The organism is Streptomyces sp. NPDC088354 (genome assembly GCF_044753585.1).
Taxonomy (GTDB): Bacteria; Actinomycetota; Actinomycetes; order Streptomycetales; family Streptomycetaceae; genus Actinacidiphila.
On record NZ_JBIVNJ010000017.1, the window covers coordinates 110,771 to 153,390 of the forward strand.

Consider the following 42,620-nt stretch of genomic DNA (forward strand, 5'->3'; position numbering starts at 1 on the left):
GTGGACTACCTCGCCCTCGCCGACCCCCGGGACTTCTCCGAGGCGTCCCCGGACCACACCGGACCCGCGGTGCTCGCCGTCGCCGCCCGGGTCGGGGCGACCCGGCTGATCGACAACCTGCCACTCGACTTCGGAGGCACCCGATGAGCACCACCGGCATACGGCTGCTCGCCCCCGCGCCCGGCTGGGCGCACGAGGCGGACGTGGTGGTGGTCGGGTCCGGCGTGGCCGGGCTGACGGTCGCGCTGCGCTGCGCCGCGCAGGGGGCCAAGGTCACCGTCGTGACCAAGGCCCATCTCGACGACGGCTCCACCCGCTGGGCCCAGGGCGGCATCGCCGCGGCCCTCGGCGAGGGCGACACCCCGGCGCAGCACCTGGACGACACCCTGGTGGCGGGCGCCGGGCTGTGCGACGAGGAGGCGGTCCGCGTCCTGGTCACCGAGGGCCCCGACGCGGTGCGGCGGCTGATGGCGACCGGTGCGCACTTCGACACCAGCGAGACCACCGGCGAGATCCTGCTGACCCGCGAGGGCGGCCACCACCGCCGCCGTATCGCGCACGCCGGCGGCGACGCGACGGGCGCGGAGATCTCCCGCGCCCTGATCGAGGCCGTGCGGGAAGCCGGGGTCCCCCATGCCGAAGGCCAGGGTGGGGTCCCCCATGCCGAAGGCCAGGGTGGGGTCCCCCATGCCGAAGGCCAGGGGAGGATCGAACTCATCGAGAACGCCCTCGTCCTGGACCTGCTCACCGACGCCGCTGGCAACACCGCCGGGGTGACCCTGCACGTCATGGGCGAGGGGCAGCGCGACGGGGTCGGCTCGGTCCGGGCCCGGGCCGTGGTGCTGGCCACCGGCGGCATGGGCCAGGTGTTCTCCGCGACGACCAACCCCTCGGTGTCGACCGGTGACGGCGTGGCGCTGGCGCTGCGCGCCGGGGCGGAGGTCTCGGACCTGGAGTTCGTGCAGTTCCACCCGACGGTGCTCTTCCTCGGCGCGGACGCGGAGGGCCAGCAGCCGCTGGTCTCCGAGGCGGTGCGCGGCGAGGGCGCCCATCTCGTGGACGCCGACGGCGTGCGCTTCATGCAGGGGCAGCACGAACTGGCCGAGCTGGCCCCGCGGGACATCGTCGCCAAGGGCATCACGCGCCGGATGCAGGAGACCGGCGCCGAGCACATGTACCTCGACGGCCGCCACTTCGGGGCCGAGATGTGGAGCAAGCGCTTCCCCACGATCCTGGCCGCCTGCCGCGCCCACGGCATCGACCCGGTGACCGAGCCGATCCCGGTCGCCCCGGCCGCGCACTACGCCTCCGGCGGGGTCCGCACCGACCTGCGCGGCCGTACGACCGTGCCGGGCCTGTACGCCTGCGGCGAGGTCGCCTGCACCGGCGTGCACGGCGCCAACCGGCTCGCGTCGAACTCCCTCCTCGAAGGGCTGGTCTTCGCGGAGCGGATCGCCGCCGACATCGCCGCGCACCCGGCCGCCCCCGGCGCCCCCGTGATCCCCGCCCCGAGCCGCTTCCCGCTGCTGCCCTCCGAGGCGCGGTACGGGATCCAGCGGATCATGACGCGCGGGGCGGGCGTGCTGCGCAGCGCCGCCAGCCTGGAGGAGGCGGCCGAAGCGCTGCACCGGATGTACGCCGACGCCGCCGAGCTGCTGGAACGCGACGGCAAGACCGCCGAGCCGTGCGTGGAGACCTGGGAGGCGTCCAACCTCTGCCTGGTCGCGCGAGTACTGGTCGAGGCCGCCCGGCGCCGCGAGGAGACCCGCGGCTGCCACTGGCGCGAGGACCGTCCCGAGCGGGACGACGCCACGTGGCGCCGGCACATCGTCGCCACCCTCGATCCCCCCGCCTCCCACGGCCTCCGGCCGGGCGGAGCGGTGCCCGCCGCACCCGCTACTCTCACCATCCGCACCACCGACACAGCGGACTTCGCCCCCGGCCCCCTGCCCGGGGGACCTCACCCGACCCGCCCTGGAACGGAGCAGCAGCGATGAGCACGCCCGACCAACCCCTCCTGCAGATCGGCGGCCCGAGCGGCGGCGGGGGCGGTGGCTGCGGTGACGGCTGCGGCTGCGGCGCCGGCGAGGAGCACGCGTACGACCCGGACGAGTGCGGTCTCGACCCGGGCCTGGCCCAGCTGCTGGCGGACGCCGGGCTGGACCCGGTACTGGTCGAGGACATCGCCCACATGGCGATCGAGGAGGACCTGGACGGCGGGGTGGACGTCACCACCGTCGCCACGATCCCCGAGGACGCCTTCGCCACCGGCGACTTCACCGCCCGTGAGGCGGGCGTGGTGGCCGGGCTGCGGGTCGCCGAGGCGATCCTGTCCGTCGTCTGCACCGACGAGTTCGAGGTCGAGCGGCACGTCGAGGACGGCGACCGGGTCGAGGCGGGCCAGGTGCTGCTCTCCGTCCGCACCCGGACGAGGGACCTGCTGACCGCCGAGCGCAGCGCGCTCAACCTGCTGTGCCGGATGTCCGGCATCGCCACCACGACCCGCCGCTGGGCGGACCTGCTGGAGGGCACGAAGACCCGGGTCCGCGACACCCGCAAGACCACCCCGGGCCTGCGCGCGCTGGAGAAGTACGCGGTGCGCTGCGGCGGCGGCGTCAACCACCGCATGTCGCTGTCGGACGCCGCCCTGGTCAAGGACAACCACGTGGTCGCCGCGGGCGGCGTCGCCGCGGCCTTCAAGGCCGTGCGGGAGGAGTTCCCCGACCTGGCCATCGAGGTCGAGGCCGACACCCTGCACCAGGTCCGCGAGGTCCTGGAGGCGGGCGCGGACCTGATCCTGCTGGACAACTTCACCCCGGCCGAGACCGAAGAGGCCGTCGCGCTGGTCGCCGGCCGCGCCGCCCTGGAGTCCTCGGGCCGGCTCACCCTGGAGACCGCCCGCGCCTACGCCGATACCGGCGTGGACTACCTGGCCGTGGGCGCGCTGACCCACTCCTCGCCGATCCTCGACATCGGTCTCGACCTGCGCGCCGCGGATGCCGCCGGTCCCGCGGGTGACGGACCGGAGCGGGACTGATGCTGCTCACCATCGACGTCGGCAACACCCACACCGTCCTGGGACTGTTCGACGGGGACGAGATCGTCGAGCACTGGCGGGTCTCCACCGACCCGCGCCGCACGGCGGACGAGCTGGCGGTCCTGATGCAGGGCCTGATGGGCATGCACCCGCTGCTCGGCGAGGAGCTCGGCGACAACATCCACGGCATCGCGATCTGCTCCACGGTCCCCTCCGTGCTGCACGAGCTGCGCGAGGTGACCCGCCGCTACTACGGCGACGTCCCCGCGGTCCTGGTGGAGCCCGGGGTCAAGACCGGCGTCCCGGTGCTCGCCGACAACCCCAAGGAAGTCGGCTCGGACCGGATCATCAACTCGCTGGCCGCCGTGCACCTGTACGGCGGCCCGTGCATCGTCGTGGACTTCGGCACGGCCACCACCTTCGACGCGGTCACCGCGCGCGGCGAGTACGCCGGCGGCGCCATCGCCCCGGGCATCGAGATCTCCGTGGACGCCCTCGGGGCGCGCGGCGCGCAGCTGCGCAAGGTCGAGCTGACCCGGCCGCGCAGCGTCATCGGCAAGAACACCATCGAGGCGATGCAGTCCGGCATCCTGTACGGCTTCGCGGGCCAGGTGGACGGCGTGACCGAGCGGATGGCCCGGGAGCTCGCGGACGACCCCGACGATGTCACCGTCATCGCCACCGGCGGCCTGGCGCCCCTGGTGCTGGGCGAGTCGGCGGCCATCGACGTCCACGAACCGTGGCTGACCCTCATCGGGCTGCGCCTGGTCTACGAGCGCAACGTCCAGGCGACCTGACGGGCGGGCGACGGCCCCGGACGGCCGCCGGCACGGCACGCCCGGGCATATCTGGTTACGCGTATTTTGTCCGCTTAGTACGTAAAGTCGGTGCATGCCCACGCCACACGGGTCCCGAGGCGGAATGGCGTTCAGCGCGGATGAACTGCGCGTGCTCCGGCGCGCCCTCTCAGCGGCCCTCCAGTCCAGCACCACGACCCCCACGCCCGACGATGTGCGGGACTATCTGCGTCTTGTCGAGGACGTGGACGAGGCGGCCCGGGAGGCCGGGCGACTGCGCACCTTCCTGCTCGCGGAGCTCGCCCGCTACCGGGCGGCGCTGCCCGGCAGCGCCGCCGGCTACCTCGAACGGCTGACCGGCGCGCTCGACACGGGCTACGTCCCCGTGCCCGACGACCTCGCGGCGTTGCGCATGCTGCGCACGCACCCGTCCTCCGAGGCCGAGACGCACCGCCGGTACGGGGTGCTGCGCCGCTGCGAGCACCTGGCGGAGCTCGACGTCCGCGCCCGCCTGGCGGCCCGCATCCCGGCGCCCGCCTCGCCGCCCGTCACGGCCCGCCCGGGGCGCACCAGGCTGCGGGCCCTGCCCGGCGGCCGGACCTCCGCCGACGACCCCGCGGAACGCGGCCGGGGCCAGGAGCCGAAGCCGGCGCCGCGGCCGGACCCGAGAACCCCGCCCGCGGATCCCGACGCCCCCGAGCGCGACGAGCCCAAGCGCAAGGTGCCGACCCCGGCGGAGATCTTCCCGCCGCGCCGCCGCACCCAGCCTCCGCCGGAACAGCTCGCCACGGGCTGATCCGGGCCGCCGGAGCGTCCCGGGCCGACCGGGCGACGGAGCCGCGCGGGGGCGTGGCTACTCTGGTCGCATGGACTACGTCTCCGCCCTCGTGCCCCCGACCGTGATGGCCATCGCGTTCACGTTCCTCATCAGGACGCTGATCAAGAGCCAGGGCGGGGCCAACAAGGCCAAGGAGGACGCGGTGGTCGACACCGCACTCGCCGCCAACGCCGCTCCCGCCGCCCCGGCCCCCCGGCCGGGCGGCGCCGAACCCCGGGCCTGACGCCCGGGGTTCTCCGGCATTCCGGGGCATTCCGCCCGATTGCCACTAGTATTCGGGTGTGCCCCGTCCCCTGGGAGACCTCGAAGACTCCGTCATGACACGGGTGTGGCGCTGGAACCGCCCGGTGACGGTACGCGAAGTGCTCGAAGATCTGCGCCGGGAGCGCTCCATCGCGTACACGACGGTCATGACCGTAATGGACAACCTTCATCAGAAGGGCTGGCTGCGCCGGGAAGCCGAAGGGCGCGCCTATCGCTATGAGGCGGTTTCCACGCGTGCCGCTTACTCCGCCGCGCTGATGCACGAGGCGTGGGCCGCGAGTGACAACCCGGCGGCGGCTCTTGTCGCCTTCTTCGGGATGATGTCGGCGGAACAGCGAGAAGCGCTCCGGGACGCAATGCGGGTCGTCCAATCCGCTGAACCCGCAGAACCCGCTGACCCCGGCGAGACGCCGGGATCGGACGGACGATAGCGTCCGTGCATGCCCGTCGCTTCAAATGACGTCACCATCCGCCGGGCGCGCACCGGTGATGTGCCGGCCGTCCGGCGACTGCTCGACGCCTATGTCCGGGACCGCATCCTGCTGGACAAGCCGACGGTCACGCTTTACGAGGACATCCAGGAGTTCTGGGTCGCCGAACGCGATCAGGACGCCGAGGTCGTGGCCTGCGGTGCCCTCCACGTCATGTGGGAGGACCTCGCCGAGGTGCGCACTCTGGCGGTCGACCCGGTCCACCACGGCAACGGCATCGGCCATCTCGTACTGGAGAAGCTGCTGCAGACCGCGCGCTGGCTGGGAGTGCGGCGAATTTTCTGCCTCACCTTCGAAGTGGACTTCTTCGTGAAGCACGGCTTCGTGCAGATCGGTGAGACGCCGGTCGACGGCGATGTCTTCGGTGAGCTGCTGCGGTCAAAGGACGAGGGTGTGGCCGAGTTCCTCGACCTCGAACGAGTGAAACCGAACACCTTGGGCAACAGCCGGATGCTGTTGCATCTCTGACGCCGCTCCCCGGGCGCCTCCAGCACAACAGTATGTCCGATACGTTCCCCGGCGGAAGACCGCGTACGGCGTGAGGGACCGGAGCAGTTCGGGCAAGGGGTTTGAGTTTTCCGGGAAAAGGCGGTTTGCTTTTACCGGTTATCCGTATTCGATGAAAGGGAAGCCGGTGGCACAGAAGGTTCAGGTCCTTCTTGTTGACGACCTCGACGGCGGCGAGGCGGATGAGACCGTGACGTTCGCACTCGATGGAGTGACTTACGAGATCGATCTCACCACCGACAACGCCGACAAGCTGCGCGGCCTGCTGAGCCCCTACGTGGACGGCGGCCGGCGCACCGGCGGCCGTGCAGGGCGTGGCCGCACCGTGAAGGCCGCCTCCCGCGGCGGCTCCGCGAGCCAGGACACCGCGAAGATCCGTGCCTGGGCCAAGGAGGCGGGCTACGAGGTCAACGACCGCGGCCGCGTCCCGGCGCAGATCCGCGAGGCGTACGAGAAGGAGCACGGCTGACCGGTCCGGCCGGTGCGCAGCCGGACCCGGTGGCAGGCGTTCGCCAGTGCGGACACCAGGGCCACCAGGCCGACGGGCCCCGTGGGGTCCCCGTCGGCCGGGCAACCCCCGACCGTCAGGGCGGGCAAGTGCGGCGCGCCCGTGTGGCTGTGCCCGCCCGTTCCGGGTGGACGCAGCCACACGGGCGCGCCGTCGTTCCGCCCGGTAAGCCCCTGCAGCGGCACCAGGTCCAGCGGGACGCCGGTCCACTCCAGCCAGTCCAGCAGGCCCGGGACCTCCGTGGCCCCGCCGGCGGCCACGTAGAACCGCATGCGCGGCCCCTCCAGCGCCACCGGCCCGGTCCTCCGGGGCGGGAAGCGGTCCAGCACCTCGTACCCGGCCGCGGCGGGCACGTCGAGGGCGTCCATGCCCGTCGTGCGCCGTGGTTCCGGGATGCGCCGGATGTCCTGAGAGGCCTGCATGTCCTGCGCAACGCCGCGGACCCGGCCGCGGTTACGAGAGCCGTCACCAGGAGTACCCGGGTGCCGGTATCCCGTCACTGTCCGTGAATTCCCCGGACGCAAGCCTGTTCGCCTGTAGCAGACAGGCGGCGCGCTTCCGGCATGGACTGTCGGTGGGAGCGGGTAAGAAATACCTAGTGGGAAGGGACGACGGGCATGTCGGACGGGCAGGGCGTTCGCCCTCGGCGTACTGGATAAAGGGCTATCCGCCTGGCCTGCGGGAACATCGTCTCGCACCATCAAGTTGTGGCTGTTGTCGACGGCGCGGGGGGTAAACGACCTCGCGAGGTGTCGACGGTTGAAGTGAGCTGCCCCGCTGTGCGGGACTAGCATGCGGAAGGACAGGGAGGGGACACGCCCCTAACTGCCCGACCGCTCTGAGGAGCGATTAACGATGTTCGAGAGGTTCACCGACCGCGCGCGGCGGGTTGTCGTCCTGGCTCAGGAAGAAGCCCGGATGCTCAACCACAACTACATCGGCACCGAGCACATCCTCCTGGGCCTTATCCACGAGGGTGAGGGTGTCGCCGCTAAGGCCCTGGAGAGCCTCGGGATTTCGCTCGAGGCGGTCCGCCAGCAGGTTGAGGAGATCATCGGTCAGGGCCAGCAGGCCCCGTCCGGTCACATCCCCTTCACCCCCCGGGCCAAGAAGGTCCTGGAGCTGTCGCTCCGCGAGGCCCTCCAGCTCGGCCACAACTACATCGGCACGGAGCACATCCTGCTCGGCCTGATCCGCGAGGGCGAGGGCGTCGCCGCCCAGGTCCTCGTGAAGCTGGGCGCCGATCTGAACCGGGTGCGGCAGCAGGTCATCCAGCTGCTCTCCGGTTACCAGGGCAAGGAGGCCGCCACCGCCGGCGGTCCCGCCGAGGGCACCCCCTCGACCTCGCTCGTCCTGGACCAGTTCGGCCGCAACCTCACTCAGGCCGCTCGTGAGACCAAACTCGACCCGGTCATCGGGCGCGAGAAGGAGATCGAGCGCGTCATGCAGGTGCTGTCGCGCCGCACCAAGAACAACCCCGTCCTGATCGGCGAGCCCGGCGTCGGCAAGACCGCCGTCGTCGAGGGCCTGGCCCAGGCCATCGTCAAGGGCGAGGTCCCGGAGACGCTGAAGGACAAGCAGCTCTACACGCTTGACCTCGGTGCCCTGGTCGCGGGCTCCCGCTACCGCGGTGACTTCGAGGAGCGCCTGAAGAAGGTGCTCAAGGAGATCCGCACCCGCGGCGACATCATCCTGTTCATCGACGAGCTCCACACCCTGGTGGGTGCGGGTGCCGCCGAGGGCGCGATCGACGCCGCCTCCATCCTGAAGCCGATGCTCGCCCGCGGTGAGCTGCAGACCATCGGCGCCACCACGCTCGACGAGTACCGCAAGCACCTGGAGAAGGACGCGGCCCTGGAGCGCCGCTTCCAGCCCATCCAGGTCGCGGAGCCGTCGCTGCCGCACACCATCGAGATCCTCAAGGGCCTGCGGGACCGCTACGAGGCCCACCACCGCGTGTCCATCACGGACGCCGCCCTGGTGGCCGCGGCGACCCTCGCCGACCGGTACATCTCGGACCGCTTCCTGCCGGACAAGGCGATCGACCTGATCGACGAGGCCGGTTCCCGGATGCGCATCCGCCGGATGACCGCTCCGCCGGACCTGCGCGAGTTCGACGAGAAGATCGCCGACGTGCGCCGGGAGAAGGAGTCCGCGATCGACTCCCAGGACTTCGAGAAGGCCGCCTCTCTCCGTGACAAGGAGAAGCAGCTGCTTTCCGCGAAGACCAAGCGGGAGAAGGAGTGGAAGGCCGGCGACATGGACGTCGTCGCCGAGGTCGACGAGGAGCTGATCGCCGAGGTCCTGGCCACCGCCACGGGCATCCCGGTCTTCAAGCTCACCGAGGAGGAGTCCTCGCGTCTGCTGCGCATGGAGGACGAGCTGCACAAGCGCGTCATCGGCCAGAAGGACGCGATCAAGGCCCTCTCGCAGGCCATCCGCCGCACGCGGGCCGGCCTGAAGGACCCCAAGCGCCCCGGTGGCTCGTTCATCTTCGCCGGCCCGTCCGGCGTCGGTAAGACCGAGCTCTCCAAGACGCTCGCCGAGTTCCTCTTCGGTGACGAGGACGCGCTGATCCAGCTCGACATGTCCGAGTTCAGCGAGAAGCACACCGTCTCGCGGCTCTTCGGCTCCCCGCCGGGATACGTCGGCTACGAGGAGGGCGGGCAGCTCACCGAGAAGGTGCGCCGCAAGCCGTTCTCCGTCGTCCTCTTCGACGAGGTCGAGAAGGCCCACCCGGACATCTTCAACAGCCTGCTGCAGATCCTGGAGGACGGTCGGCTGACCGACTCCCAGGGCCGGGTCGTGGACTTCAAGAACACGGTCATCATCATGACCACCAACCTCGGCACCCGGGACATCTCCAAGGGCTTCAACCTCGGCTTCGCGGCCGCGGGTGACGTCAAGACCGGGTACGAGCGGATGAAGGCCAAGGTCGGCGAGGAGCTCAAGCAGCACTTCCGTCCCGAGTTCCTGAACCGTGTCGACGACATCGTGGTCTTCCACCAGCTCAGCGAGGAAGACATCATCCAGATCGTCGACCTGATGATCGCCCGGGTGGACGAGCGCCTCAAGGACAAGGACATGGGCATCGAGCTCAGTCCCGAGGCCAAGTCGCTGCTCGCCAAGCGGGGATACGACCCGGTGCTGGGTGCCCGGCCGCTGCGCCGGACGATCCAGCGCGAGATCGAGGACGTGCTCTCCGAGAAGATCCTCTTCGGCGAGCTGCGCACCGGTCACATCGTGGTCGTGGGCACCGAGGGCGAGGGCGAGAACGTCAAGTTCACCTTCCGCGGTGAGGAGAAGGTGGCCGTCGCCGACGCCCCGCCGGTCGAGGCGGCCGGCAGCGGTGGCACGGGCCCGAACCTCAGCAAGGACGCCTAGTCGCGCGTCATCGAACACCGGGGCCGGCCCCGTCCGTACACGAGTACGGACGGGGCCGGCTCGTTTGTGTTCCCGATGAACCCACCCTTGTTGTGCTCGTCTGATTTATGGAAAGGTGAGCTCTGCTCGCGCGCGGGAATCCTTCAGTCTTCCTTCTCCGTGGGCCGGTGTCGCGCCGTCATTCCCGCAGGCATTCCCGATGAGCTGCTCCAGGCGAAGGGGGAGAGCACACCTCCCGGTGCCCCGGTCCCGCGTCCCCCCACCCAGCTGCGTGCCCGTCGGTGGAATGGTTCGTACTTTTCCCGGCGCGGCGAACGCGGAAGGAAACGCTCGTTGAAGGATTCGCTCTCCTCGAATTCCCCGCACCCCGGCCATTTGTTCGACGTTCCGGACGAGGCCCTGTCGGTGGAGCTCAGAAACTTCTCGGGAAAGAAAGCCGTCCACCAGCCCTTCGAGGAGTTGCTGGCCCGCCATTGGCGGCCGGTCCACGAGTACGCGGAGCTGTGCGCCGTGTCCGGGCACACGGCGGGCATCCTCGCGTCGGCCGCCTTCACCCGGGTCTTCGTCGACACGCTGCGGCTGACCGGCCCCTCGTCCGCCTGGCGCCCGGAACTGCTGGTCACCGTCCACCGCATCGCGGAGGAATGGGCCACGGACCGCCGTCGTGCCTCCCTGCACCGCGGACTGCGGATGCGCGGGGACCAGGCCGATCCGCGCCTGGCCGTCCCGGACAACCGCCGGCTGGTCCACCGGGCGTTCCAGCGGCTCCCCGAACCGGCCCGCTGCCTGCTCTGGCACGTGGAGGTCGACGCGGAGAACCTGGCCGTACCGGCCGCCCTCCTCGGTGTCGGCCAGGAGAAGGCCGCGGGGCAGCTGGAGCTCGCACGCACCCGCTTCCGCGAGGCCTGTGTCCAGGCCCACCGGGACCTGGCTCCGTACGAGAGCTGCCTGCAGTTCAGCCGGCTGCTGGACATCTCCATCCACCGCGGCGGCGCCGGGCTCGTGCCCGACCTGCAGCGCCACATCGCCAAATGCGACCACTGCCGGTACGCCGCGGAGCAACTCGACCACTCCGGGGACCGCTTGGGCGCGCTGATCGCCGAGGCGGTCCTGGTCTGGGAGGCACGGGCCTACCTCGACTCCCGCCCGGCGCGCCGGGCGGCGCGTGACAACGATGCCGCGGCCGCTCAGGCCGGTCGCTCCGGTGGTCAGGCCGGGCGGCGGCACGGCGGCCGGCGCCGGAGGCCCGGCGGGCTGCTGCGCGGCCGTGGGCGGCCGGGAGCGGCCGGTGCGACGGCCCTGGGGGTCGGTGGCGTCGTGCTGGTCGTGGCCGCCGTCGCCGGTCTCGCCGGGCTCCTGTCGGACGGCGGAACCGACGACCGGGCCTCGGCGGGCGTCTTCCCGGGCGCGTCCGCCGGTACTTCGGCCGCCGGTTCTGCTTCCGGTTCCGGTGCCGGTTCCGCCTCACCCACGGCCTCGTCGTCCGGCACCGGCACCGGACGCGGCACCGGACGCGGCTCCGGCGGCGTCACCGCCGACCCGGCGCCGGGCGGCGGACTGCGCGGGCGGCTGCGCAATCAGGGCAGCGACCTGTGCGTCGACCTGGCCGGGCGCGGCACGGTCCTGGGCACCACGGCGCTCACCGCGGTGTGCGACTCCGGGACCACCCAGTTCTGGACGTACGAGCGGGACGGGCTGCTGCGCAGCGTCGCCGAGCCCTCGTACTGCCTCAACTCGCACCGCGGCGCTGCGCTCGAACTGGGTCTGTGCACCGCCTCGTTCGTCACCGGTGCCGAGGACGTGCGCTACGACCTGACGCTCACCGGCGATCTCGTGCCGCGCTGGAACCAGCAGCTGGCCGTCGCACCGGACAGCGGGCGGCGCGGCGCCGGGGTCGTCCTGGCACCGCGCGACGGCCGCTCCGCCCAGCGCTGGTCCCTGGACGCCTCGGTCGAGCCGTCCCGCTTCCGGTCCGTCGCCCTCGGCCGCCCACCCGTCGTACGTGTCGCACTGAATTCCGCAGAAGAAAGGCCGTGAGGGCTTTTTCCGGTGCGTGGCGCAGGCCACGGGACTTTGGTCCCCAGGGGCGGTCCTTCGTCCCTCGGGGGCCATTTCCTTTGGCCCTGCGGGCGGTGACCTGACCCACGTGACCTGGGACACGTACGAAGGGCAATAGGAGAAGCGGCCCCGTGGAACGGGTAGCCGGACGGTACCGAAGGCAATTCCTACGATGCCGCATAGTGGATGCGGGGGTTTGTCCTCGCCTGGAATTCCGGGTTACCTGTGACTCGCGGCCGACAACCGCGAGACTTTTCCGGCTATTCCCGCGAGGTATTGCGAATGCTCAAGCCCGACTTCTCCAACTCCGTCATCCGCGGCCGCGGCGCCGCCGTGACCGCCGGCGTCGTGGCGTCGCTGGCGCTCGGCGCGGTGGGCACGGCTTCGGCCGCGACCCAGGACGCGGGGCTGCTGGGGATGGGCGCAGCCGGCAAGCTGGCCAAGGCCACCCGTGCCCAGGCCGACGGGCAGCAGCGCGCCGCCGTGGCCGGCCAGGCCGACCGCCATGCGCGCACCCGGCTGCACGCGACGCACGTGGCGCGGCTCTCCGTCGCCTGGATGAAGCCCGTCAAGCACTACCAGCTCTCGGCCGGCTACATGAAGAACGGTGCGCACTGGGCGCACAAGCACTCCGGCCAGGACTTCGCGGTCGCCATCGGCACCGATGTGCACGCCGTGCACAGCGGCACCGTCGTGACGGCCGGCTGGGGCGGCGCCTACGGCAACAACATCGTCATCCGCCACAGCGACAACACGTACTCGCAGTACGGCCACCTGTCGAAGATCAAGGTCCGCGTCGGTGAGCACGTGAACACCGGCGAGGAGATCGCGCTGTCCGGCAACACCGGCAACAGCACCGGCCCGCACCTGCACTTCGAGATCCGTACGACCCCGTACTACGGCTCGTCGGTGAGCCCGCTGCCCTTCCTGCGGGCCGAGGGCGTCTCGGTCTGATCCGGCGGTGACCGACCGTATCCGCCCGCTCCGCCCTACCCCCGGTCGTCCCGGTAGGTCTCGGCGATGAGCCCCTGGGCGACCTCGAGGACGGCCGCGCGCTTCTCCTCGGGGTCGCCCTCGATGTCCTGCATCGTGAACATGCCCGCGTGCATGGCGAAGACGGCGGTGATCGAGCGGACCTGGTCGGTCAGCGGGGCCTCGGGGTCGCGCAGCAGTGCGTGCACGGCGAACAGCTTGGACTTGAAGGCCTCGCCGATGCTGAGGTCGCGGACCGTGGCCTGGTTCTCCTGGAGGAAGCGGAAGAGCGGGCCCGAGGTCCACAGCGCCTCGCTGTAGCGGCGCAGCACCTCGTACTTGGTCTCCAGGCTGCGGGGCTGGTCGGCCGCCCACTCGATCAGCTCGTCGACCGGGGAGGTCAGGTCCTCCACGATGCCGATGAGGATGTCTTCCTTGGTCTTGAAGTGGTAGTACAGCGCCGCCTTGGTCACGTCGAGGTGCTCGGCGATCTCGCGCAGCGAGGTCTTCTCGTACCCCTGCTGGGCGAACAGTTCGAGCGCGACGTCCTGGATGCGACGGCGCGTATCACCTCTGCGTACGTGCGGCGTGGCCATGGGCGAACTTTAACTTACTTGACGCCCGGCTAGTAAGCGGCTTACATTCAGGATGCCCCGGGCAACTAGCCGGGCGGCAGGTAAGCGACTCACGACAAGTGCGTGACAAGTAGGGGAGCTTGTAATGGCGGACACCGCCGAGGCACCGCAGCGCAGTGTGCGCGTGGTGCTGTTCGGGCTGATGATCGCGATGCTGCTCGCGATGCTCGACAACATGATCGTCGGCACCGCGATGCCCACCATCGTCGGCGAACTGGGCGGCCTGGAACACCTGTCGTGGGTGGTCACCGCTTACACCCTGGCGACGGCCGCGTCGACGCCCATCTGGGGCAAGCTCGGCGACATGTACGGCCGCAAGGGCATCTTCATGGCGTCGATCGTGATCTTCCTGGTCGGCTCCGCGCTGTCCGGCATGGCGCAGGACATGGGCCAGCTGATCGCCTTCCGCGCCATCCAGGGCCTGGGCGCCGGCGGTCTGATCGTCGGTGTCATGGCGATCATCGGTGACCTGATCCCGCCCCGCGAGCGCGGGAAGTACCAGGGCATGATGGCCGGCGTCATGGCGGTCGCCATGATCGGCGGCCCGCTGGTCGGCGGCAGCATCACCGACAACTGGGGCTGGCGCTGGAGCTTCTACATCAACCTGCCGCTGGGCGTGGTCGCGCTCTTCGTGATCTCGGCGGTGCTGCACCTGCCGAAGAAGCGGATCAAGGCGCGCATCGACTACCTCGGCGCGGCGCTGCTCACCGTCAGCATCACCTCGCTGGTGCTGCTGACCACGTGGGGCGGTAACCAGTACTCCTGGGGCTCGGCCCAGATCCTCGGCCTGCTGGTCCTCGGCCTGGTCACCCTCGCCGCGTTCATCTACGCCGAGACCCGCGCCGCGGAGCCCGTGCTGCCGCTGCACATCTTCCGCAGCCGCAACTTCGCGCTGATCTCCGTGATCGGCTTCCTGGTTGGCTTCGTGATGTTCGGCGCGATGACCTTCCTGCCGCTGTTCCAGCAGACCGTGCAGCACGCCTCCGCCACCAACTCCGGCCTGCTGCTCCTGCCGATGCTCCTGTCGATGATGGTGGTCTCGCTCATCGCGGGCCGGGTCACCACGCAGACCGGCAAGTACAAGATCTTCCCGATCATCGGCGGTGCCCTCATCGCGGTCGGCCTCTACCTGCTGTCGACGATGGACACCGGCACCAGCCGCTTCGTCTCCGGCGTGTGGATGGCCGTGCTCGGCGCGGGCATGGGCTTCCTGATGCAGATCACGATGCTCATCGCGCAGAACAGCGTCGAGATGAAGGACATCGGCGTCGGGTCCTCGTCCTCTACCCTGTTCCGCACCATCGGCGGCTCGTTCGGTGTCGCGCTGTTCGGCGCGATCTTCGCGCACCAGGTGCAGGACTCCATGAGCGCCAGCCTCGGCGGCGCCGGTGGATCGGCGGCGTCCGGCCCGGCCCAGATGGACATGGCGAGCCTGGCCAAGCTCCCGGAGCAGGTGCAGCAGGCCTACTTCCACGCGGTCGCCAACGGCACGCACCACGTCTTCCTGTGGGGTGCGGTGCTCAGCCTGATCGGCTTCGCCGCGGCGTTCTTCGTCAAGGAGATCCCGCTGCGCGGTGGCCCGTCCGCGAAGGCCGGCGAGGACAAGAGCGGCGAGCAGGAGGTCGTGGCGGCCGTCGAGGCCTTCTGAGCCCTGGCCCCACCCGCCCGCTCCCGCTGTGACCCGTGCTCGCACGGGGGTCGCTGTCCGACCCCCGTGCGAGCATCGTCGTATGGCGGCGAACCTCGGGCTTCTGCGGCAGCTGCGGCTGGCCAAGGACGCGATGGACCGCGACTGGGCCCAGCCGCTGGACCTGGACGCGGTGGCCGCGCACGCCGGTTACTCCCGCTACCACTTCGTGCGCTCCTTCAAAGCGGTGTACGGGGAGACGCCCGGGCAGTACCTGAGCCGGCGCCGCATCGAGCGCGCCCAGGAGATGCTGCGCACGGCGGACCTGGCGGTCACCGAGATCTGCACGCTCGTCGGCTTCTCCAGCCTCGGCACCTTCTCCAGCCGCTTCAAGCGGCACACCGGGCTCACCCCGACCGAGTACCGCGGCACGCATCTCGGCCGGGGCGCCGCCCTGATACCCGGGTGCTACGCGCTGTTCTGGGCCGGCGGATTCCGCAATTCCGGAGAAGCGCCGTGAGACGGCCCGCGCCTAGCGTGGAGGGGCAAGCACGCGACCCCCTCAGGAGCAGGTCATGACCACTGGGATCACCGGTATCTCCATCGTCACCGTCTGGGTGCAGGACCAGGAACGCGCCAAGGAGTTCTACACCGACAAGCTCGGCTTCGAGGTACGCACGGACATGAGCATGGGGGCGATGCGCTGGCTGACCGTGGGTCCCAAGGAGCAGCCCGACGTCGAGATCACCCTCATGGTGCCCGGCCCGCCCGCGCTCGACCCGGAGTCCGCCGAGCAGCTCAGGTCGCTGGTCGCCAAGGGCGTCCTCGGCGCGGGTGTGCTCCGCACCGACGACATCCACGCCACCTACCGCGACCTCAAGGGCAAGGGCGTCACGTTCCTCCAGGAACCCCAGGAGCGCCCGTACGGCACCGAGGCGATCATGCGGGACGACTCCGGCAACTGGTTCAGCCTCACCCAGCGGCGCGACGGGCTGGACCTCACCAAGGACTGGGCCGACGGCACGCAGGAGCAGGCCGACGGCTGACGCGCCCGGGTCCCGGGGGCTCGGCCCGACCGGGCCCGGCTAGTCGCGGGGGAGGAGGAGCCGGGCGACGGCGCCGCCGCCGGCGGATGCGGGGGCGTTGCGGAAGGTGAGGCGGGCGCCGAGGACGCGGGTCTGGCCGGTGGCGATGGTGAGGCCGAGGCCGTGACCGCCCCCGGCGCGGTCGCTGCTGCCGGTGCGGAAGCGGCTCGGGCCGTCGTGGAGCAGGTCCTCGGGGAAGCCCGGGCCGTGGTCGCGGACCTCCAGGTAGGGGCCGGCGACCGTGACCTCGATGGGCGGCCGGCCGTGCCGGGCGGCGTTGCCGAGCAGGTTGGCCAGTACGCGTTCCAGACGCCGGGGGTCGGTGCGCACGACGGCGTCGTCGCGTACGTCGACGGTGGCCGCGGGCACCACCGCGGCGACGCGCCGGCGCACGAAGTCGCCGAGCGCGACGTCCTGGAGGTCGGCCTGCTCGGCGGCGCCGTCGAGCCGGGCGACCTCCAGCACGTCCTCGACCAGGGTGCGCAGCGCCTGCGCCCGGTCCCGGACCAGCTCCGCGGGGCGGCCCGGCGGCAGCAGCTCGGCGGCGGTGACCAGACCGGTCACCGGGGTGCGCAGTTCGTGGGCGATGTCGGCGGTGACCCGGCGTTCGGCCTCCAGCCGCCCGGCCAGGGCGTCCGCCATGGCGTCCACCGCGCGCGCGAGTTCGTCCGTCTCGTCGCGGACCCGGCCCCCGATGGCCTCCCGCACCCGGACCCGGGTCTCCCCGTCGGCCACCCGGCCCGCGGCCACGGCGGCCTTGCGGAGCCGGCGGGACAGCTGGCCGCCGATGAGCACGCCGAGCGCGGTGCCGCCGACCACGACCGCCGTGGAGCCGATGACCAGCGCCTGGTCCAGGTCCTCCAGGACCGAGAAGCGGTCGGTGAAGGTGGTCTTCAGCGACAGGATCTTGCCGTCCGCGAGCGGGGTCTCGGCCCACACCATGGGCGCGCCGCCGGCGTCGGCGACGTAGGTGGCCCGCTTGCCCTCGCGGGCCAGCCGCTTGAGCGGGGCCGGCAGAGCCGGGTCGTTCAGCTGGGCGTCGATGGTGAGCCGGCCGGTGGACTCGTAGATCCGCTGCGCGAACTGCACCCGCTCGTTCTGCACGTCACGGGAGTTCTCGATCATGCTGGCGCGGGCCGCGTTGTGCACCACCAGGCTCAGGACGAGCGCGACCAGGGCCGACACCGCGGCGATCGCCGCGCACACCTTCCAGCGCAGACCGACCTTCGGCAGTGGGCGGAGTCCGCCGGCCCGGCGCGCGGTCACCGGGCTCAGCCCCGCAACTTGTAGCCGAAGCCGCGCACCGTCTCGATCCGGTCCTGGCCGACCTTGGCGCGCAGTCGCTGTACGTGGACGTCCACGACGCGCGTGTCGCCGCCCCACGCGTAGTCCCAGACCCGCTCCAGCAGCCGGTCCCGCGACAGCACGGTGCCCGGCGCCGCCGAGAACTCCAGCAGCAGCCGCATCTCCGTCGGGGTCAGCGCCAGCCGGTCACCGCCGCGCCGCACCTCCATGCCCTCCGGGTCCACCTCCAGGTCGCCGAAGGCCAGCACCCCGGACCCGGCCGGCTCCTCACCGGCCGCGGCCAGCCGGAAGCGGCGCAGCACGGCCCGCATCCGGGCGGTGAGCACGGCCCCGTCGAAGGGCTTGGTCACGTAGTCGTCGGCGCCCGCCTCCAGGCCGAGCACCACGTCGATCGCGTCGGCCCGCGCCGACAGCATGATCACCGGCACCGTGGACTCGTCGCGGATACGCCGGCACAGGCTCACCCCGTCCAGCCCCGGCACCATGACGTCCAGCAGCGCCAGGTCGGGCCGGCGGGCACGGAACGCGTCCAGCCCGGACAGGCCGTCGGGCACGGCGGTGACCTCGAAGCCGTCCCGCTCCAGCGCCAGCGTGGTGGCCTCGCGGATGACGTCGTCGTCCTCGACGAACAGGACGTGCGTGTCAGCCATGGGAGGTGTCCTCGTCGCCGGCCTCGTAGTCGCGATGGCTGAAGGAGGTCTCCTCGAAGCGCGTCCCGTTCCACCGGTAGGTGGTGATGTCCTCGCCGGAGGGGTTCGACACGGCGTCCTGCGGCTCGTACACCTGGTGGGTGACCTTGAGGCTGCTGTCGCTGATCTCGGCGTAGACGGGGGGCTGCTCGTCGGCGAAGACGTTGACGTACTTCCCGTGCTCCCGGCGGTAGACGTAGGCGCCGATGCCCACCCCGTCACCGCAGGTCGAGACGGTGACCACGAGGTCGGCCGCGTTCCTGCCGGTCAGGTCGCCGTAGCGGTCGTCGACGGGGTACAGGACCTCGGCGCCCCGGGCGGTCGGCACCGGGGTCCGCGCGGCCGGGGTCCGCGGGGCGGGAACGGTCCCGGTGCTGCCGTCGCGGGCGGCCGATCCGGGGACCGACGAGGCGGCCACGCACGCCACCAGCCGGGCGCGGATGTCCTCGGCGACCTTGGGATCGGACTTCACCAGGCGTACCGCGTCCGCGACGGGCGTGCGGGCCGCGGCCGGGGGGACACCGCCGGAGGTCTTGCGCGCCGGCGGTGTCGGCGCGGCGCCGGTGGGCAGGGGGGCCGGCACCGCGAGCGTCGAGGAGAGGACGGTGCCCTCCTCCCGCACCCCGCCGGCGTCACGGCAGCTGGTCACGGCGACCAGCGCCGACCCGCACACCGCTACCGCGGCGACGGCGGCGCCGACCGGGACTATGCTGCGGCGCACACACCCTCCGTCCTGACGTCTGCGGACCCTTCGGACCCTTCGGACTTCCCGTACCCGTTGCCCTGCCCCTCGAGGTCGGCGCGCAGTCGCGCCAGCGCCCGGTGCAGGGTGCTCTTCACGGTACCCACCGACATGCCCAGAGCGTGCGCCGTCTCCTCCGTGCTCAGCTGCCGGTAGTGGCGCAGCAGCACCACCTGGCGCTGCTTCGGCGCCAGGCACTGCAGCGCGTCCAGCAGCATGGCGCGGTCCGCGCGCTGCTCGGCGCCGTCGTCCACCGCGCCCTCGGGCAGCTCGGGGGTCGGCACCTCCTCCAGGCGCCGGGCCCGCCACCACTCGGTACGGGTGTTGATCATCACCCGGCGCATGTAGGCGTCGGCGAGGTTCTTGTCGGCGATGGCGTCCCACCGCGGGTAGGTGCGCGCAAGCGCGGTCTGGACGAGGTCCTGCGCGTCGATCGGGTCCGGGACGAGGCGGCGGGCGCTGCGCAGCAGGGCGTCCTGACGGCTCCGTACGTACTCCTCGAAGTCCATCACCTGGGCTGACCCCTGGCCGTTCGCCCCCATGGCGTCCCTCCGCTCCGTGCGTTCCATCACGACGCGGCCGACGCTACGGAGGGCATGTACGGCTTTCGCCACCGCAGCCGCACAGCGGCCGCACAGGAACCCATCGGTTGTGTAACGACCGGACCTTCCGGGTACGGAAGAAGGCCCGCGACGGCCCCGGAGCGGAGGGCGGGCTCAGCCCGGCAGCCGGTACACCCCGCCCGCCAGGGGCTCCACCAGGCCGTCGGAGACCAGCCCGTCCAGGGCGCGGGCGCGCTGCACCGGCTCGTGCCAGACCGCGTCCAGGACTGCCTGCGGCACGGGGGCGGTGGCGTCGCGCAGCACCGCCAGCAGCTTGCCGCGGACCTGCCGGTCGGTTCCCGCGTACGTCTGGCCGCGGCGCGGCGGGCCCTCGTGCGCGGGAGAGCCGGCCAGCCGCCAGGCGCACTGCGCGGCGATCGGGCAGCGCACGCACTCCGGGCCGCGCGCGGTGCAGATGAGGGCGCCCAGTTCCATCGTGGCCGCGGCCCAGCGGGCGGCGGTGGCCTCGTCGGCGGGGAGCAGGCGCTGGGCGACCTTGCGCTCGGCGGCGGTCGTGGCGTTCGGCGGGTACTCCACGCCGGTCACCGCGCGCGCGAACACCCGCCGCACGTTGGTGTCCAGCACGGCGTGCCGCTGCCCGTAGGCGAACGAGGCGACGGCCGCGGCCGTGTACTCGCCGATGCCCGGGAGGGCCAGCAACTCGGCGTGATCGGTGGGGACATGACCGTCGTGGAGGTGCGCGATCGCGGTGGCGGCGGCGTGCAGCCGCAGCGCCCGGCGCGGATAGCCCAGCCGGCCCCAGGCGCGGACCGCCTCGCCGGGCGGCTCGGCGGCGAGCGCGGCCGGATCGGGCCAGCGCTCCAGCCACTGCTCGTACACCGGCAGCACCCGGGAGACCGGCGTCTGCTGCAGCATGAACTCGCTCACCATGACGCCCCAGGCGCCTGCCTCCGGGCGGCGCCACGGCAGGTCCCGGGCGTTCTCGTCGAACCAGTCGATCACGGGGGAGTGAAGATCACGGTGCTCGTTCATAGCGTCACCGATCCTACGGCCCCGGAACCCGCCCGGCGGGCAGGGGAGATCTGCTGATCAATCACACAAGTTGCCTGCGTGCCGCGCGTGCCTTGGTCCGATTCAACGGAAAGCGCATAAGGTTTGCGCGTGGGCTCTGTGCGCAATCCCGTGGGACCTCTCCCGTCCTCCATCTACTGGCGACGACGGGCTGTTGTGCTGCTCCTCCTCCTGGTGATCACCGCGTTGGTGGTGTGGGCCGTCAACTTCCGTGACGGCGGCGGCGGAAACAGGGCGGACGGTCCCGGCGGTCGCACCCCCGTACCCTCCATCACGCCCGGTCCGTCCGCCAGCGGCCCGCTCAACAGCTCGCGTCCCGGCGGCTCGGTCGGCGGTGGCTCCTCGGACGGCGGTTCCACCGACGGGGCCGGTGACTCCGGTGCCACGGACGGCAGTTCGTCCGGCGGCGACGCCGGTGACACCGGCGGCAGCGGCGCGGACGGCGGTGCGGGCGCGGACGGCGGCTCGGCGTCCGGCGGCACCGACTCCTCGTCCGGCAGCGGCGTTTCCGGCAGCGGCGGCAGCGGCAGCGGGGGCGGCGCGCAGCTTCCCGCCGGCTCCAGCCTCCCCGACTGCACCTCCTCGTCGGTCACGCTCAGCCTGCGCAGCGAGCACAACTCCTACGAGCCCGGTGAGAAGCCCACGTTCATGCTCACCGCCACCAACTCCTCCGGTGTCGGCTGCAAGCTGGACTTCGGGGCGACCGCGGCCGTCTTCACCGTCTCCGACGTGGACGACAACCACCGCTGGGCGAGCGACGACTGCCCCAGGAGCCGCTCCGGCTACCTGCTGCAGGTACCGGCCAACAGCTCGACCACCTACGAGCTGCGCTGGGACCGCTCGACCAGCGCGCCGCAGTGCGCGACCCCCAAGGTCCGGACCGCGCCGCTGGGCACCTACCTCGTGGAGGCGAGGCTGCCGGGCTTCCAGCCCAAGCAGACGTCCTTCGTCCTGAAGGACGCCTGACCGACGCGGGCGTCAGGCCGGCCGACGCACCGGCCCGGGGCATTCCGGGCGGCGGGCGCCGGACCGGCCGTCAGACGTAGCGCTCCAGGATCGAGGACTCCGCCAGGCGCGACAGGCCCTCGCGGACGGAGCGGGCGCGGGCCTCGCCGACACCGTCGACGGTCTGCAGATCGTCCACGCTGGCCGCCAGCAGCTTCTGCAGCCCGCCGAAGTGCTCCACCAGGCGCTCCACGATCGTGTTCGGCAGCCGCGGCACCTTGGCCAGCAGCCGGTAGCCGCGCGGCGAGACCGCGGAGTCCAGCGCCTCGGGGGAGCCGGCGTAGCCCAGCGCCCTTGCCACGGTGGGCAGTTCGAGGAGCTCGCCCTGCGGGAGCGAGTCCAGCTCGGACAGCGCCTCGCTGACCGTGCGGCTGCGCTTGGCGGTCGGCTCGGGCACGTAGTCGCGCACGACGAGCTCGCGCTCGGGCTCGACGCCCGCGATCAGCTCGTCCAGCTGGAGCGAGAGCAGCCGTCCGTCGGTGCCCAGCTCGACCACGTACTCCGCGATCTCGGTGGCGATGCGGCGCACCATCTCCAGACGCTGCGCGACCGCGGTGACGTCACGGACGGTGACCAGGTCCTCGATCTCCAGGGCGGAGAGCGTGCCCGCGACCTCGTCCAGCCGCAGCTTGTAGCGCTCCAGGGTGGCCAGCGCCTGGTTGGCGCGGGACAGGATCGCCGCGGAGTCCTCCAGGACCCGGCGCTGACCGTCGACGTACAGCGCGATCAGCCGCATCGACTGGCTGACGGAGACGACCGGGAAACCGGTCTGGATGGAGACCCGCTGCGCGGTGCGGTGCCGGGTGCCGGTCTCCTCGGTGGGGATCGCGGCGTCCGGGACGAGCTGGACACCGGCCCGCAGGATCTTGGTGATGTCCTTGTCGAGGATGAGGGCGCCGTCGAGCTTGCACAGCTCGCGCAGGCGCGTCGCGGAGAACTCGACGTCCAGGACGAAACCGCCGGTGCACAGCGACTCGACGAGCTTGTCCATGCCCAGGACGATCAGGCCGCCGGTGTTGCCGCGCAGGACCCGTTCCAGGCCGTCGCGCAGGCTGGTGCCGGGTGCCACGGCGCTCAGGGAGGCGCGCATCAGGCTGTCAGTACCGGAGCCCTCGCGACCCCAGGCTTTGCCGGGAGCTGCCGCCCGGTCATTGGCTGCCACTGCTCTCCTCCGGTCGTACGGATGCCCGGATGGGCGAGACCAGGGCAAAGTTTACCGTCGGAAGGCTCACGGACGGGGGGCCCTCTTGGGCAGGACGCGCAAGGCGTCCCCTATGTCCGTCACCTCCGTCACCTTCATCCCCGCCGGAATCCGGCCCGGGTCCGGCGGAACGAGGGCGTGGGTGAAGCCCAGCCGGGCCGCCTCGGCGAGCCGCCGCTGCACGCCGGTGACCCGCCTGACCTCGCCCGCCAGGCCCACCTCGCCCACGGCGACCAGGTTCTTCGGCAGCGGGGTGTCGATCGCGGCACTGGCCAGCGCCAGGGCCACGGCGAGGTCCGCGGCGGGCTCGCCGAGCTTCACGCCGCCGACGGTGGCGGTGTAGATGTCCTGCTTGCCGATCGACCGGATGCGGCCGCGCTGCTCCAGCACCGCCAGCATCATCGACACGCGCGAGGTCTCCAGGCCGGAGGTCGTACGGCGCGGCGAGGGGATCTGGGTGTCCACGGTCAGCGCCTGCACCTCGGCGACCAGCGGGCGCTTGCCCTCCAGCGTGACCGTCAGGCAGGTGCCGGGCACCGGCTCGTCGCGCCGGGTCAGGAACAGGCCCGAGGGGTCGGTCAGGCCGGTGATGCCCTCGTCGTGCAGTTCGAAGCAGCCGACCTCGTCGGTGGCGCCGTAGCGGTTCTTGATCCCCCGGATCAGCCGCAGACGGGCGTGCCGGTCGCCCTCGAAGGACAGCACCACGTCCACCAGGTGCTCCAGCAGCCGGGGCCCGGCGATCGCTCCGTCCTTGGTGACGTGGCCGACGAGCAGCGTCGACATGCCGCGCTCCTTCGACGCCCGGATGAGCGCGCCGGCGACCTCGCGGACCTGGGCCATGCCGCCGGGGGCGCCGTCGATCTCCGGCGAGGCGATGGTCTGGACCGAGTCCAGGACGAGCAGCGAGGGCTTGACGTCGTCCAAGTGCGCCAGCACCGCCGAGAGGTCGGTCTCGGCGGCGAGGTAGAGGTCGTCGGACAGGGCGCCGATGCGGTCGGCCCGCAGCCGCACCTGCGAGGCGGACTCCTCACCGGTCACGTAGAGCGTGCGCGCCTGGGGCCCGGCCGCCTTCGCGGCGACGTCCAGCAGCAGCGTCGACTTGCCGACGCCGGGCTCGCCCGCGAGCAGCACCACCGCGCCGGGGACCAGCCCCCCGCCCAGCACCCGGTCCAGCTCCGGGACGCCCGTGCCGCGCGCGGTCGCCTGGCGGCCGTCCACCTGGCCGATCGGCTTCGCCGGTGTCGTGACGCGGCCCGCGGCGGTCGTGCGCACCGGCGAGGCGCCGCCGTACTCCTCGATCGTGCCCCACGCCTGGCACTCGCCACAGCGGCCGAGCCACTTGACGGTCGTCCAGCCGCACTCAGTGCAGCGGTAGGACGGTCGGTCCTTTGACGCGGGGCGAGTCCGGGCAGCCATGCCGTGCACGCTATCGGTAACCACTGACAGCGCGGCCGTCCCGGGGACGCCGTCGTCCGCCGCCGTCCCGCCGCCGTTCTGCCGCTGCCCCCCGATTCCCGCCGCGGAGCGCTCGCGCACACGGCCGATCCATCGCCCCGGAGGGTGATCGGGGTGTGCTCTTTCGGGCGGGATCACCACCCAATTGGGTTAAAGCCCGCCGTGACGGCTGAGGGTGTACGGACCGTGGGCCTACCGTCACGGAGTGATGAGCAGCAGGCCTGAGACACCCTCGCAGACAACCGGCGCGCACCGCCGACACCGCGCGCCGGTCCAGCGCGGCCGCGCCGCGGCGGGCGGCGGGACCGGCCCGGCGGCGGGACGGCGCCGGCCCCGGCCGAACGGCACGCTGCCCTCGCAGCCGCCCGCCCACTACGAGCCGTACCTGGACGGGCTGTTCACCTACTGCCTGTCGGTGCTGTGCGAGCACGACGCCGCGGCCGTGGCCGTCGGCGACGTGCTGGCGGTCGCCGAGCGGCAGCGTGCCCGGCTGCGCAACCCCGAACTGCGCCGCCCCTGGCTGTACGCGCTGGCCCGCTGGGCCTGCCTGCGCACGCTGGCGGACGGCCGCCCGGCGTCGGTGAAGGCCTCCGCCGAGGTGGCCGCCCGGCGCCGCGGCGAGCTGTCGGCGCTGGCCTGGCCGGAGGCGGCCGGCACGACGCCCGAGCAGCGCGAGGTGCTGGAGCTGGCGGTACGCCACCAATTGGCCCCGCACGAGGTCGCGCTGGTCGTCGGCCTGGATCCGGACGCCACCCGGGCGCTGCTCGCGCAGGCCGCCTGCGAGGTGGAGCGGACCCGGGCCGCCCTGGCCGTCGTGGAACTGGGCAACTGCCCGGCGGTCGCCCGGCTCGCCGGGGACGCCCGGGTGCTGCTCGGCACGGCCCTGCGCCGCGAGCTCGTCCACCATGTCGACGTCTGCTCGCACTGCCGGCTGACCGCGGAGCGCGCGGTCGCCGCCGGCCCGTGGCCGGGTCTGGCGACCACCGCGGCGACGGCCGTGCTGGCCACCATCGAGGCCCCGCGCTCGGCCGCGTACGCCGCCCTGCTGCACGCCATGCGCGGCGGCGTCGGGCGCGCCCGCCAGGGCACTCCGCGCTTCGACCGGCGCGGCTTCCCCATGGACCTGAAGGAACGCACCGCGCGCCGCGCCCGGATGCGGCACCGCGCGGTGACCTCCACCGTCGTCGCGGCGGTGGTCGCGGCCCCGGTGCTGGCGCTGTGGGCCGCGTACCACGGGGCGCCGCTGGCCCCGGGCCAGAAGGGGGAGGGTTCCTTCACCGCGGCGGACGGCGACGGGCTGGACGGCTTCCCCTACGAGAAGGCCGGTGCCGCGGGCAGCGCGGAGCGCGGGCGTTCCCAGCGCGGCGGCCACGGACGGCTGTCGGTGTCGGTCGCCTCGGCCTCCCCCGAAGCGCCGGACGCCTCCCCGTCGGCCGGCAGGCACGCTTCGGCGTCGCCGTCGAGCCGTGCCACGAAGGGCGCCGACGCGGACGGCGACCACGGCGGCCGCCCTGCCCACCGTGAGGGACGGCTCGTCGTCGCCGCCCACACCGAGGGCGACGTGACCGTCATCACGCTCACGGCGGAGGGCGACCGGGCCGTGCGCTGGTCCGCCGCGCGCTCGGCGCCCTGGCTGCACCTCAGCCGGCGGCACGGCATGCTGCGGCCGGGGGACTCCACGACGATCACGGTGTCGGTGGACCGCGACCGGGAGCCGGTGGGCGCGTGGACCGCGCGGATCGTCTTCGACCCCTCGGGCGGTGTCGTCACCATCCACGGGACGGGAACCCCGTCGCAGCCCCCGTCCCCCGATCCCTCGCCCAGGCCGTCCACGTCCCCCACGCCGGATCCCTCGCCGTCCGGCTCGCCCAGCGGCGAGCCGTCCGGATCCCCGTCGTCCTAGTTCGTTGCCCGGCCCTCGCCCGCGCCGGGCCCCGGGGCCGGGTCGGCCGGGTGCGGTGCCATCGGCAGCAGCGAGGCGAGGCGCTGCTCACAGAGCTCGACGAGTGCCGCGTACCCCTGCGTGCCCATGAGTTCGGTCAGTTCCGCGCGGTACGAGACGTAGACCGGGTCGCCCGCGCCGTGCGCCGAGCGCGCGCCGGTGCACCACCAGTGCAGATCGTGGCCGCCCGGGCCCCAGCCGCGCCGGTCGTACTCCCCGATGGAGATCTGCAGCACGCGCGTGTCGTCGGGCCGGTCGATCCAGTCGTACGTCCGGCGGATCGGCAGCTGCCAGCAGACGTCCGGCTTGGTCTCCAACGGCTCGCGGCCCTCCTTGAGCGCCAGCAGGTGCAGCGCGCAGCCGGCGCCGGCCGCGAAGCCGGGGCGGTTGAGGAAGACACAGGCGCCCTTGTGGCGCCGGGTCTGCCGGTCGCCGTCCTCGTTGACCTCGGCCCAGCCGCCCTTCTCGCCCCCCTGCGCGCCGACGTCGTGGAACTGCCACAGCTCGGGGGAGAGCCGGTCCACGTGCCCGGCCACCCGCTTCTCGTCGTCGTCGTCCGAGAAGTGCGCGCCCAGGGTGCAGCATCCGTCACTCGCGCGCCCCGCCTGGATGCCCTCGCAGCCGCGCCCGAAGATGCAGTTCCAGCGCGAGGTGAGCCAGGTCAGGTCGCAGCGGAAGATCTGTTCGTCGTCGGCCGGATCGGGGAACTCCACCCATGCGCGGGGGAAGTCGAGGCCGACCTCGTCCTCGATGACCGGGTGTTCCTGCCGCTTCGTCGCCTTTTTCGCCTTCGCCACGATGTCAGGGTAAGCATGTGGAGCTTGTTCGGTGGTCACCCGCGCGGCAGCACGCACCCCGCATGTCCCGGGAAACTACCCGGAGCAGTAGGTTTCCGGGCATGAGACTCGGTGTCCTCGACGTGGGTTCCAATACCGTCCACCTGCTGGTCATGGACGCGCACCCTGGCGCGCGTCCGCTGCCCGCCTACTCCCACAAGGCGGAGCTGCGGCTGGCGGAGCTGCTGGACGACCGGGGCGCCATTTGCGAGGACGGCGTCCGGCGGCTGATCTCACAGGTCGCCGAGGCGCTGGTGGTGGCCGAGGACAAGGGCGTCGAGGAGGTGCTGCCGTTCGCGACCTCCGCGGTCCGCGAGGCGGCCAACGGCGACGAGGTGCTGGCGCGGGTGGCCGAGCAGACCGGTGTCGACCTCACCGTGCTCTCCGGCGAGGACGAGGCGCGGCTGACCTTCCTGGCCGCCCGTCGCTGGTTCGGGTGGTCCGCCGGCCGGCTGCTGATGCTCGACATCGGCGGCGGCTCCCTGGAGGTCGCCTACGGCATGGACGAGGAGCCGGTCACCGCCGTCTCGCTGCCGCTCGGCGCGGGCCGGCTCACCAGCGGATGGCTGCCCGGCGACCCCCCGGCCGGCGAGGACGTCCGCTCGCTGCGCAAGCACGTACGGGCCGAGATCGCCCGCACCGTCGCCGCGTTCAGCCGCATCGGGGCGCCCGACCACGTCGTCGGCACCTCCAAGACCTTCAAGCAGTTGGCCCGCATCGCCGGCGCCGCCCGCTCCGCCGAGGGGCTGTACATCCAGCGCACGCTGACCCGCAAGTCGCTCGCCGACTGGGTCCCCCGGCTCGCGGCGATGACCGAGGGTGCGCGCAAGGAGCTGCCCGGCGTTTCGGAGGGCCGCGCCCGGCAGTTGCTCGCGGGCGCCCTCGTCGCGGACGCGGCGATGGACCTGTACGGCGTGACGGAACTGGAGATCTGCCCCTGGGCGTTGCGCGAGGGCGTGATCCTGCGGCGGCTGGACCTCATGGTCAGCGAGCGGGTCTGACCCGCCGGGGCCCGCCGGGGCCCCGCGGGCCGGGTGTCCGGCGCCGTGTCGATCGCGTCACGTCGGCCCGGTGGGATGTGCCGTTCGGCGGACCGGCCGCCGTACGCTGTTCCCCGTGGCAGCCCCTGACCCTGTGGACCCGAACGAACACACCGTGCGCGTACCCGACGCGAAGGTCGCGCTGTCCACGGCGTCCGTGTACCCCGAGTCGACGGCGACGGCCTTCGAGATCGCGGCCCGGCTCGGGTACGACGGCGTCGAGGTCATGGTGTGGACCGACCCGGTCAGCCAGGACGTCGAGGCACTGCGCCGGTTGTCGGACTACCACGGCATCCCGGTGCTCGCGGTGCACGCGCCCTGCCTGCTGATCACGCAGCGCGTCTGGTCGACCGACCCGTGGGTGAAGCTCCAGCGGGCCCGCGCGGCCGCGGAGAAGCTCGGCGCGTCGACGGTCGTCGTCCACCCGCCGTTCCGGTGGCAGCGCGCGTACGCCCGGGACTTCGTCTCCGGCATCTGGCGGATGGCGAACGAGACGGACGTGCGGTTCGCGGTGGAGAACATGTACCCGTGGCGCTACCGCGACCGGGAGATGCTCGCGTACGCCCCCGACTGGGACCCCACCGGCGAGGACTACCGGCACTTCACCATCGACCTGTCGCACACGGCCACCGCCCGTACCGAGACGCTGGAGATGCTCGGGCGCATGGGCGACCGGCTCGGTCACGTCCACCTCGCCGACGGCAGCGGCTCCGGCAAGGACGAGCACCTGGTGCCCGGGCGCGGTACGCAGCCGTGTGCCGAGCTGCTGGAGCGGCTCGCCACCGGCGGCTTCGACGGGCACGTGGTGATCGAGGTGAACACCCGGCGCGCGATGTCCGCCGCCGAGCGGGAGGCCGACCTCGCCGAGGCGCTGGCCTTCACCCGGCTGCACCTGGCCGCCGCGGCGCAGGTGGGCTGATGCCCCGGGCCCCGGAGAACCCGGAGAACCCGGAGAACCCGGACGACGCCGAGCAGCCGGACGACGCCGAGCCCGCAGGACACGCGGCCACCGGGAGGCGCGGCCGCGGCCGCCCCGCCGGAGCGCGGTCGGGCACGGCCGAGACCCGGGACCGCATCCTGGCCGCCGCGCGCGAGGAGTTCTCCGCCCGCGGCTACGACAAGACCTCGATCCGCTCGATCGCCCGGTCGGCCGGTGTGGACGCCGCCCTGGTGCACCACTACTTCGGGGCCAAGGAACAGGTCTTCGAGGCGTCCATCGAGATGACCTTCGAGCCGGCGTTCGGCGTCCCCGACGTGATGGCGGCCGGTCCGGACGGAGTGGGCGAGCGGCTCGCCCGCTTCTTCGTGGGCATCTGGGAGAACCCGGTGACCCGGGCCCCCATGCTGGCCGTGATGCGCTCGGCGGTCACCAACGAGACGGCCGCGAGCGTGCTGCGCGGCATCGTCCTGCGGCGGATGCTGGAGCGCGTGGCGGGGGAGCTGAAGGTCCCCGACCCGCGGCTGCGGGCCGAGCTCGCCGCCTCCCAGATGATCGGCATCGCGATGATGCGCTACGTCATGCGCATCGAGCCGCTGGCGTCGGCGGACATCGAGGAGGTCGTCCGCCTCGTCGCGCCGACGCTCCAGCGCTACCTGGCCGACCCCGATCCCGGCGCCGTCACGGGATGACGGCGCCCCGGTGTGCGAGGCTTCCATTCCGTGGACCTCACGTCCGCAATACGGACACACCGTCGCCGGCGGCGGCCCGGGGCGTACGCTCGAAAGCTCCAGGATGGAAACGTAGGGAGTGGTCCCCGTGCCCGAGCTGAGGTCCCGCACAGTCACCCACGGCCGCAACATGGCGGGCGCGCGCGCCCTCATGCGGGCCTCGGGCGTAGCGAGCGAGGACATCGGCAAGCCGATCATCGCCGTGGCCAACAGCTTCACGGAGTTCGTGCCCGGGCACACGCACCTGCAGCCGGTGGGCCGCATCGTGAGCGAGGCGATCAAGGCCGCCGGAGCCGTGCCGCGCGAGTTCAACACCATCGCCGTCGACGACGGCATCGCCATGGGCCACGGCGGCATGCTCTACTCGCTGCCGTCCCGCGACCTGATCGCCGACTCCGTCGAGTACATGGTCGAGGCGCACTGCGCCGACGCGCTGATCTGCATCTCCAACTGCGACAAGATCACCCCGGGCATGCTGATGGCCGCCCTGCGGCTCAACATCCCCACCGTCTTCGTCTCCGGCGGCCCCATGGAGGCCGGCCGCGCGACGCTCGTCGACGGCACCGTGCGCACCCTGGACCTCATCGACGCGATCGCCGACGCCGTCAACGACAAGATCTCCGACGAGGACATCCTCCGCATCGAGGAGAACGCCTGCCCCACCTGCGGCTCGTGTTCGGGCATGTTCACCGCCAACTCGATGAACTGCCTCACCGAGGCGATCGGCCTGTCCCTGCCCGGCAACGGCTCGGTCCTGGCCACCCACACCGCCCGCAAGGGGCTGTACGAGGACGCCGGCCGCACGGTTGTGGACATCACCCGGCGCTACTACGAGCAGGACGACGAGTCCGTGCTGCCGCGCTCGATCGCCACCTTCGAGGCCTTCGAGAACGCCATGGCCCTCGACATCGCCATGGGCGGCTCCACCAACACGATCCTCCACCTGCTCGCCGCCGCCCAGGAGGCGGGCGTCCCCTTCGGGCTGACCGACATCGACGCCGTCTCGCGCCGCGTGCCGTGCCTGGCCAAGGTCGCCCCCAACGTCGCGAAGAACCGCACGTACTACATGGAGGACGTGCACCGCGCCGGCGGCATCCCCGCCCTGCTCGGCGAACTCCACCGGGCCGGCCTGCTCAACGAGGACGTCCACTCCGTCCACTCCCCGTCGCTGGCCGACTGGCTCAAGACCTGGGACGTCCGCGGCGGCTCCCCCTCCGCCGAGGCCGAGGAACTCTGGCACGCCGCCCCCGGCTGCGTTCGCTCCGCCGAGGCCTTCTCCCAGTCCGAGCGCTGGGAGGCCCTGGACACCGACGCCGCCGAGGGCTGCATCCGCTCCGCCGAGCACGCGTACTCCAAGGACGGCGGCCTCGCCGTGCTCCACGGCAACCTCGCCGTCGACGGCTGCGTGGTGAAGACCGCCGGCGTCGACGAGTCCATCTGGACCTTCGAGGGACCGGCCGTGGTCTGCGAGTCCCAGGAGGAGGCCGTCGACAAGATCCTCCGCAAGGAGATCACGGAAGGCGACGTCGTCGTCATCCGCTACGAGGGCCCCAAGGGCGGCCCCGGCATGCAGGAGATGCTCTACCCCACCTCCTTCCTCAAGGGCCGCGGCCTCGGCAAGAGCTGCGCCCTGATCACCGACGGCCGCTTCTCCGGCGGCACTTCGGGCCTCTCCATCGGCCACGCCTCCCCCGAGGCGGCCTCCGGCGGCACGATCGCCCTCGTCGAGGACGGCGACCGCATCCGGATCGACATCCCGGGCCGCACCATCGAACTCCTGGTCACCGACGAGGACCTGGCCGCGCGCCGCGCCGCCCTCGGCGGTGTCTACGCCCCCGCGGGACGCGAGCGCAAGGTCTCCCTGGCGCTGAAGGCCTACGCGGCGATGGCGACCAGCGCGGACAAGGGCGCCGTCCGCGACGTCTCCAAGCTCGACGGCTGACCGACCCCGCCGCCGACGTTCTCGACCCCTCCCGCCCTCACCAGCGGGAGGGGTCCTTCGCGTCCACCGCGAACACGGTGCCGTCGGGCGCGGTCGCGAACACCTTGCCGTCGGCGACGACGGGGGAGGGGGGCGCGCCGGCGACGAGTCCGGTGTCCTTGGTGGGGCGGGGCCGGGTCTGGCCGAGGAAAGCGCCCCGCCGGGTGTCCACCGCCAGCAAGCGGCCGTCGGCAGCGGCGAAGTAGAGCCGGTCGCCCACGACGACGGGCTGCGAGGACTCGCTCACCGAGGTCTCCAGGCGCCACAGCTGTGCGGTGTCGCTCCCACGTCCGGTGTCGAGGGCCGTCAGCGCGCCGCCGTACTCCAGCAGGTAGACCCGTGTGCCGCTGACTACCGCCTGCACGCCGGACAGGGGAAGACGCAGTGGCGTACGTGCCGCCGACCAGTCGGTGGTGTCGATGCGCACGACGGCGTCCGTCCGGGTCAGGGCGTCGGTGGAGGTCAGGAACAGGGTGTCGCCGGAGATGCCGACAGGCATGAGCGCGCCGTCGAACCGCCGCTGCTCCCGGACTTTCCCGTCGGCCAGGTTCACCGCGCTCACCAGCGTGTGCCTGCCGTCGCCCGAGACATCGACGGCGTACGCGGTGCGGGCATCCAGGAGGGAGGCGAACACGGGCCGGGGTCCGCCGGGCAGTGCGGTGTGCCAGCGCTGCCGGCCCGTCACGCCGTCGACGGCAGTGACATCACCGCCCGCCCTGAGCAGCAGCACCGTATCGCCGACGTTGTAGTAGGCCCCGTTGTAGGCGGAGATGTCCTGCCGCCACACAGGCTTGCCGGTCGCCGGGTCCAGGCCGGTCAGTTCCTTCCCGTCATGGGTCACGACGCGCAGCACGCCGCCCGAGAGGACCGGCGGCTGCGGTCCCGCGAGACGGCCCGTGTCGGGGCTGGGAACCGACCACTGCAAGCGTCCGCTGCTCGCATCGAGCCGTGCGGCCGCGATCCCCGGCCGGGTGCAGAACACGGCCTCGCCCTCGTGTGCACAGGCAGCCGGGCCCGCATGGTGCCCATCCGCGGGCAGGGTGCTCTGCCAAGGGGCGAAGGCCGTGGTGGACGGGCTGCTCCCGTGCGCCCGCGGGTGCTGTCCGTCCACGGCACCGGGGCTGCCGCCCATGTGCTGGGCCGTGAGGGCCGCGGCGGATCCGAGGACGGCCAGTGCCGCTGTCGCCGCCACGGCGAGCCGTCTCCTGGACTTCCGGGGAGGGGCACCGCCCACCTCCGCCGACTTCGCCGCGGGCGCGGCGGCGCCCCCGTCGCCGATGCGCCTGCGCCGGTGCGGAATCGGCTCCCCGCCGGTGAAGTCCCCGAGGTCGAAGGCGCTGAAGGTCTGGGTGTCGTACGAGGCCGAGACCGCTCTGAGCTCGGCCATGAGCGCATCAGGGGTGGGCCGGTCCTTCGGATCCTTGGCGAGGCACCGCTCGATGAGCGGCCGGAGGTCGGCCGGTATGCCTTCCAACTGCGGCTCTTCGTGCACCACTTGGTACGCCACGATGTACGGGCTGTCCGAGGTGAACGGGCTTTGCCCCGTTGCCGCGTGGACGAGAACGCTCGCCATGGCGAAGACGTCGGCGGCCGGCCCGACCGACCGCGGGTGCCGGAACTGCTCGGGCGCCATGAAGGGCGGCGTGCCGATGAGCTTGCCGGTCTCCGTGCGGAGGTCGCTGTCGGCCGGCCGTGAGATGCCGAAGTCGATCACTTTCGGACCGTCGGCGGCCAGCAGTACGTTGCTCGGCTTCAGGTCGCGGTGCACGACGTCGACGCGGTGAATGTCCCGCAACGCCTCGGCGAGGCCCGCCATCAGGTACCGCACCTGGGCCGGGGCCACCGAACCGTTCCGCTTCACGAACTGGGCGAGCGTGGGGCCGGGGATGTAGAGCGTGGCCATCCAGGGCCGTTCGGCGTCGGGGTCGGCGTCCACGACGGGCGCGGTGAAGGCCCCGCTGACCCGGCGCGCGGCGCCGACCTCCTGGCGGAAACGTGCTCTGAACTCGGGGTCCGCCGCCAACTCTTCGTGCACGACCTTGATGGCCAGACGCATGCCGGAGGTGGAGCGCGACAGGTGCACCACACCCATGCCACCGGCGCCGAGCCGGCTCTCCAGGAGGTACTGCCCCGCGTATTCCGGACGTTCCGCTTCCGGACCCGCGCCGGGCCCGCCCGATGCCGGCATGACCCACCCCCGTGTGTTCGTCCATGGCCGCAACCCACGGAGCCTAACCGATCGTCCTTACGGCGAAGACTCGGATTGCTAGCCTGCACTTGACAGAGCGTAAATGTTCACGGGGGAGGGCCAATGGCCGAGAACAGTCTTGACGACCCTGCAGAAGCGCTGGTGGAGGCGGTTGCGGGCGGTGCGGCCGCCGCCGACATCGTGTACTACCCCGTCGCCCCGGGCTGCCGCCTCAACGTCCGGACCGGCCCCGGGACGAGTTTCCAGATTGTCAGGATCCTTCCGTACGACGTGAAGGTGCCCGTCATCTGCCAAGTGCCCGGTACGACGGTCAACGGGTACTACGGCACGAGCAGCATCTGGGATCGGATCGCCCCGGGCGAGTACGTGTCCGACGCGTACGTGCACACCGGCAGCGACGGCTACATCGCGGGGCGCTGCGGTTGACGCCGGCGCCCTCAGTCCACCGACAGCGGAGGAAGAGTTGAGCTTACGCAGCGAGCGGCGCAGTGTGCTGGCGGCGGGTGCGGCCGGACTGGCCGGAGCCGTGTTCCTGGTACTGGGTGGAGCGGCCGAGGCATCGGCCGCCACGGCTCTGGTCTACTACGACGTCGCGCCGAACACGCGGGTCAATGTCCGCAACGGCCCGGGCACCGGCTACCAGATCGTGAGGACGCTCCCCACGGACGCCAAGGTGCCCATCTTCTGCCAGACCCCGGGCACGACGGTGAGCGGCTACTACGGCACGAGCAGCATCTGGGACCGCGTCGGCCCCGACCAGTACGTGTCCGACACCTACGTGCACACCGGCAGCGACGGCTACGTCACGTCGCACTGCTGACGGCGCGCCGCCGCGCCGGGCGGTCCCCCGCCCCAGGGTCGGGGGACCGCACCGCGGGGAAGACAACCGGCATGACCTCACAGCCCACGCACCGCCGCGTGTTCGCCCAGTCGTTCAACGCCGTAGCCGCGCAGTACGCCGCCGCGCGCCCGGGATACCCCGGTGAGATGTTCGACGCCGTCGAGGAGATGGCCGGCCGCACCCTCGCGGGCGCGGTCGTGCTGGACGTCGGGGCCGGGACGGGGATAGCCACCGCGCTGCTGCGGGGGCGCGGGGCGCACGTGACGGCGGTGGAGCCAGGGGCGGGCATGGCGGCGCAACTGCGGGCCGGGCAGCCGGGGGTGCCGCTCGTACGCGGGGACGGGAACGCCCTGCCCTTCGCCGCCGGCGTCGCCGACTTCGTGACGTACGCGCAGGCGTGGCACTGGACGGACCCCGCGCGCTCCGCGCCGGAGGCGGCACGCGTGCTGCGGCCGGGCGGCGCGTTCGCGCTGTGGTGGAACCTGCCGGACACCGACGTGCCGTGGATCGTGCAGCAGGAGGCCCGGCTCGCCGCCCGCGTGCCCGGCCATCACGAGTTCGGCCTGTCCGGCGACGCCGAGAGCGTGCTGCTCTCGCTCGGTCCCGGCCTCGGTCTGAGACCGCTCTCCCGCGTGCTGCGCTGGACCCGCACGGTGCCCGTGGACACGCATCTGGCGATGCTGGGCAGCCGGTCGTACTTCGCCGTGATGGACCCGGACGCCTCCGCCCGGATCCTGGCGGAGGAGCGGAGCGAGCTGCTGGCGCTCTTCCCGGACGGCCTGGTCGTCGAGCCGTACCGGGTCGCGCTGACCGTCGCCGTGAAGGACGGGACGGACTAGCCGGCCCGGCGGGACGCCGCCACCGAGCCGACGACGCCGACGACACCCGCGACGAGCGCCCCGCGCCACAGACCGTCCCAGAGGCTGCCGAAGAAGCCCTCGGAGGTGAGGACCTGGCGCATCACGAGGTCGGTGACGAGCAGCATGCCGCCCGGTACCAGCGCCACGCGCCACGGGTGCTCGGCCGCCCAGCGGCGGATGCGGCGGTCGGAACGCGGTCCGCGTCCCGTCACCGCCCCCGCGCCGCCGACGAGGAAGAAGAGCATCAGGGCGACGGAGCAGGCCCCGGCGACCACGCCGAACCCGAAGTCGCCACCGACGGCGGACACGGCCAGGGAGACCCCGCCGCCGATGGCGCCGACCGCGGCGGCGGGCCGCCAGGGGCCGAGGGTGGCCGAGGCCAGCGCCAGTTGGCGTTTCTCGCCGCGGGTCACGTCCTGTGACGGACGGGATGGATCGGTAGAACGGCTCATACCGCCACGGTCGCCCGGGGCCGCGCCGGAAGCCATAGGGGATGTCCCTGAGTCGGCCCGGAGCCGGGTGTCAGGGCCGGGACCCGGTCGTGCCGTCGGGATTTCGTGCCGTCGGGATTTCGGGCCGCCGGGATTTCGGGCGGTGGGGCGACCGGGACCCCGGCCGCCCCACGCGCTCAGGCCGGTGCCCGCTGCACCCGCACCGGCGTCACCCCCTCCTCGTTGTGCCGCTCGGCCCAGCCGGCCAGCGCCATGCCGCAGGCGTGGTCAAGGTGCCGCAGCCGTCGCAGGTCGAGTTCCAGGGCCCGGTTCCGCGGCAGCGCCTCCAACTGGTCGAGCAGCTTGGGCAGTCGCAGGAAGGTGGCGTTGCCCAGGACGCGCACGACGAGCGGGCCGCCGCCCCGGTCGTCGATCTCGACGTGGGTGTGGGAGGTCTCCCATGCCGCCTTGACCACGGCCGTCAGCAGCCCGATCAGCACGCCCTCGAACATGTTGGTGACGACGATCGCGACCGCCGTCACCACCAGGACGACCGCCTCGCCCCGGTGTTCCCGCCACAGCGGTACCAGCGCGCGGAACGGGACGAGCTTGCAGCCCGCGTGCACCAGCACGCCCGCCAGGGCCGCGACCGGGATCACGCCGAGCGCGGCCGGCAGCAGCGCGGCGAACAGCAGCACCCACACCCCGTGCAGCACCCGGGACGCCTTGGTGCGGGCACCCGCCTGGACGTTGGCGGCACTGCGCACGATCACGGCGGTCATCGGCAGGGCCCCGAGCGCCCCGCAGAGGGCGTTGCCCGCGCCCTGCGCGATCAGTTCCTTGTCGTAGTCGGTGCGTGGCCCGTCGTGCAGCCGGTCCACCGCGGCGGCGCTGAACAGGCTCTCGGCGGAGGCGATCAGCGTGAACGCCAGCACCGTGCCGATCATCGACACGCTCGCCAGCTGTGCGAACTGCCCAGCACCCGGCGGCTGTACGGCGTCGAGCAGCCCCCGGACCTCGACCCGGGCGACGGGCAGCCGCAGCAGCACCGCCGCCGCCGTGGCGAGCGCGACCGCGGCCAGCGGCCCGGGCAGCACGCGCGCGGCGCCCGGGATGCGGGGCCACACCACCAGGACGACGATCGTGCCGGCCCCGAGGGCGAGGGCGGCGAGGGCCGCGCCGGAGCCGGACACGTCGCGAGCCAGTCCGGCGACCCCGGTGATCTTGGCGGGGCCGGAGGCGGGGGCCTTGACGTCCGCGAGGGCGTACACCTGCCCGGCGATCAGCACCAGCCCGATCCCGGCGAGCATCCCCTGCACGACGGCGACGGAGATGGCCCGGAACCAGCGGCCGAGTCGCAGCGCTCCCATGAGTATCTGCAGCACGCCCGCGGTGAGCACGAGCACGCCGAGCGCCGGCAGCCCGAACTCCCGGACGGCCTCGAGGACCAGCACGGTGAGCCCGGCCGCCGGGCCGGACACCTGGAGGCTGCTGCCCGGCAGCAGCCCGGTGAACAGTCCGCCCACGATGCCGGTGACGAGGCCGAGTTCGGCCGGTACCCCGGAGGCGACGGCTACGCCCACGCACAGCGGCAGGGCGACCAGGAAGACGACGAGCGAGGCGGTGAGGTCGGCACGCAGCGTCGCGGGCCTGACCGGAACACCCCGGATCCGGCGGCTCACCGGGGGAGGAGGGTGTCGGTGGACGGGACGGGCGCGAGCCCCGGTGCGGGGGCGGCGAAGCAGTCGGGATCGATGACGGGACGTGCCGGCGGGACATCGCGGGCAGCGTCGATGAAGGTCTTCATTGCGGGTGGCCTCCATGGCGCCCCGGCGCCCGGCGAGGGGCGGGGGCGTGCGGGGTCGAGCTGTGTGGGGGGTCGGGTGTCCGCGGTGGTGCGCGGACGGCCGCGCGCGCCGGCGGTCCGCAGGACGTCGCCGGAACGGGACGTCAGACGGTGGCGGGCGGCGTCGCGGCCTGGTCCGTCAGCAGCGGAACACCTGCAAGAAGACCGGGAGTTCGCCGGATCTGGTCAGCGGGACGGCCTGGCGTGCCGTGCGGGGCGCCGTGACGGGGGCGGACGTCCGCCCGTCCGCGGTCACGCCCGGATCGTCGGCCGCGGAGCCGGTGCGTGGGGCCGGTGCCGGGACATTGACCGCCCCGGGCACCACCAGGCTCAGGCCGTTGCCCTCGTGGCGGTGGATCAGGCACTGCCGCTGTTCGGCCTGTGCGTACGCGGCGCCGGCTCCCGCCTCGCGTACCGCTGTGGACGCTGGCTCCGCGGCGGCGCAGCCGATGGCGAGGAACAGGGAGAGCAGCAGGCCGGCGCCGACGGCGAGGACACGCACAACTCCCTTGCTCCAGCTCACAGTTGCCCCCGCCCCGAGATGTCGCGGTCTCCATTCTGCCCGGTCGGCCCCTCCATTCTGCAAGCTTTTGAGGTTAACGCAGCGTAAATGATCCGTCACTCGAATGGATGTACCTGTCACTCCTTGACGGGGTGGCCGTCACGGGAGCAGTATTCACCGCATGATGAATAAAGCCGAGGATCCCGCCGCACCGGCCCCGGGTCCCGCCGTCCACGCCGCCGGCCTGACCGTGCTGCGCGGCGGCCGCACCGTCCTGGACGGCCTCGACTTCACCGTCCCGCGCGGTGAGATCACCGGACTGCTCGGCCCCAGCGGCTGCGGCAAGTCGACCCTCATGCGTGCCGTCGTCGGCACCCAGGCCCACGTCACCGGAACCCTCGACGTGCTCGGCCACGCCGCCGGCCACCGCGACCTGCGCCCCCGGATCGGCTACGTGACCCAGGCGTCGTCCGTCTACCTCGACCTGACGATCCGCCAGAACCTCGACTACTTCGCCGCGGTCCTCGGCGGCGACGCCCGCGACCACGTCGACCGGGCCATCGCCGACGTCGACCTCACCTCGCACGCCGGGGCGCTGGCGGGCAACCTCTCCGGGGGACAGCTCAACCGCGTCTCGCTGGCCGTCGCCCTCCTCGGCTCGCCCGAACTCCTCGTTCTGGACGAGCCCACCGTCGGCCTGGACCCCGTCCTCCGCCGCGACCTGTGGAAGCTCTTCCACCGCCTCGCCGCCGAACGCGGCGCCACCCTGATCGTCTCCAGCCACGTCATGGACGAGGCCGAGCGCTGCCACCGCCTGCTCCTCATGCGCGAGGGCCGCATCCTCGCCCAGGGCAGCCCCGACGCACTGCGCTCGCGCACCGGCGCCGCCACCGTCGAGGAGGCCTTCCTCCGCCTCGTCGACGAGGCGTCCGGCCGCACGGCCCCGCACCCCGCGACCCCGAACGAGGCCGAGGAGGCCGTCCGATGAGCACGCACCGCACCCTCGCCACCGCCCGCCGCGTACTGCTCCAGCTGCGCCACGACCCGCGCACGATCGCCCTCATGGTCGTCGTCCCCTGCGTACTGCTCACGCTGCTGTCCTGGGTCTACGACACCAGCCCCCGCACCTTCGACACCGTCGGCGCCTCGCTGCTGGGCATCTTCCCGCTCATCACGATGTTCCTGGTCACGTCCATCGCGACGCTCCGCGAGCGCACCTCCGGCACCTTGGAGCGCCTTTTGTCGATGCCGCTCGGCAAGGGCGACCTGCTGGCCGGGTACGCGCTGGCCTTCGGCGCCATCGCGGTCGTCCAGGCGGTGCTGGCCACCGGCCTCGCCGTCCTCGTCCTCGGCCTGAACGTCACCGGGTCGGCGTGGCTGCTCCTGGTGGTCGCCCTCGCCGACGCCTGCCTCGGCACCGCTCTCGGCCTCTTCGTCAGCGCCTTCGCCGCCAGCGAGTTCCAGGCCGTGCAGTTCATGCCCGCCGTACTGCTGCCGCAACTCCTCCTGTGCGGGCTGCTCATGCCCCGCGGCCGGATGCAGCCCGTGCTGGAGGCCGTCTCCAATGTGCTGCCCATGTCGTACGCCGTCGACGGCATGCAGCAGGTCCTCACCCACACCGACATCACCGGCGACTTCTTCCGCGACCTCGCCGTCGTCGCGGGCAGCGCCGCCATCGCCCTGGCACTCGGCGCCGCCACCCTGCGCCGCCGCACCGCCTGACCCGACGCGCCCGACCGCACCGTGGACAGCGACCCCGCGGCCGCCGTCCCCGGTGCGAAGATGGCCGCATGACCCAGAAAGTCGCCGTGCTCGGCACCGGGAAGATCGGCGAGGCCCTGCTCTCCGGCATGCTCCGCGCCGGCTGGAAGCCGGAAAACCTCCTGGTCACCGCCCGCCGCCCGGCCCGCGCCGAGGAACTGCGCGCCCGCTACGGCGTCGACGCCGTCTCCAACGACGAGGCCGCCAAGACCGCGGACACCCTCATCCTGGCCGTCAAGCCGCAGGACATGTCCGCCCTCCTGGACGAGCTGGCCCCGCACGTCGCCGCGGACCGGCTCGTCATCAGCGCCGCCGCCGGCGTGCCGACCTCCTTCTTCGAGGAACGCCTCGCCGCCGGCATCGCGGTCGTCCGCGTCATGCCCAACACCCCCGTCCTCGTCGACGAGGGCATGTCGGTCATCTCCGCGGGCAGCCACGCGCGGGAGGAGCACCTCGTCCGCACCGAGGGCATCTTCCAGCCGGTCGGCAAGACCCTGCGCATCCCCGAGTACCAGCAGGACGCCGCCACCGCGCTGTCCGGCTCCGGCCCCGCGTACTTCTACTTCCTGGTCGAGGCCATGACCGACGCCGGCATCCTCCTCGGCCTGCCCCGCGCCCAGGCGCACGACCTCATCGTGCAGTCGGCGATCGGCGCCGCCGTCATGCTCCGCGACAGCGGCGAGCACCCGGTCAAGCTGCGCGAGGCCGTCACCTCCCCGGCCGGCACCACCATCAACGCCATCCGCGAGCTGGAGAAGCACGGTGTGCGGCACGCCCTGATCGCCGCGCTGGAAGCCGCCCGCGACCGCAGCCGCGAACTCGCCTCCGGCAACGGCTGACGTCCGGAGGGGACTGCCGCTCCCGGCACCCGGGGCGGCAGTCGCCTCCGCCGCTCACGCGGGAGGCAGCAGCCCGATCGCCCGGTAGGCCGAGTCGACCGTCGGCCGCGCCAGCGCCCGCGCGCGTTCCGCCCCCGTCCGGAGCACCGCGTCCACGTACCCAGGGTCGGCCGCCAGCTCCGCGTGCCGCTCCCGCAGCGGCCGCAGCTCCTCGACCACCGCCTCCGCCGTGTCCTTCTTCAATGCCCCGTACGAGTCGTACTCCGCGGCCAGCTGCTGCGGCGACCGTCCCGAACAGGCGGACAGGATCTCCAGCAGGTTCGCCACGCCCGGCCGCTCCTCACGGTCGTACGCCACGTCGTCGCCGCTGTCGGTCACGGCCCGCATCACCTTTCTGCGGACCGCCTCCGGCTCGTCGAGCAGATAGACGATCCCGGGGCCGGTGTCGTCGGACTTCCCCATCTTCGCGGCCGGGTCCTGCAGGTTCATCACCCGCGCCGCCACCGGCGGCAGCACCGCACGGGGCACCGTGAACACCGGTCCGTACCGCTGGTTGAAGCGCTCCGCCAGGTCCCGCGTCAGCTCCACGTGCTGTGCCTGGTCGTCGCCGACCGGCACCTCGTCCGTCCGGTACGCCAGGATGTCCGCCGCCATGAGCACCGGGTACGTCAGCAGCGACAGCCGTACGCTGCCGCCGCGCCGCGGCTCCTGGGCGGCCTTCTCCTTGTACTGGATCATCCGCCGCATCTCCCCGTCCGTGGCGGCGCACTCCAGGAGGTAGGCCAGACGGGCGTGTTCGTCCACATGGCTCTGGACGAACAGGGTGCACACCGCCGGGTCCAGTCCCGCCGCGAGGAGCAGGGTCGCGGCCTGCCGGCTGAGCCGGCGCACCCGGGCGGGATCGTGGTCCACCGTCAGTGCGTGCAGATCCACCACACAGAAGAGGGACTCGGCCTGGTGCTGGTTCACCGCGGCCCACTGCCGAACCGCCCCCAGGTAGTTGCCCAGGGTCAGGTGCCCGGTCGGCTTGATCCCGCTGAAGACCCGCGTCATCTCTGTCTCCTCCTGCTGTCGTCCGGCGTGCCGGACCCGTCGATCCGGCGGCCCGCAGGGGAAACGCAAAACGGCCGCCGGAGCGGCGGCCGTTGGGTGCATGCGCAGTGGGGTCGGCCGCCTCAGGCGGCCCACCACAGGTTCGTGTGCGCATGCGTGGTCATGTTCCGACGGTAGCCCTCAAACGCGTGGCCGGCCACAGGTTTGAAGCACGCGAGGGCGTGGTGTAGTGTTCTCTAGCTGCCTCGGACGGGTCACCTTCCAACGGCAGCCACTCACGCCGCCCGGCGGCAACCCAGTACTTCACGACTTCCCTGCGGGGTCGATTTCGGCGTGCCGAAATTCGGTCCGAATGGCTCGATTATGAGTCACGGAGGGAATCCGCTAAAGTAGTGGACACGCCGGAAGGCGCGAAACAAAAACCCCGCTCCAACAGGGGGCCGGAAACGAAGAGCGGAAACGCGAAACGGATCTGGTAAGGTTGGTGACAACGAAGGGAAAGCCCGGAGGGGCCGGTGAAACGGTCTCGAAGGAAGCTTCCGTTCCTTGAGAACTCAACAGCGTGCCAAAAGTCAAC

General features: G+C 72.4%; 43 protein-coding genes (1 of these 43 cut by a window edge). 27 read left to right on the plus strand and 16 right to left on the minus strand.

Annotation, left to right across the window (positions count from 1 at the left end; all coding sequences use genetic code 11):
• The 9 genes from panC to ACIP98_RS24255 all read left to right on the plus strand — a co-directional run.
• Window positions 1-147, plus strand: the end of a protein-coding gene (panC, locus tag ACIP98_RS24215) for a pantoate--beta-alanine ligase (RefSeq protein ID WP_401977878.1). The gene continues 708 nt to the left of window position 1, outside the view; 147 of the gene's 855 nt are visible here — the last part of the coding sequence; its start codon lies off the left edge, out of view; its stop codon occupies window positions 145-147.
• A complete protein-coding gene (locus ACIP98_RS24220; RefSeq protein ID WP_401977880.1) occupies window positions 144-1,997 on the plus strand; it encodes an L-aspartate oxidase in 1,854 nt (617 codons plus the stop codon). The genes panC and ACIP98_RS24220 overlap by 4 nt, the downstream gene beginning before the upstream one ends.
• Entirely contained in the window at window positions 1,994-3,037 is a 1,044-nt protein-coding gene (nadC, locus tag ACIP98_RS24225) for a carboxylating nicotinate-nucleotide diphosphorylase (RefSeq protein ID WP_319663567.1), read from the plus strand. The genes ACIP98_RS24220 and nadC overlap by 4 nt, the downstream gene beginning before the upstream one ends.
• Complete coding sequence (locus ACIP98_RS24230; RefSeq protein WP_401977882.1) at window positions 3,037-3,834, plus strand: type III pantothenate kinase; 798 nt, start codon at window positions 3,037-3,039, stop codon at window positions 3,832-3,834. The genes nadC and ACIP98_RS24230 overlap by 1 nt, the downstream gene beginning before the upstream one ends.
• 94 nt (window positions 3,835-3,928) lie before the next feature.
• Window positions 3,929-4,630: a hypothetical protein gene (locus ACIP98_RS24235; protein WP_319663570.1), complete on the plus strand. Its 702-nt coding sequence runs from the start codon at window positions 3,929-3,931 to the stop codon at window positions 4,628-4,630.
• 70 nt (window positions 4,631-4,700) lie between these two features.
• Entirely contained in the window at window positions 4,701-4,895 is a 195-nt protein-coding gene (locus ACIP98_RS24240) for a hypothetical protein (protein ID WP_401977884.1), read from the plus strand.
• 58 nt (window positions 4,896-4,953) lie between these two features.
• Window positions 4,954-5,367, plus strand: a complete 414-nt coding sequence (locus ACIP98_RS24245; protein WP_319663573.1) for a BlaI/MecI/CopY family transcriptional regulator — start codon at window positions 4,954-4,956, stop codon at window positions 5,365-5,367.
• A 9-nt stretch (window positions 5,368-5,376) separates the two neighbouring features.
• The gene (locus ACIP98_RS24250; protein WP_319663574.1) at window positions 5,377-5,895 is read left to right on the plus strand and encodes an amino-acid N-acetyltransferase; all 519 of its coding nucleotides are present in this window, start codon (window positions 5,377-5,379) and stop codon (window positions 5,893-5,895) included.
• A 166-nt stretch (window positions 5,896-6,061) separates the two neighbouring features.
• Window positions 6,062-6,403: an Lsr2 family protein gene (locus ACIP98_RS24255; protein WP_319663575.1), complete on the plus strand. Its 342-nt coding sequence runs from the start codon at window positions 6,062-6,064 to the stop codon at window positions 6,401-6,403.
• On the opposite strand, the gene ACIP98_RS24260 is transcribed toward ACIP98_RS24255, so the two are convergent.
• The gene (locus ACIP98_RS24260) at window positions 6,334-6,864 is read right to left on the minus strand and encodes a hypothetical protein (RefSeq protein WP_401977887.1); all 531 of its coding nucleotides are present in this window, start codon (window positions 6,862-6,864) and stop codon (window positions 6,334-6,336) included. The genes ACIP98_RS24255 and ACIP98_RS24260 overlap by 70 nt on opposite strands.
• 433 nt (window positions 6,865-7,297) lie before the next feature.
• Between ACIP98_RS24260 and ACIP98_RS24265 the strand changes: the two genes are divergently transcribed.
• The 3 genes from ACIP98_RS24265 (at window position 7,298) to ACIP98_RS24275 (ending at window position 12,838) form a co-directional block, all read left to right on the plus strand.
• On the plus strand, window positions 7,298-9,826 hold the full coding sequence (locus ACIP98_RS24265) for an ATP-dependent Clp protease ATP-binding subunit (protein ID WP_319663577.1): 2,529 nt from the start codon (window positions 7,298-7,300) through the stop codon (window positions 9,824-9,826).
• Between the two features lie 333 nt (window positions 9,827-10,159).
• Window positions 10,160-11,863 carry a ricin-type beta-trefoil lectin domain protein gene (locus ACIP98_RS24270; protein ID WP_401977888.1) on the plus strand — a complete coding sequence of 568 codons (1,704 nt, stop codon included), beginning with the start codon at window positions 10,160-10,162 and terminating at the stop codon, window positions 11,861-11,863.
• A 303-nt stretch (window positions 11,864-12,166) separates the two neighbouring features.
• Window positions 12,167-12,838, plus strand: a complete 672-nt coding sequence (locus ACIP98_RS24275; protein ID WP_319663579.1) for a M23 family metallopeptidase — start codon at window positions 12,167-12,169, stop codon at window positions 12,836-12,838.
• A gap of 35 nt (window positions 12,839-12,873) precedes the next feature.
• Here the strand turns inward: ACIP98_RS24275 and ACIP98_RS24280 are convergent, their stop codons facing one another.
• Window positions 12,874-13,452 carry a TetR/AcrR family transcriptional regulator gene (locus ACIP98_RS24280; RefSeq protein WP_319663580.1) on the minus strand — a complete coding sequence of 193 codons (579 nt, stop codon included), beginning with the start codon at window positions 13,450-13,452 and terminating at the stop codon, window positions 12,874-12,876.
• A 124-nt stretch (window positions 13,453-13,576) separates the two neighbouring features.
• On the opposite strand from ACIP98_RS24280, the gene ACIP98_RS24285 reads away from it, so the two are divergent.
• The 3 genes from ACIP98_RS24285 (at window position 13,577) to ACIP98_RS24295 (ending at window position 16,164) form a co-directional block, all read left to right on the plus strand.
• The gene (locus ACIP98_RS24285) at window positions 13,577-15,139 is read left to right on the plus strand and encodes an MDR family MFS transporter (protein ID WP_401977889.1); all 1,563 of its coding nucleotides are present in this window, start codon (window positions 13,577-13,579) and stop codon (window positions 15,137-15,139) included.
• Window positions 15,140-15,221: 82 nt separating this feature from the next.
• Window positions 15,222-15,638: a helix-turn-helix transcriptional regulator gene (locus ACIP98_RS24290; protein ID WP_319663582.1), complete on the plus strand. Its 417-nt coding sequence runs from the start codon at window positions 15,222-15,224 to the stop codon at window positions 15,636-15,638.
• Between the two features lie 55 nt (window positions 15,639-15,693).
• The gene (locus tag ACIP98_RS24295; protein WP_319663584.1) at window positions 15,694-16,164 is read left to right on the plus strand and encodes a VOC family protein; all 471 of its coding nucleotides are present in this window, start codon (window positions 15,694-15,696) and stop codon (window positions 16,162-16,164) included.
• Between the two features lie 39 nt (window positions 16,165-16,203).
• Here the strand turns inward: ACIP98_RS24295 and ACIP98_RS24300 are convergent, their stop codons facing one another.
• From ACIP98_RS24300 to ACIP98_RS24320, 5 genes are all read right to left on the minus strand, one after another.
• Window positions 16,204-17,469 carry an ATP-binding protein gene (locus ACIP98_RS24300; protein ID WP_401977891.1) on the minus strand — a complete coding sequence of 422 codons (1,266 nt, stop codon included), beginning with the start codon at window positions 17,467-17,469 and terminating at the stop codon, window positions 16,204-16,206.
• Window positions 17,470-17,474: 5 nt separating this feature from the next.
• Complete coding sequence (gene cseB, locus ACIP98_RS24305) at window positions 17,475-18,158, minus strand: two-component system response regulator CseB (RefSeq protein WP_401977893.1); 684 nt, start codon at window positions 18,156-18,158, stop codon at window positions 17,475-17,477.
• Window positions 18,151-18,918: a hypothetical protein gene (locus ACIP98_RS24310; protein ID WP_401977895.1), complete on the minus strand. Its 768-nt coding sequence runs from the start codon at window positions 18,916-18,918 to the stop codon at window positions 18,151-18,153. Before ACIP98_RS24310 ends, cseB begins: the two co-directional genes overlap by 8 nt.
• Window positions 18,903-19,508, minus strand: coding sequence for a SigE family RNA polymerase sigma factor (locus tag ACIP98_RS24315; RefSeq protein ID WP_401977896.1), 606 nt, complete (start codon window positions 19,506-19,508; stop codon window positions 18,903-18,905). The genes ACIP98_RS24310 and ACIP98_RS24315 overlap by 16 nt, the downstream gene beginning before the upstream one ends.
• 147 nt (window positions 19,509-19,655) lie before the next feature.
• Window positions 19,656-20,534, minus strand: coding sequence for an A/G-specific adenine glycosylase (locus tag ACIP98_RS24320; protein ID WP_319663588.1), 879 nt, complete (start codon window positions 20,532-20,534; stop codon window positions 19,656-19,658).
• A gap of 195 nt (window positions 20,535-20,729) precedes the next feature.
• Between ACIP98_RS24320 and ACIP98_RS24325 the strand changes: the two genes are divergently transcribed.
• Window positions 20,730-21,539: a hypothetical protein gene (locus tag ACIP98_RS24325; RefSeq protein ID WP_401977898.1), complete on the plus strand. Its 810-nt coding sequence runs from the start codon at window positions 20,730-20,732 to the stop codon at window positions 21,537-21,539.
• Window positions 21,540-21,609: 70 nt separating this feature from the next.
• Here ACIP98_RS24325 and disA read toward each other — a convergent pair whose 3' ends face one another.
• Together disA and radA are read right to left on the minus strand one after the other, a co-directional pair.
• Complete coding sequence (gene disA / locus ACIP98_RS24330; RefSeq protein WP_319663590.1) at window positions 21,610-22,740, minus strand: DNA integrity scanning diadenylate cyclase DisA; 1,131 nt, start codon at window positions 22,738-22,740, stop codon at window positions 21,610-21,612.
• 66 nt (window positions 22,741-22,806) lie between these two features.
• The gene (gene radA, locus ACIP98_RS24335) at window positions 22,807-24,195 is read right to left on the minus strand and encodes a DNA repair protein RadA (protein WP_401977899.1); all 1,389 of its coding nucleotides are present in this window, start codon (window positions 24,193-24,195) and stop codon (window positions 22,807-22,809) included.
• A 247-nt stretch (window positions 24,196-24,442) separates the two neighbouring features.
• On the opposite strand from radA, the gene ACIP98_RS24340 reads away from it, so the two are divergent.
• Window positions 24,443-26,137 carry a sigma-70 family RNA polymerase sigma factor gene (locus ACIP98_RS24340; RefSeq protein WP_401977900.1) on the plus strand — a complete coding sequence of 565 codons (1,695 nt, stop codon included), beginning with the start codon at window positions 24,443-24,445 and terminating at the stop codon, window positions 26,135-26,137.
• Here ACIP98_RS24340 and ACIP98_RS24345 read toward each other — a convergent pair.
• Window positions 26,134-26,973, minus strand: coding sequence for a hypothetical protein (locus tag ACIP98_RS24345; protein ID WP_401977901.1), 840 nt, complete (start codon window positions 26,971-26,973; stop codon window positions 26,134-26,136). The two genes, ACIP98_RS24340 and ACIP98_RS24345, sit on opposite strands and share 4 nt — an antisense overlap.
• A 101-nt stretch (window positions 26,974-27,074) precedes the next feature.
• Between ACIP98_RS24345 and ACIP98_RS24350 the strand changes: the two genes are divergently transcribed.
• From ACIP98_RS24350 to ilvD, 4 genes are all read left to right on the plus strand, one after another.
• Window positions 27,075-28,013, plus strand: coding sequence for a Ppx/GppA phosphatase family protein (locus ACIP98_RS24350; protein WP_319663594.1), 939 nt, complete (start codon window positions 27,075-27,077; stop codon window positions 28,011-28,013).
• A 154-nt stretch (window positions 28,014-28,167) separates the two neighbouring features.
• Window positions 28,168-28,971 carry a sugar phosphate isomerase/epimerase gene (locus ACIP98_RS24355; RefSeq protein WP_319663622.1) on the plus strand — a complete coding sequence of 268 codons (804 nt, stop codon included), beginning with the start codon at window positions 28,168-28,170 and terminating at the stop codon, window positions 28,969-28,971.
• Window positions 28,971-29,681, plus strand: a complete 711-nt coding sequence (locus ACIP98_RS24360; RefSeq protein WP_319663595.1) for a TetR family transcriptional regulator — start codon at window positions 28,971-28,973, stop codon at window positions 29,679-29,681. Before ACIP98_RS24355 ends, ACIP98_RS24360 begins: the two co-directional genes overlap by 1 nt.
• A gap of 127 nt (window positions 29,682-29,808) precedes the next feature.
• On the plus strand, window positions 29,809-31,662 hold the full coding sequence (gene ilvD, locus ACIP98_RS24365; protein ID WP_319663596.1) for a dihydroxy-acid dehydratase: 1,854 nt from the start codon (window positions 29,809-29,811) through the stop codon (window positions 31,660-31,662).
• A gap of 37 nt (window positions 31,663-31,699) precedes the next feature.
• Here ilvD and ACIP98_RS24370 read toward each other — a convergent pair whose 3' ends face one another.
• Window positions 31,700-33,889, minus strand: coding sequence for a PQQ-binding-like beta-propeller repeat protein (locus ACIP98_RS24370; RefSeq protein ID WP_401977902.1), 2,190 nt, complete (start codon window positions 33,887-33,889; stop codon window positions 31,700-31,702).
• A 123-nt stretch (window positions 33,890-34,012) separates the two neighbouring features.
• On the opposite strand from ACIP98_RS24370, the gene ACIP98_RS24375 reads away from it, so the two are divergent.
• The 3 genes from ACIP98_RS24375 (at window position 34,013) to ACIP98_RS24385 (ending at window position 35,590) form a co-directional block, all read left to right on the plus strand.
• The gene (locus ACIP98_RS24375; protein WP_401977904.1) at window positions 34,013-34,336 is read left to right on the plus strand and encodes an SH3 domain-containing protein; all 324 of its coding nucleotides are present in this window, start codon (window positions 34,013-34,015) and stop codon (window positions 34,334-34,336) included.
• A 37-nt stretch (window positions 34,337-34,373) separates the two neighbouring features.
• Window positions 34,374-34,730 (plus strand): SH3 domain-containing protein, encoded by a 357-nt coding sequence (locus ACIP98_RS24380; RefSeq protein ID WP_401977906.1) that lies wholly within the window; start codon window positions 34,374-34,376, stop codon window positions 34,728-34,730.
• 71 nt (window positions 34,731-34,801) lie between these two features.
• On the plus strand, window positions 34,802-35,590 hold the full coding sequence (locus ACIP98_RS24385) for a class I SAM-dependent methyltransferase (protein WP_401977907.1): 789 nt from the start codon (window positions 34,802-34,804) through the stop codon (window positions 35,588-35,590).
• Here ACIP98_RS24385 and ACIP98_RS24390 read toward each other — a convergent pair.
• The 4 genes from ACIP98_RS24390 to ACIP98_RS24405 form a co-directional block, all read right to left on the minus strand.
• Window positions 35,587-36,063 (minus strand): hypothetical protein, encoded by a 477-nt coding sequence (locus tag ACIP98_RS24390; RefSeq protein WP_401977909.1) that lies wholly within the window; start codon window positions 36,061-36,063, stop codon window positions 35,587-35,589. The genes ACIP98_RS24385 and ACIP98_RS24390 overlap by 4 nt on opposite strands.
• A gap of 176 nt (window positions 36,064-36,239) precedes the next feature.
• Window positions 36,240-37,724 carry a SulP family inorganic anion transporter gene (locus ACIP98_RS24395; protein ID WP_401977910.1) on the minus strand — a complete coding sequence of 495 codons (1,485 nt, stop codon included), beginning with the start codon at window positions 37,722-37,724 and terminating at the stop codon, window positions 36,240-36,242.
• On the minus strand, window positions 37,721-37,849 hold the full coding sequence (locus ACIP98_RS24400) for a hypothetical protein (RefSeq protein ID WP_401977911.1): 129 nt from the start codon (window positions 37,847-37,849) through the stop codon (window positions 37,721-37,723). The genes ACIP98_RS24395 and ACIP98_RS24400 overlap by 4 nt, the downstream gene beginning before the upstream one ends.
• Before the next feature lie 178 nt (window positions 37,850-38,027).
• On the minus strand, window positions 38,028-38,390 hold the full coding sequence (locus ACIP98_RS24405) for a hypothetical protein (RefSeq protein ID WP_401977912.1): 363 nt from the start codon (window positions 38,388-38,390) through the stop codon (window positions 38,028-38,030).
• A gap of 181 nt (window positions 38,391-38,571) precedes the next feature.
• On the opposite strand from ACIP98_RS24405, the gene ACIP98_RS24410 reads away from it, so the two are divergent.
• The 3 genes from ACIP98_RS24410 (at window position 38,572) to proC (ending at window position 40,990) form a co-directional block, all read left to right on the plus strand.
• Window positions 38,572-39,378: an ABC transporter ATP-binding protein gene (locus ACIP98_RS24410; protein ID WP_401977913.1), complete on the plus strand. Its 807-nt coding sequence runs from the start codon at window positions 38,572-38,574 to the stop codon at window positions 39,376-39,378.
• Window positions 39,375-40,112, plus strand: a complete 738-nt coding sequence (locus tag ACIP98_RS24415; protein WP_401977914.1) for an ABC transporter permease — start codon at window positions 39,375-39,377, stop codon at window positions 40,110-40,112. Before ACIP98_RS24410 ends, ACIP98_RS24415 begins: the two co-directional genes overlap by 4 nt.
• Window positions 40,113-40,180: 68 nt before the next feature.
• Window positions 40,181-40,990 (plus strand): pyrroline-5-carboxylate reductase, encoded by an 810-nt coding sequence (proC, locus tag ACIP98_RS24420; RefSeq protein ID WP_319663609.1) that lies wholly within the window; start codon window positions 40,181-40,183, stop codon window positions 40,988-40,990.
• A gap of 54 nt (window positions 40,991-41,044) precedes the next feature.
• Here proC and trpS read toward each other — a convergent pair whose 3' ends face one another.
• Complete coding sequence (trpS, locus tag ACIP98_RS24425) at window positions 41,045-42,043, minus strand: tryptophan--tRNA ligase (protein ID WP_401977916.1); 999 nt, start codon at window positions 42,041-42,043, stop codon at window positions 41,045-41,047.
• Window positions 42,044-42,620 lie beyond the last annotated feature (577 nt).

Excerpts from the sequence above, each read along its gene's own strand:
- ACIP98_RS24220 (WP_401977880.1), top strand. The coding sequence starts at position 144 with ATGAGCACCACCGGCATACGGCTGCTCGCCCCCGCGCCCGGCTGGGCG.
- nadC (WP_319663567.1), top strand. The coding sequence starts at position 1,994 with ATGAGCACGCCCGACCAACCCCTCCTGCAGATCGGCGGCCCGAGCGGC.
- ACIP98_RS24230 (WP_401977882.1), top strand. The coding sequence starts at position 3,037 with ATGCTGCTCACCATCGACGTCGGCAACACCCACACCGTCCTGGGACTG.
- ACIP98_RS24235 (WP_319663570.1), top strand. The coding sequence starts at position 3,929 with ATGCCCACGCCACACGGGTCCCGAGGCGGAATGGCGTTCAGCGCGGAT.
- ACIP98_RS24240 (WP_401977884.1), top strand. The coding sequence starts at position 4,701 with ATGGACTACGTCTCCGCCCTCGTGCCCCCGACCGTGATGGCCATCGCG.
- ACIP98_RS24250 (WP_319663574.1), top strand. The coding sequence starts at position 5,377 with ATGCCCGTCGCTTCAAATGACGTCACCATCCGCCGGGCGCGCACCGGT.
- ACIP98_RS24260 (WP_401977887.1), bottom strand. The coding sequence starts at position 6,864 with ATGCAGGCCTCTCAGGACATCCGGCGCATCCCGGAACCACGGCGCACG.
- ACIP98_RS24265 (WP_319663577.1), top strand. The coding sequence starts at position 7,298 with ATGTTCGAGAGGTTCACCGACCGCGCGCGGCGGGTTGTCGTCCTGGCT.
- ACIP98_RS24275 (WP_319663579.1), top strand. The coding sequence starts at position 12,167 with ATGCTCAAGCCCGACTTCTCCAACTCCGTCATCCGCGGCCGCGGCGCC.
- ACIP98_RS24280 (WP_319663580.1), bottom strand. The coding sequence starts at position 13,452 with ATGGCCACGCCGCACGTACGCAGAGGTGATACGCGCCGTCGCATCCAG.
- ACIP98_RS24285 (WP_401977889.1), top strand. The coding sequence starts at position 13,577 with ATGGCGGACACCGCCGAGGCACCGCAGCGCAGTGTGCGCGTGGTGCTG.
- ACIP98_RS24290 (WP_319663582.1), top strand. The coding sequence starts at position 15,222 with ATGGCGGCGAACCTCGGGCTTCTGCGGCAGCTGCGGCTGGCCAAGGAC.
- ACIP98_RS24295 (WP_319663584.1), top strand. The coding sequence starts at position 15,694 with ATGACCACTGGGATCACCGGTATCTCCATCGTCACCGTCTGGGTGCAG.
- cseB (WP_401977893.1), bottom strand. The coding sequence starts at position 18,158 with ATGGCTGACACGCACGTCCTGTTCGTCGAGGACGACGACGTCATCCGC.
- ACIP98_RS24315 (WP_401977896.1), bottom strand. The coding sequence starts at position 19,508 with ATGGAACGCACGGAGCGGAGGGACGCCATGGGGGCGAACGGCCAGGGG.
- ACIP98_RS24320 (WP_319663588.1), bottom strand. The coding sequence starts at position 20,534 with ATGAACGAGCACCGTGATCTTCACTCCCCCGTGATCGACTGGTTCGAC.
- radA (WP_401977899.1), bottom strand. The coding sequence starts at position 24,195 with ATGGCTGCCCGGACTCGCCCCGCGTCAAAGGACCGACCGTCCTACCGC.
- ACIP98_RS24340 (WP_401977900.1), top strand. The coding sequence starts at position 24,443 with ATGAGCAGCAGGCCTGAGACACCCTCGCAGACAACCGGCGCGCACCGC.
- ACIP98_RS24350 (WP_319663594.1), top strand. The coding sequence starts at position 27,075 with ATGAGACTCGGTGTCCTCGACGTGGGTTCCAATACCGTCCACCTGCTG.
- ACIP98_RS24360 (WP_319663595.1), top strand. The coding sequence starts at position 28,971 with ATGCCCCGGGCCCCGGAGAACCCGGAGAACCCGGAGAACCCGGACGAC.
- ACIP98_RS24370 (WP_401977902.1), bottom strand. The coding sequence starts at position 33,889 with ATGCCGGCATCGGGCGGGCCCGGCGCGGGTCCGGAAGCGGAACGTCCG.
- ACIP98_RS24375 (WP_401977904.1), top strand. The coding sequence starts at position 34,013 with ATGGCCGAGAACAGTCTTGACGACCCTGCAGAAGCGCTGGTGGAGGCG.
- ACIP98_RS24385 (WP_401977907.1), top strand. The coding sequence starts at position 34,802 with ATGACCTCACAGCCCACGCACCGCCGCGTGTTCGCCCAGTCGTTCAAC.
- ACIP98_RS24390 (WP_401977909.1), bottom strand. The coding sequence starts at position 36,063 with ATGAGCCGTTCTACCGATCCATCCCGTCCGTCACAGGACGTGACCCGC.
- ACIP98_RS24400 (WP_401977911.1), bottom strand. The coding sequence starts at position 37,849 with ATGAAGACCTTCATCGACGCTGCCCGCGATGTCCCGCCGGCACGTCCC.
- ACIP98_RS24410 (WP_401977913.1), top strand. The coding sequence starts at position 38,572 with ATGATGAATAAAGCCGAGGATCCCGCCGCACCGGCCCCGGGTCCCGCC.
- ACIP98_RS24415 (WP_401977914.1), top strand. The coding sequence starts at position 39,375 with ATGAGCACGCACCGCACCCTCGCCACCGCCCGCCGCGTACTGCTCCAG.
- proC (WP_319663609.1), top strand. The coding sequence starts at position 40,181 with ATGACCCAGAAAGTCGCCGTGCTCGGCACCGGGAAGATCGGCGAGGCC.
- trpS (WP_401977916.1), bottom strand. The coding sequence starts at position 42,043 with ATGACGCGGGTCTTCAGCGGGATCAAGCCGACCGGGCACCTGACCCTG.